The organism is Bradyrhizobium sacchari (assembly GCF_002068095.1).
In the GTDB taxonomy this organism is placed as follows: Bacteria; Pseudomonadota; Alphaproteobacteria; order Rhizobiales; family Xanthobacteraceae; genus Bradyrhizobium; species Bradyrhizobium sacchari.
This window is the reverse complement of record NZ_LWIG01000022.1, coordinates 6,224-62,087: the sequence shown is the minus strand read 5'-3', so window position 1 is coordinate 62,087 and position 55,864 is coordinate 6,224. Positions and strand designations below refer to the sequence as shown.

At 65.1% G+C, this 55,864-nt stretch carries 54 protein-coding genes (1 of these 54 only partly in view); 16 read left to right on the top strand and 38 right to left on the bottom strand.

Going from position 1 to position 55,864, the window contains the following annotated elements:
- The 5 genes in view from A5906_RS23410 to glpD are tightly spaced (at most 12 nt apart) and all read right to left on the bottom strand, a layout consistent with a single transcriptional unit that may run on beyond the window.
- Positions 1 to 666, bottom strand: the 5' portion of a protein-coding gene (locus A5906_RS23410; protein ID WP_080137656.1) for a carbohydrate ABC transporter permease. 141 nt of this gene lie to the left of the window's left edge; only the first 666 of its 807 coding nucleotides appear in the window; its start codon is at positions 664 to 666; the stop codon falls past the left edge of the window.
- On the bottom strand, positions 666 to 1,640 hold the full coding sequence (locus tag A5906_RS23405; RefSeq protein WP_080137655.1) for a carbohydrate ABC transporter permease: 975 nt from the start codon (positions 1,638 to 1,640) through the stop codon (positions 666 to 668). The genes A5906_RS23410 and A5906_RS23405 overlap by 1 nt, the downstream gene beginning before the upstream one ends.
- Positions 1,640 to 2,725, bottom strand: a complete 1,086-nt coding sequence (locus A5906_RS23400; RefSeq protein ID WP_080137654.1) for an ABC transporter ATP-binding protein — start codon at positions 2,723 to 2,725, stop codon at positions 1,640 to 1,642. The genes A5906_RS23405 and A5906_RS23400 overlap by 1 nt, the downstream gene beginning before the upstream one ends.
- Positions 2,726 to 2,737: 12 nt before the next feature.
- The gene (locus A5906_RS23395; RefSeq protein WP_080137653.1) at positions 2,738 to 3,814 is read right to left on the bottom strand and encodes an ABC transporter ATP-binding protein; all 1,077 of its coding nucleotides are present in this window, start codon (positions 3,812 to 3,814) and stop codon (positions 2,738 to 2,740) included.
- Positions 3,811 to 5,361: a glycerol-3-phosphate dehydrogenase gene (glpD, locus tag A5906_RS23390; protein ID WP_080137652.1), complete on the bottom strand. Its 1,551-nt coding sequence runs from the start codon at positions 5,359 to 5,361 to the stop codon at positions 3,811 to 3,813. The genes A5906_RS23395 and glpD overlap by 4 nt, the downstream gene beginning before the upstream one ends.
- 231 nt (positions 5,362 to 5,592) lie before the next feature.
- Between glpD and A5906_RS23385 the strand changes: the two genes are divergently transcribed.
- The gene (locus tag A5906_RS23385; protein ID WP_080137651.1) at positions 5,593 to 5,877 is read left to right on the top strand and encodes a type II toxin-antitoxin system Phd/YefM family antitoxin; all 285 of its coding nucleotides are present in this window, start codon (positions 5,593 to 5,595) and stop codon (positions 5,875 to 5,877) included.
- The gene (locus tag A5906_RS23380; RefSeq protein WP_080137650.1) at positions 5,874 to 6,299 is read left to right on the top strand and encodes a type II toxin-antitoxin system VapC family toxin; all 426 of its coding nucleotides are present in this window, start codon (positions 5,874 to 5,876) and stop codon (positions 6,297 to 6,299) included. Before A5906_RS23385 ends, A5906_RS23380 begins: the two co-directional genes overlap by 4 nt.
- Before the next feature lie 4 nt (positions 6,300 to 6,303).
- Here A5906_RS23380 and A5906_RS23375 read toward each other — a convergent pair whose 3' ends face one another.
- Complete coding sequence (locus A5906_RS23375; RefSeq protein WP_080137649.1) at positions 6,304 to 7,149, bottom strand: DeoR/GlpR family DNA-binding transcription regulator; 846 nt, start codon at positions 7,147 to 7,149, stop codon at positions 6,304 to 6,306.
- Between the two features lie 135 nt (positions 7,150 to 7,284).
- The gene (locus A5906_RS23370; protein ID WP_080137648.1) at positions 7,285 to 7,971 is read right to left on the bottom strand and encodes an HAD family hydrolase; all 687 of its coding nucleotides are present in this window, start codon (positions 7,969 to 7,971) and stop codon (positions 7,285 to 7,287) included.
- A gap of 154 nt (positions 7,972 to 8,125) precedes the next feature.
- On the opposite strand from A5906_RS23370, the gene A5906_RS23365 reads away from it, so the two are divergent.
- On the top strand, positions 8,126 to 8,578 hold the full coding sequence (locus A5906_RS23365; RefSeq protein ID WP_080137696.1) for a nuclear transport factor 2 family protein: 453 nt from the start codon (positions 8,126 to 8,128) through the stop codon (positions 8,576 to 8,578).
- 114 nt (positions 8,579 to 8,692) lie between these two features.
- Here A5906_RS23365 and A5906_RS23360 read toward each other — a convergent pair whose 3' ends face one another.
- From A5906_RS23360 to A5906_RS23315, 10 genes are all read right to left on the bottom strand, one after another.
- On the bottom strand, positions 8,693 to 8,884 hold the full coding sequence (locus tag A5906_RS23360) for a hypothetical protein (RefSeq protein WP_080137647.1): 192 nt from the start codon (positions 8,882 to 8,884) through the stop codon (positions 8,693 to 8,695).
- Positions 8,885 to 9,106: 222 nt separating this feature from the next.
- Positions 9,107 to 9,517, bottom strand: a complete 411-nt coding sequence (locus tag A5906_RS23355; RefSeq protein ID WP_080137646.1) for an acyl-CoA thioesterase — start codon at positions 9,515 to 9,517, stop codon at positions 9,107 to 9,109.
- A gap of 21 nt (positions 9,518 to 9,538) precedes the next feature.
- The gene (locus A5906_RS23350) at positions 9,539 to 11,635 is read right to left on the bottom strand and encodes a 3-hydroxyacyl-CoA dehydrogenase NAD-binding domain-containing protein (protein WP_080137645.1); all 2,097 of its coding nucleotides are present in this window, start codon (positions 11,633 to 11,635) and stop codon (positions 9,539 to 9,541) included.
- 2 nt (positions 11,636 to 11,637) lie between these two features.
- Complete coding sequence (locus tag A5906_RS23345; protein WP_080137644.1) at positions 11,638 to 12,921, bottom strand: acetyl-CoA C-acetyltransferase; 1,284 nt, start codon at positions 12,919 to 12,921, stop codon at positions 11,638 to 11,640.
- On the bottom strand, positions 12,921 to 15,188 hold the full coding sequence (locus A5906_RS23340) for an acyl-CoA dehydrogenase (protein WP_080137643.1): 2,268 nt from the start codon (positions 15,186 to 15,188) through the stop codon (positions 12,921 to 12,923). The genes A5906_RS23345 and A5906_RS23340 overlap by 1 nt, the downstream gene beginning before the upstream one ends.
- A gap of 234 nt (positions 15,189 to 15,422) precedes the next feature.
- The gene (locus tag A5906_RS23335) at positions 15,423 to 16,046 is read right to left on the bottom strand and encodes a flavin reductase family protein (protein WP_080137695.1); all 624 of its coding nucleotides are present in this window, start codon (positions 16,044 to 16,046) and stop codon (positions 15,423 to 15,425) included.
- Positions 16,047 to 16,223: 177 nt separating this feature from the next.
- Positions 16,224 to 16,823, bottom strand: a complete 600-nt coding sequence (locus tag A5906_RS23330) for a TetR/AcrR family transcriptional regulator (protein ID WP_080137642.1) — start codon at positions 16,821 to 16,823, stop codon at positions 16,224 to 16,226.
- A 32-nt stretch (positions 16,824 to 16,855) separates the two neighbouring features.
- Positions 16,856 to 19,993, bottom strand: a complete 3,138-nt coding sequence (locus A5906_RS23325; protein ID WP_080137641.1) for an efflux RND transporter permease subunit — start codon at positions 19,991 to 19,993, stop codon at positions 16,856 to 16,858.
- Positions 19,994 to 20,275: 282 nt separating this feature from the next.
- Complete coding sequence (locus tag A5906_RS23320; RefSeq protein ID WP_080137640.1) at positions 20,276 to 21,382, bottom strand: efflux RND transporter periplasmic adaptor subunit; 1,107 nt, start codon at positions 21,380 to 21,382, stop codon at positions 20,276 to 20,278.
- Positions 21,383 to 21,626: 244 nt separating this feature from the next.
- Entirely contained in the window at positions 21,627 to 22,958 is a 1,332-nt protein-coding gene (locus tag A5906_RS23315) for an MFS transporter (RefSeq protein WP_080137639.1), read from the bottom strand.
- 79 nt (positions 22,959 to 23,037) lie between these two features.
- On the opposite strand from A5906_RS23315, the gene A5906_RS23310 reads away from it, so the two are divergent.
- Complete coding sequence (locus A5906_RS23310) at positions 23,038 to 23,466, top strand: ribosomal maturation YjgA family protein (RefSeq protein WP_080137694.1); 429 nt, start codon at positions 23,038 to 23,040, stop codon at positions 23,464 to 23,466.
- A gap of 88 nt (positions 23,467 to 23,554) precedes the next feature.
- Here the strand turns inward: A5906_RS23310 and A5906_RS23305 are convergent, their stop codons facing one another.
- The 3 genes from A5906_RS23305 to A5906_RS23295 all read right to left on the bottom strand — a co-directional run bounded on the left by A5906_RS23305 (position 23,555) and on the right by A5906_RS23295 (position 25,459).
- Complete coding sequence (locus A5906_RS23305; protein ID WP_080137638.1) at positions 23,555 to 24,721, bottom strand: winged helix-turn-helix domain-containing protein; 1,167 nt, start codon at positions 24,719 to 24,721, stop codon at positions 23,555 to 23,557.
- A 115-nt stretch (positions 24,722 to 24,836) separates the two neighbouring features.
- Entirely contained in the window at positions 24,837 to 25,091 is a 255-nt protein-coding gene (locus tag A5906_RS23300) for a hypothetical protein (RefSeq protein ID WP_080137637.1), read from the bottom strand.
- Between the two features lie 122 nt (positions 25,092 to 25,213).
- The gene (locus A5906_RS23295) at positions 25,214 to 25,459 is read right to left on the bottom strand and encodes a hypothetical protein (protein WP_080137636.1); all 246 of its coding nucleotides are present in this window, start codon (positions 25,457 to 25,459) and stop codon (positions 25,214 to 25,216) included.
- Between the two features lie 137 nt (positions 25,460 to 25,596).
- Between A5906_RS23295 and A5906_RS41630 the strand changes: the two genes are divergently transcribed.
- On the top strand, positions 25,597 to 25,902 hold the full coding sequence (locus A5906_RS41630; protein WP_136615439.1) for a hypothetical protein: 306 nt from the start codon (positions 25,597 to 25,599) through the stop codon (positions 25,900 to 25,902).
- Positions 25,899 to 26,540 (top strand): OmpA family protein, encoded by a 642-nt coding sequence (locus A5906_RS23290; protein WP_080137635.1) that lies wholly within the window; start codon positions 25,899 to 25,901, stop codon positions 26,538 to 26,540. The genes A5906_RS41630 and A5906_RS23290 overlap by 4 nt, the downstream gene beginning before the upstream one ends.
- 54 nt (positions 26,541 to 26,594) lie before the next feature.
- Here the strand turns inward: A5906_RS23290 and A5906_RS23285 are convergent, their stop codons facing one another.
- Positions 26,595 to 28,025: a phospholipid carrier-dependent glycosyltransferase gene (locus A5906_RS23285; RefSeq protein ID WP_080137634.1), complete on the bottom strand. Its 1,431-nt coding sequence runs from the start codon at positions 28,023 to 28,025 to the stop codon at positions 26,595 to 26,597.
- 51 nt (positions 28,026 to 28,076) lie between these two features.
- Here A5906_RS23285 and A5906_RS23280 point away from each other — a divergent pair, with 51 nt between their 5' ends.
- On the top strand, positions 28,077 to 28,778 hold the full coding sequence (locus tag A5906_RS23280; protein ID WP_080137633.1) for a FecR family protein: 702 nt from the start codon (positions 28,077 to 28,079) through the stop codon (positions 28,776 to 28,778).
- Between the two features lie 3 nt (positions 28,779 to 28,781).
- Positions 28,782 to 29,894 carry a hypothetical protein gene (locus A5906_RS23275; RefSeq protein WP_080137632.1) on the top strand — a complete coding sequence of 371 codons (1,113 nt, stop codon included), beginning with the start codon at positions 28,782 to 28,784 and terminating at the stop codon, positions 29,892 to 29,894.
- 125 nt (positions 29,895 to 30,019) lie between these two features.
- On the opposite strand, the gene A5906_RS23270 is transcribed toward A5906_RS23275, so the two are convergent.
- The 3 genes from A5906_RS23270 to A5906_RS23260 form a co-directional block, all read right to left on the bottom strand.
- On the bottom strand, positions 30,020 to 30,508 hold the full coding sequence (locus A5906_RS23270; protein WP_080137631.1) for a VOC family protein: 489 nt from the start codon (positions 30,506 to 30,508) through the stop codon (positions 30,020 to 30,022).
- A 34-nt stretch (positions 30,509 to 30,542) separates the two neighbouring features.
- Entirely contained in the window at positions 30,543 to 30,971 is a 429-nt protein-coding gene (locus A5906_RS23265; RefSeq protein ID WP_080137630.1) for a VOC family protein, read from the bottom strand.
- 137 nt (positions 30,972 to 31,108) lie between these two features.
- Positions 31,109 to 31,621: a cupin domain-containing protein gene (locus A5906_RS23260; RefSeq protein WP_080137629.1), complete on the bottom strand. Its 513-nt coding sequence runs from the start codon at positions 31,619 to 31,621 to the stop codon at positions 31,109 to 31,111.
- 128 nt (positions 31,622 to 31,749) lie between these two features.
- Between A5906_RS23260 and A5906_RS23255 the strand changes: the two genes are divergently transcribed.
- Positions 31,750 to 31,968, top strand: coding sequence for a CsbD family protein (locus tag A5906_RS23255; protein ID WP_080137628.1), 219 nt, complete (start codon positions 31,750 to 31,752; stop codon positions 31,966 to 31,968).
- 175 nt (positions 31,969 to 32,143) lie between these two features.
- Here A5906_RS23255 and A5906_RS23250 read toward each other — a convergent pair whose 3' ends face one another.
- From A5906_RS23250 to ggt, 5 genes are all read right to left on the bottom strand, one after another.
- Complete coding sequence (locus tag A5906_RS23250) at positions 32,144 to 32,608, bottom strand: FKBP-type peptidyl-prolyl cis-trans isomerase (protein ID WP_080137627.1); 465 nt, start codon at positions 32,606 to 32,608, stop codon at positions 32,144 to 32,146.
- Between the two features lie 61 nt (positions 32,609 to 32,669).
- Positions 32,670 to 34,958, bottom strand: coding sequence for a xanthine dehydrogenase family protein molybdopterin-binding subunit (locus A5906_RS23245; protein WP_080137626.1), 2,289 nt, complete (start codon positions 34,956 to 34,958; stop codon positions 32,670 to 32,672).
- Between the two features lie 2 nt (positions 34,959 to 34,960).
- Positions 34,961 to 35,977, bottom strand: coding sequence for an FAD binding domain-containing protein (locus A5906_RS23240; RefSeq protein WP_080137625.1), 1,017 nt, complete (start codon positions 35,975 to 35,977; stop codon positions 34,961 to 34,963).
- A gap of 4 nt (positions 35,978 to 35,981) precedes the next feature.
- Entirely contained in the window at positions 35,982 to 36,545 is a 564-nt protein-coding gene (locus tag A5906_RS23235) for a (2Fe-2S)-binding protein (RefSeq protein ID WP_430642412.1), read from the bottom strand.
- Positions 36,546 to 36,766: 221 nt separating this feature from the next.
- Complete coding sequence (ggt, locus tag A5906_RS23230) at positions 36,767 to 38,353, bottom strand: gamma-glutamyltransferase (RefSeq protein ID WP_080137693.1); 1,587 nt, start codon at positions 38,351 to 38,353, stop codon at positions 36,767 to 36,769.
- A 219-nt stretch (positions 38,354 to 38,572) separates the two neighbouring features.
- Here ggt and trhO point away from each other — a divergent pair, with 219 nt between their 5' ends.
- Positions 38,573 to 39,370 carry an oxygen-dependent tRNA uridine(34) hydroxylase TrhO gene (trhO, locus tag A5906_RS23225; RefSeq protein WP_080137623.1) on the top strand — a complete coding sequence of 266 codons (798 nt, stop codon included), beginning with the start codon at positions 38,573 to 38,575 and terminating at the stop codon, positions 39,368 to 39,370.
- Positions 39,360 to 39,578: a SlyX family protein gene (locus A5906_RS23220; RefSeq protein WP_080137622.1), complete on the top strand. Its 219-nt coding sequence runs from the start codon at positions 39,360 to 39,362 to the stop codon at positions 39,576 to 39,578. The genes trhO and A5906_RS23220 overlap by 11 nt, the downstream gene beginning before the upstream one ends.
- Positions 39,579 to 39,601: 23 nt before the next feature.
- On the opposite strand, the gene A5906_RS23215 is transcribed toward A5906_RS23220, so the two are convergent.
- Positions 39,602 to 41,506: a sensor domain-containing diguanylate cyclase gene (locus tag A5906_RS23215; RefSeq protein WP_080137621.1), complete on the bottom strand. Its 1,905-nt coding sequence runs from the start codon at positions 41,504 to 41,506 to the stop codon at positions 39,602 to 39,604.
- 170 nt (positions 41,507 to 41,676) lie between these two features.
- A complete protein-coding gene (locus tag A5906_RS23210) occupies positions 41,677 to 41,892 on the bottom strand; it encodes a hypothetical protein (protein WP_080137692.1) in 216 nt (71 codons plus the stop codon).
- 106 nt (positions 41,893 to 41,998) lie between these two features.
- On the opposite strand from A5906_RS23210, the gene hemE reads away from it, so the two are divergent.
- Positions 41,999 to 43,033, top strand: coding sequence for a uroporphyrinogen decarboxylase (gene hemE, locus A5906_RS23205; RefSeq protein ID WP_080137620.1), 1,035 nt, complete (start codon positions 41,999 to 42,001; stop codon positions 43,031 to 43,033).
- Between the two features lie 201 nt (positions 43,034 to 43,234).
- On the opposite strand, the gene hemC is transcribed toward hemE, so the two are convergent.
- Together hemC and A5906_RS23195 are read right to left on the bottom strand one after the other, a co-directional pair.
- Positions 43,235 to 44,215, bottom strand: a complete 981-nt coding sequence (gene hemC / locus A5906_RS23200; protein WP_080137619.1) for a hydroxymethylbilane synthase — start codon at positions 44,213 to 44,215, stop codon at positions 43,235 to 43,237.
- A 164-nt stretch (positions 44,216 to 44,379) separates the two neighbouring features.
- Positions 44,380 to 44,970 carry a TetR/AcrR family transcriptional regulator gene (locus A5906_RS23195; RefSeq protein WP_080137618.1) on the bottom strand — a complete coding sequence of 197 codons (591 nt, stop codon included), beginning with the start codon at positions 44,968 to 44,970 and terminating at the stop codon, positions 44,380 to 44,382.
- A 98-nt stretch (positions 44,971 to 45,068) separates the two neighbouring features.
- Between A5906_RS23195 and A5906_RS23190 the strand changes: the two genes are divergently transcribed.
- On the top strand, positions 45,069 to 45,434 hold the full coding sequence (locus tag A5906_RS23190) for a nuclear transport factor 2 family protein (protein ID WP_080137617.1): 366 nt from the start codon (positions 45,069 to 45,071) through the stop codon (positions 45,432 to 45,434).
- A 256-nt stretch (positions 45,435 to 45,690) separates the two neighbouring features.
- Here the strand turns inward: A5906_RS23190 and A5906_RS23185 are convergent, their stop codons facing one another.
- Positions 45,691 to 46,179, bottom strand: a complete 489-nt coding sequence (locus A5906_RS23185; RefSeq protein WP_080137616.1) for a MarR family winged helix-turn-helix transcriptional regulator — start codon at positions 46,177 to 46,179, stop codon at positions 45,691 to 45,693.
- A gap of 41 nt (positions 46,180 to 46,220) precedes the next feature.
- On the opposite strand from A5906_RS23185, the gene A5906_RS23180 reads away from it, so the two are divergent.
- On the top strand, positions 46,221 to 47,714 hold the full coding sequence (locus A5906_RS23180; RefSeq protein WP_080137615.1) for an FAD-dependent oxidoreductase: 1,494 nt from the start codon (positions 46,221 to 46,223) through the stop codon (positions 47,712 to 47,714).
- 302 nt (positions 47,715 to 48,016) lie between these two features.
- A complete protein-coding gene (locus tag A5906_RS23175) occupies positions 48,017 to 49,978 on the top strand; it encodes a putative bifunctional diguanylate cyclase/phosphodiesterase (protein WP_080137614.1) in 1,962 nt (653 codons plus the stop codon).
- 173 nt (positions 49,979 to 50,151) lie between these two features.
- Here the strand turns inward: A5906_RS23175 and A5906_RS23170 are convergent, their stop codons facing one another.
- From A5906_RS23170 to pgm, 4 genes are all read right to left on the bottom strand, one after another.
- Positions 50,152 to 51,132 (bottom strand): PDR/VanB family oxidoreductase, encoded by a 981-nt coding sequence (locus A5906_RS23170; protein WP_080137613.1) that lies wholly within the window; start codon positions 51,130 to 51,132, stop codon positions 50,152 to 50,154.
- Between the two features lie 11 nt (positions 51,133 to 51,143).
- On the bottom strand, positions 51,144 to 51,896 hold the full coding sequence (locus A5906_RS23165; protein WP_080137612.1) for a GntR family transcriptional regulator: 753 nt from the start codon (positions 51,894 to 51,896) through the stop codon (positions 51,144 to 51,146).
- Positions 51,897 to 51,899: 3 nt separating this feature from the next.
- Entirely contained in the window at positions 51,900 to 52,949 is a 1,050-nt protein-coding gene (locus A5906_RS23160) for an aromatic ring-hydroxylating dioxygenase subunit alpha (RefSeq protein WP_080137611.1), read from the bottom strand.
- A 305-nt stretch (positions 52,950 to 53,254) separates the two neighbouring features.
- The gene (gene pgm / locus A5906_RS23155; RefSeq protein ID WP_080137610.1) at positions 53,255 to 54,901 is read right to left on the bottom strand and encodes a phosphoglucomutase (alpha-D-glucose-1,6-bisphosphate-dependent); all 1,647 of its coding nucleotides are present in this window, start codon (positions 54,899 to 54,901) and stop codon (positions 53,255 to 53,257) included.
- Between the two features lie 249 nt (positions 54,902 to 55,150).
- On the opposite strand from pgm, the gene A5906_RS44850 reads away from it, so the two are divergent.
- The coding region (locus tag A5906_RS44850; RefSeq protein WP_245326865.1) for an alpha/beta hydrolase family protein at positions 55,151 to 55,864 on the top strand (714 nt) is incomplete at its 3' end.

The window sequence follows — 55,864 nt, the reverse complement described above, 5'->3', positions numbered from 1 at the left end:
GATCGCGGCAATGGGCTTGGCCTGCACCGAGGTCAGCGTGCGCGCCAGCAGCAACTCGACCCAGGAGAACATGAAGCAGAAGAAGGCGGCGACGCCGATGCCGCTCGCGATCAGCGGCACCAGGATCTTGATGAAGAAGCGCGGGAAGGAATAGCCGTCGAGGAAAGCGGTCTCGTCGATCTCGCGCGGCACGCCGGAGACGAAACCTTCGAGGATCCACACCGCGAGCGGAACGTTGAAGATGCAATGCGCGAGCGCGACGGCCCACGGCGTGTCGAACAGCCCGATCGCCGAATAGAGGTTGAAGAACGGCAGCGCATAGACCGCCGCCGGCGCCATGCGGTTCGACAGCAGCCAGAAGAACAGATGCTTGTCGCCGAGGAAGCGGTAGCGCGAGAACGCGTAGGCCGCAGGCAGCGCCACCGAGATCGAGATGATGGTGTTGAGGACGACATATTCCAGCGAATTGATGTAGCCGGAATACCAGCTCTCGTCGGTGAAGATGCGCTTGTAGTGCTGCAGCGTCGGAGTATGCGGCCACAGCGTCATCGTCGAGACGATCTCGGCGTTGGTCTTGAAGCTCATGTTGACGAGCCAGTAGATCGGCAGCAGCAGGAAGACCAGGAACAGCCCCATGATGAGGCGGCGGCCGGGAATCGAATGCATCAGGCCACTCCTTCCTTTGGCTTGAGCGCCGGCACGGGTTTGAGCGCGGCCGAAGGCTTCGGCTCCGCCGCCGGCTCGCTCGAAGCCTGAACTTTGCGTTCGACACCGGCATTGGTCATGACGGTGTAGAAGACCCAGCAGACGATCAGGATGATGAGGTTGTAGACCAGCGACAGCGCCGCTGCCTTGCCGAGGTCGAACTGGCCGAGGGCGATCTTGACCAGCTCGATCGACACGAAGGTGGTGGAGTTGCCGGGCCCGCCGCCGGTGACGACGAACGGCTCGGTGTAGATCATGAAGCTGTCCATGAAGCGCAGCAGCACCGCGATCAGCAGCACGCGATTCATCTTCGGCAGCTGGATCGCCTTGAACACCGCCCAGCGCGAGGCGCCGTCGATCTGCGCCGCCTGGTAATAGGCGTCCGGGATCGACTTCAGGCCGGCATAGCAGAGCAGCGCGACGAGGCTGGTCCAGTGCCAGACGTCCATCACGATGACCGTGACCCAGGCGTCGACCTCGTTGGAGACGTAATTGTAGTCGATGCCAATGGCGTTCAGCACATAGCCGAGCAGGCCGATGTCGGGGCGGCCAAAAATCTGCCAGATGGTGCCGACCACGTTCCACGGAATCAGCAGCGGCAGCGCGAGGATGATCAGGCAGGCCGCCACGGTCCAGCCCTCGCGCGGCATCGACAGCGCGACGACGATGCCGAGCGGCACCTCGATCGCGAGGATCACCATCGAGAAGAACAGGTTGCGGCCGAGGGAGGCGAGGAAGCGGCCGCCGAGATCGGTCGAGGGATCGAGCAGCTCCTTGAACCAGCCGACACCGTTCCAGAAGAACTGGTTGTTGCCGAAGGTGTCCTGCATCGAATAGTTCACCACCGTCATCAGCGGCAGGACCGCCGAGAAGGCGACGACCAGGAACACCGGCAGCACCAGGAACCAGGCTTTTTGGTTGACGGTCTTGTCCATCAGGCGGCTCCCTCCACCAGAAGGCTGTCGGCATAGACGTGGACGTGCGACGGATCGAATTTCAGCCCGGCCGAGCCGTCCGAGCCCGCAAAGCCCGCCGGCGCGCGCGCCGCGAGCTTGGCATCGCCGAGGCGCGTTCGCGCGAAGCGGATGCGGCCGAGGTCGTCGATACGCTCGATCTTTGCGGTGAGCAGGCCGGGTCCGGGGGCGACGGCCTCCACGAATTCAGGGCGCACGCCGATCTCGATCTTCGCGCCGGCCGGAAGCTTGTCGTAGGCGCGGTTCAGCGCGATCACGTGACCGTCGATCACCGCCTCGCGTCCCCTCACCTCCGCCGGCAGGATGTTCATGCCGGGCGAGCCGATGAAATAGCCGACGAAGGTGTGCGCCGGCTTGTCGAACAGCTCGGCCGGCGTGCCGCTCTGCACGACGCGGCCGTCATGCATGACGACCACGGTGTCGGCGAAGGTCAGCGCCTCGGTCTGGTCGTGGGTGACGTAGATCATCGTGAGGTCGAGCTCGCGATGCAGCGCCTTCAGCTTGGATCGGAGCTGCCATTTCAGCTCGGGATCGATCACGGTCAGCGGCTCGTCGAACAGCACGGCGGCAACGTCGTTTCGCACGAGGCCGCGGCCGAGCGAGATCTTCTGCTTGGCGTCGGCCGTGAGGCGGGTCGCCTTGCGGTTCAGATAGGGTTCGAGATCGAGCAGGCGTCCGATCTCGGCGACGCGCCTGTCGATATCGGCCTTCGGCACGCCGCGGTTCTTCAGCGGAAACGCCAGGTTCTGCCCCACCGTCATAGTGTCGTAGATCACCGGAAACTGGAACACCTGGGCGATGTTGCGCTTCTGGGTTGACAGCGGTGTGATGTCCACGCCGTCGAACAGGATTTTCCCCCGCGACGGCGTGATGATGCCGGAGATGACGTTGAGCAGCGTGGTCTTGCCGCAGCCGGATGGACCGAGCAGCGCATAGGCGCCGCCCTGCCGCCAGGTCATGGTGACCGGCTTCAGCGCAAAGCTTTCCTGCGGCGCATCATTGCCGCCATAGGAATGGGCGAGATCGACGAGGTCAATGCGGGCCATGGCGCATCCCTCCTACGATCGAGGCGCAGCGACCAGGCGGTCGGCTGCGTCAAAGACGAAGACATCGTTCGGGTCGAGCACGGCATCGATGGTCTGGCCGGGCTCGAACTCGTGCACGCCGTGCAGCACCGCCACCCAGTTCGATCCGTCGCGGGTCAGATGCACAAAGCTCTCCGAACCGGTGATCTCGGTCACCGTCACCGTAGCATGGAAGGCGTGGCGATCGGCCTCGCCATTGGCAAGCGCAAGCTGATGGGCGCGGAAGCCGACGCGATAGGCACCGTCCGCCAGCGGCGAATAGAGGCCCGAGGCCGGCGACGCCGTACCGCCGGCATATTGTACGGTGCCGTTCTTCTTCTCGATGCCCACGAGGTTGAGCGGCGGATCGGAAAACACCTGCGCGACGCGCAAGGTCTGCGGCCGGCGATAGACGTTGGCGGTCTCGCCCATCTGCAGCGCCTGGCCCTCCCACATGCACACCGTGTTGCCGCCAAGCAGCAGCGCCTCTGTCGGCTCGGTGGTGGCATAGACGAAGATCGCTCCGGAGGCTTCGAAGATGCGCGGCAGCTCGGCGCGCAGCTCCTCGCGCAGCTTGTAGTCGAGATTGGCGAGCGGCTCGTCGAGCAGCACGAGATCGGCGTCCTTGACCAGGGCGCGCGCGATCGCCGTGCGCTGCTGCTGGCCGCCGGAGAGCTGGAGCGGGGTACGCTTCAGGAACGGCTCGAGCCTCAGCAGCTTTGCCGCCTGCGCCACGCGCGCCTCGATCTCCTCGCGCGGCTTGCCCTGCACGCGCAAAGGCGAAGCAATGTTCTCGTAGACCGTGAGCGAGGGGTAATTGATGAACTGCTGATAGACCATCGCGACCGAACGCTGGCGCACGTCGGCGCCGGTGACGTCTTTGCCGCCAACCAGCACCCTGCCCGTGGTCGGCTTGTCGAGGCCGGCGAGCAGCCGCATGATCGAGGTCTTGCCCGACAGCGTCGGCCCGAGCAGCACGTTGAGCGTGCCGCTCTCGAGCGTCAGCGAGACGTCGCGGATGTGCGGGACGCCTTCGACGGTCCGGGTCACGTGATCGAGTGTCACGCTCATGAGCGTCCTCCTGCTTCCAGCAGGGGAGTTTGCGGCACAGCGTGGCTCCTGATCCAGTCGTCCAAGGCGGCGATCTCGTCGGCACTTAGTCGCAGGCCGAGCTTGGAACGGCGCCAGACGATGTCCTCGGCGGTGACGGCCCATTCGTTGGCCATGAGATAGCGGACCTCGCGCTCGCTCAGCGTGGCACCAAAGGCCTGACCGAGATCGGCTGCGGATTTCGCGTCGCCCAGGAGCTTGATGGCGCGGGTGCCATAGGCCCGCGCCAGGCGCCGCGCATGTTCATGGCCGAGGAAGGGATAGCCGCGCTGCAGCTCCACGATCAGGTCGTCGATATCGGACACGTTCATATCGCCGCCGGGCAGCGGCCATTTACCGGTCCAGCCCTCGCGCGCCTTCGCGCTGCGCAGATAAGGCGCAAGGCGCTCCAGCGCCTCCTCGGCGAGGCGGCGGTAGGTCGTGATCTTGCCGCCATAGATCGACAGCAGCGGAGAACCGCCGGGCGTGTCGAGCTCGAACACATAGTCGCGCGTCGCGGCCTTGGCCTCGCTGGCGCCGTCGTCATAGAGCGGCCGCACGCCCGAATAGGTCCAGACCACGTCCTCCGGCTTCACGGGCTTCGCCAGATATTCGCTCGCGGCGGTGCAGAGATATTGGATCTCCTCGGGCGTTGCCTTCACCTTGGCGGGATCGCCGTCATAGTCGCGGTCGGTGGTGCCGATCAGGGTGAAATCGTCCTGGTACGGGATCACGAAGATGATGCGGCCGTCGGCATTCTGGAACATGTAGGCGCGGTCGTGATCGTAGAGCTTCTTGACCACGATGTGCGAGCCCTGCACCAGGCGCACCTTGGCTCTCGCATTCACGCCGGCGCCGCGGCCGAGCACGTCCTCGACCCAGGGGCCGCCGGCATTGACCAGCGCCCGAGCCCGGACCTGCGAGCGCTCACCGGTCAGCGTGTTGAGCATGCTGACGGTCCAGACCCCGTCGGCCTGGCGGATCTCGGTGGCGCGGGTGCGGGTGCGGATTTCGGCGCCCTTGTCGGCGGCATCGCGTGCGTTGAGCACGACGAGACGGGCGTCATCGACGAAGCAGTCCGAATATTCGAAGGCGCGGCTGTAGCGATTCGGGATCAGCGGCTTGCCGACCTCATCGCGCCGCAGGTCGACCGAGCGCGTGGCGGGCAGCAGATGACGGCCGCCGATATGATCATAGAGGAAGAGGCCGAGACGCAGCAGCCAGGCCGGGCGAAGGCCGGCGTGATGCGGCAAGACGAAACGCAAAGGACGGATGATGTGGGGCGCGATGCCCCAGAGGATCTCGCGCTCGATCAGCGCCTCGCGGACCAGCCGAAACTCGTAATATTCGAGATAGCGCAGGCCACCGTGCACCAGCTTGGTCGACCAGGACGACGTCCCGCTCGCCAGATCGTTCATTTCACACAGGAAAACCGTGTTGCCGCGGCCCACGGCATCGCGCGCGATGCCGCAGCCGTTAACACCGCCTCCGATGATGGCGAGATCGAAAATACGCTCCAACAGACGCATCCCCCGGCGACCGCCCGTTCCATCGAGCGGCTACTTTCGTTTTTGATTAGATCACACCAAAAAACGAAAGCAAGACGAAAGAGAGGCGAAGGGAAGTGAAAGAGGAACTTTTTGGTGGGCACTCGGATGAAGAAACGAGCAGCTTTGGAGGTGCTTCGAGGTGCAGCAGGAGCCTTGAGTGGCCGGTTACGCAGATTTATAGTCACAATAGTCACATTGGTTCTAGCTCGCATGGCCGATCGCAACGCTGCCCCCGACACGCTTCCGACTGATGACACCTGGACGCTTGCCAACGCCAAGGCGCGACTGTCCGAGGTGATCGACCGCGCCCAAACCGGCCCGCAGGTCATCACCCGTCACGGCAAGCCGAATGCCGTGGTCGTTTCCGCCGAGGAATGGGCGCGCAAGACCGCGCGCAAAGGCACCTTGGCCGAATTCCTGTTGGCATCGCCGCTGCGCGGCGCCGACCTCGACCTTGAGCGCGTGCACGACGCACCACGCGACGAAATGCCGTGAACCTGTTGCTCGACACCAACGTGCTCTCGGAGGTTCAGCGGCCCGCACCTTCGCCGAACGTTCTGGCGTGGCTGGATACGATCGATGAGGATCGCGCGTTCATCAGCGTCGCCTCAATCGCCGAGCTTCGCCGCGGCATTGCGTTGCTGGAGGATGGCCGCAGGCGCACAGCGCTGGCCGCCTGGCTTGCCCACGATCTGCCTGCGCGGTTCGCCCGACGGGTCCTGCCGATCGACCACGCCGTGGCGGAGCGCTGGGGCGACCTGATGGCGCAGAGCCGCAGAAGCGGCGTCGCATTGTCCGTTATGGACGGCTTCTTTGCGGCGACCGCGCTCGTCCACAATCTCACGCTCATCACACGCAACGTGAAGGATTTTGCGGCCTTCGGCGTTCTGCTGCTCAACCCCTGGGACGACGTCTAGGACCCTATCTCAGCCGCACCACCGGTGCGGCTTCGGGTGCCGCATCAGGAGCATCGGCCTGCGGATCATCGATGTCCGAGCCCTTCGGCATTGCTTCGACCACCTCGATGCCCTTGCTGTGGCAGATGGTGGCGAGGCGCTCCGGCAGTTCCTGATCGGTGACGAAGGTCTGGATCTGGGTGATGTGGGCGATGCGCACCGGGGCGCTGCGGCGGAGCTTTGTCGAATCGGCGACCAGCATGACGCTGCGGGCATTGGCGATGATGGCCTGCGCCACCTGCACCTCGCGATAATCAAAGTCGAGCAGCGCGCCCTCCTCGTCGATCGCGGAGGCGCCGATGATGGCGTAGTCGACCTTGAACTGGCCGATCAGCTGCGTCGCGGTCGAACCGACCACGGCGCCGTCGGCGCGCCGCACCGTGCCGCCGGCGACCACCACCTCGATGCGGGGATGGCGGTAGAGCAGCATCGCGACGTTGAGGTTGTTGGTGATGACGAGCAGGTCCTCGTGCGAAGTCAGGGCGCTCGCGACCTCCTCGGTCGTGGTGCCGATATTGATGAAGAGCGAGCAGCCGTTCGGAATCAACGACGCCGCGGCAGCCCCGATCGCCTTCTTCTCGTCGGCGGCGACGAAGCGGCGCGCCTCATAGGCGAGGTTTTCCACGCCCGAAGCGATGATGGCGCCGCCATGGATGCGGGTCAGCGACCTCCGCTCGCAGAGATCGTTGAGATCCTTGCGGATGGTCTGCGCCGAGACCTCGAACCGGCGCGCGAGCTCCTCGACCATGACGCGGCCGGAGGCGCGCGCGATGTTGAGGATTTCGGCTTGGCGATGGGTCAATCCGGTCACGGCAACGGCCTCAAATCAGAATGATGCATGGTGCGGCGGTTCGCGTCTTCGGTCAATGCGCGGGCCGATCACGGTTAACGGATGACGGGCCCTCGCCACGCCAATTCTTATCAAGCCATTTCTTACCAAGCAGCCTTACCAAGTCATGGCATTCGCAAGACGCGCGAGCAGCGCCGGATCGTCGAAGGCGCTCGCGGACGTGACCGCGCCTGATGCGACCAGGTCGGCATGGCTGAGGCTGGTCCTTATGCCGACGGTCGGAATTCCGGCCGCCGTGGCGGATTGCACGCCGGTGCGCGAGTCCTCGAATGCGATCGAGGTCTCCGGCCTCGCGCCGACGAAACGCAGCCCTTCCTGATAGGGTAGCGGATGCGGCTTGCCGTGCGGCAGCTCGGCGCCGATCACCAGCGCCTTGAAGCGATGCGTGATGCCGAGGCCGGAGAGCAGCAGCTCGGCGTTGAGACGCGGCGCATTGGTCACGGCGACCATGGGGATGCCGGCGGCGTCGGCCCGGTCGAGCAGCGCCATCAGCCCCGGCAGCGGCGCGATCTGGCCGGCCACGAGCGCACGGAAGACCTCCTCCTTCTCGTCGAGGATCGCGGCGCGCCGCTCCGGCGCCTCGTGGGGCAGAAAGCGCTCCCCGATCGCGACATTGGCAAAGCCTTGCAGCTCCCTGGAGAAGCGCGCGTGATCGAAGACATGGCCGTGAGGGCCGAGCACCTGGTTGAACGCCTTCAAATGCAACGGATCGGTGTCGGCAAGCGTGCCGTCGATGTCGAACAACAACGCCCTGCCCATCGCATCATAGCTGGCCTCGATCATTTCCGTACTTTCCCAACTGCGCGGCGCATCGATGCGCGAGACGTATCAATACAGCCTCGATCGCGCAATGACGCATCCACATGACGACAATGCGGCACTCGACAAAGCCGCGCGCGGCTGCAACACTCCGGCCAAGACCAAAAAGGAGGAAACGATGACGATCAATCGACGCGATCTGGCTCTCTCGACTCTCGCCGTGTCGGCGCTCGCGCTCACAACACCGGTGCTGGCGGCATCAAGCGACGAAGACGCCGTGGCGAAGAAGGTCGAGGCCTTCCGCCTCGCCCAGATCGCGGCCGACCCGAAGGCGCTCGGTGCGCTGTGCTGGGACGATCTGAGCTACAGCCATTCCAGCGGCAAGGTCGAGGACAAGGCGACCTTCATCACCAATGCCACCGACGGCAAATCAAAGTTCCTGTCGATCGAATACAAGGACCCGACCATCAAGGTCGTCGGCCCCGCCGCGATCGTGCGCTTCCACTGGCTGGGCGAGCAGGAAATGGCGGCCGATGGGAAAAAAGTATCGACCAACCTTCACATCCTGATGAACTGGCAGAAGCAGGGCGACGAGTGGAAGCTCCTGTCGCGGGCAGCGACGAAGTTGTGATTGACGCCGTCATTCCGGGACGCGCCGACTGCGCGCCCGGAATCCATTGGTCGGCAATTTCTGCAGCATGATAGATTCCGGGCTCGCGCTCCGCGCGCCCCGGAATGACAGCAACTAAGCCGCCTCCCTCACATCGCCGTTAACCAACTTGCGCGCGGCGCGCTCGGCTTCGCGGGCGTTGCGGAAGAGTTGGCCTTCGAGACGGTTGAACTGGTGAGACGCGGCGAAGAAGCGGTAGCCGCCCTGACCGCGAACAACGATGCCCGCAGTCTCTGAATTCACTTCGATGATGTAGCTGTCCGGCATGCCCGTAGATTCCTCAATGCGGGCAGATAACAGTATCTCTGCCCAAAGGTTCCTGAGGGCAAATCAACCGGTTTCCACCCCGAATCGACGTGCAAATCAGTACGCCGGGACCTCATCCGTTTTATGACCCGTTCTTGGCAAAGCCGCGACAGGCTGACTCGGCGGTGCCGCGTTTCGTGAACCGCAAGTTTTCGTGTGATCGGACGCAAAAGGCTCGCGAAATTACGTCGCGATCGTTGTGTCGGGGGAACGCACCTCTTGCGGCCGGCCATGGTCGTCGATCGAGACATAGGTAAAATTGCCATCGGTCACGAGAAACGGATGTTCCTCCCTGCGACGCAGCGCCCAGGCTTCGAGATGCACGGTCATGGACGTACGCCCGACACGCACGAGATTGGCATAGACCGAAACGAGATCGCCGACATAGACCGCTTTTCGAAAGTTCATCGCCTCGATCGCAACCGTGACCGTGCGCGACTTCGCGACCTTCGATGCGAACACGCCGCCGCCGACGTCCATCTGGCTGAGCAGCCAGCCGCCGAAGATGTCGCCGTTCGCATTGGTGTCGGCCGGCATCGCCAGCGTGCGGATGCAGAGATCGCCGCTCGGCCCGGTATTGGCTTGCTCGTTCATGCCTCTCTCACTTGAGATTGCTCACTTGAAATTGTCCCAGCCTGGATCGGGCGCAAAACGCTCGCCGAATCGCTCGGCCAGCGCACGCAGGGTGGATACGATGTTTTCCACGCCGCGCGTGCGGGCATAGTTCAGCGGACCGCCACGGAACGGTGCATAACCCGTGCCGAAGATCATGGCGCCGTCGACCGCATCAGGATCGTCGACGATGCCCTCGCGCAGCGCCGCGACGCAGACATTGGAGATCGGCAGCACCAGGCGGTCGATCATCTGATCGGTGACGCGCGGGCCGGTCTCGGGGGGCTGTGCCTTCTCCGCCTTGCCGTCCTTCCAGGTGTAGAAGCCCTTGCCGGTCTTGCGGCCGAGCTCGCCTTTGGCAACCTTCTCGCGCAGCCAGGCCGGCGTCGGCGGCAGCAGATCACCAAACTTCGTGCGCAGCATGTTGCCGACGTCGAGGCAGATGTCGAGGCCGACCTGGTCGGCGAGCTCGATCGGTCCCATCGGCATGCCGAACTGCTCGGCCGCAGCATCGATCAGGCGTTGGTCGATCTTCTCGTCCAGCATCACCATGGCTTCAAGCATGTACGGCGTCAGCGCGCGGTTGACGAGGAAGCCGGGCGAACTCTTCACCGCGAGCGGCAAACGATCGATCGCGCCGACGAAGGCGAGCGCCTCCTTCTGCACTTGTGCATCGTTGCCGTCATGGCTGACGACCTCGACCAGCTGCAGCCGCGAGACCGGATTGAAGAAATGCAGGCCGACCAGCCGCTCCGGCCGCGTCAGCGTGGTGCGCAGATCCTGAAGCGGAATGCTCGATGTATTGGTCGCGAGAATTGCGCCCGGCTTCATCCGCGGCTCGAGGCCGGCATAGATCTTCTGCTTCAGCTCGAGCTTCTCCGGCACCGCCTCGATGATGAGATCGGCGTTGCGGACGCCCTCGCCGCCCATGTCAGGGATCAGCCGATCGAGCGCGTCGCGCACGTCGGTGGGCTTGCGGATGATCTTGCCATAGAGCTCGGCCGCGCGCTTGACCGCGCCTGCGATCGGCTCCGCCTTCATGTCCGCAAGCGAGACGCGCAGCCCCTGCCCCGCACACCAGCCCGCGATGTCGCCGCCCATGGCGCCGGCGCCGACGATGTGGACATGCTTCACCGTGTTGCCGGAGCCTGCCGCCTTCTTCATCTGCTCGCGCAGGAAGAACACGCGGATCAAATTCTGCGCGGTCGGCGTCACCATCAGCTTGGCGAACGAGGCCTGCTCGGCCTTCAACATCGCGGCCTTGCTGCCGCCATGGGTCTCCCAGAGGTCGATCAGCGCGTAAGGCGCGGGATAGTGCTCACGGGGCGCAGCTTTTGTCGCCTCCGAGCGCATGCGCTTGGCCAGCAACCCCCGCACCGATCCGATGTTGGCCGCACGCGTCAGCAGCCCCGGCTTGGCCCGCTTCAGTCGACCGAACAGCGCATCCCTCACCGCGCCCAGGACGTGGCGCTCCTGCGTCACGGCGTCAACGAGGCCGAGCGATTTGGCGCGGCGCGCATCGATGGTGCGGCCGGTCAGCATCAAGGCCATCGATTGGGTCGGGTTGACCAGCGCGGTGAACCGCGCAGTGCCGCCGAGACCGGGATGCAGGCCCAGCATCACCTCCGGGAAGCCGAAGCGCGCCCTGTCGATGGCGATACGTGCCTGGCAGGCCAGCGCGACCTCGAGCCCGCCGCCGAGACAGAAGCCGTGGATGACCGCGACCGTCGGCAGTTTCAGCGCTTCCAGATGATCGACCACCGCATGCGCGGCGCGGATGCGCGCCTCGACCACTTCAGGGTCGGTCGCGCCGCGGAATTCGTTGACGTCGGCGCCGGCAATGAAGCCGGACGGCTTTGCGGAGCGGATCACAAGGCCGGCCGGGCGCTCGGTTTCGATCGCCGCGAGCGCGGCGTCGAACTCCTCCATCACGTCCGAGGACAGCGTGTTGGCGCTTGTCTCGGCGCGGTCGAACAGCAGCCAGGCAACGCCGTCGGCATCGCGCGTCAGCTTGAAGTGCTTGTAGGGGCCATCGGTCGCGGGCTGCGGCCCGAGCGTCAGGAGGCGATCGCCGAGCGCGGTCATGATTTTGGAATCCATGGTCACACCGCCTCGATCAGCATGGCGCCGCCAAGCCCGCCGCCGATGCACTCAGTGGCGACGCCGCGCCGCGTGCCGAGCCGCTTCATCGCGTTGACGAGATGCAGCACGATACGGTTGCCGGATGTGCCGACGGGATGGCCGAGCGAGATCGCGCCGCCATCGACATTGAGCCTTTCACGATCGATTTCGCCGGCGGCACCGTCGAGGCCAAGGATCTCGCGGCAGAAAGTGTCGTCGTTCCAGGCGGCGAGGCAGCCGAGCACTTGCGTCGCAAAAGCCTCGTTCAGCTCCCAGGTCTCGACGTCCTTGATGGTGAGGTCGTTGCGCTGAAGCAGCGGCGTCGCCGACATCACGGGACCGAGACCCATGATGCTGGGATCGAGCGCGGCCCAGTGGCTGTCGACGATCACGGCCTTTGGCTCCAGCTTGTGCTTGGCTACAGCCGCATCGGAGGCGAGGATCACCCAGGAGGCGCCATCGGTGATCTGCGAGGAATTGCCGGCGGTGACCTGGCCCCAGGGACGTTCGAACACGGGCTTCAGTTTCGCAAGAGACTCGGCCGTCGAGTCCGGCCGCACGCCGTCATCATGATCGAAGAACTTGCCGTCGCGGGAGAAGGCGGTCTCGACCTCGCCCCTCAGAAAACCCTCGGCCTGCGCGTGGGCGAGCCGGCGATGGCTCTCGGCGGCGTAAGCATCGGACTGCGCGCGGGTGATACCGAAGAGATGGCCGACGACCTCGGCGGTCTGGCCCATGTTCAGGTCGGTGACGGGATCGGTCAGCCCGCGCTCGAGGCCGATGATCGGCTTGAGATAACGCGGCCGAAGCTTGAAGGCGGCGGCGAGCTTCGCCGCCACGCCCTTGGCGGTGGCCAGCCCGGCGAACCAGCGCACGCCGGAATTCGGCCAGACCAGCGGCGCGTGGCTCAGGGCCTCGGTGCCGCCGGCGAGGATCATGTCGGCATGGCCTTCGCGGATGTAGCGATAGGCGGTGTCGATCGACTGCATGCCGGAGCCGCAATTGATCTGCACGGTGAAGGCGACCATATCCTCGCCCATGCCGAGCCGGAGCGCGGCGACACGGGCCGGGTTCATCTCGTCCGCGATCACGTTGACGCAGCCGAGAATGACCTGGTCGAAATCGTCAGGCGAAAACGGCTGGCGAGCCAAGAGCGGCCGTCCGCATTGCACGGCGAGATCAACTGGGGTGAACGGGCCCGGTCCCGAACGCGCCTTGAGAAACGGCGTCCGGCTGCCGTCGACGATGAAAACCGGTCGTGCCATCAGCTTGCCGCCCTCTGCTCACCGAGTTCCTGGAAGAACTGATGCACGTCGGCGGCTTTCCTGTAAATCGGCGACAGCGCCTCCGGCGCAAAATCGTCGACCTCTATCACTTTTGTGACGGCTTCGTGAGCCGCGGCGAGCTGCTCGCCTTCGGCCTGCGTGATCACACCCTTGGCGACGGCATCCTTCCAGTCGCGAATATGAGCCGCGCGCATTCGCCTGGCGATGGCGTCGATCGCTGCAACCAGCTTGAACGCGCGCTCCAGCCGGGCAAAGCCGCCGTCGTCGTCGACATGAGCGAGATCTGGCGTGAGGCGTTCGCGCGCGGCCGAGGGCTCCAGCACGATGCCAGCACATTGGCGCACGACGCGATCGGACGGGCCGAGCACGCGGGCGCCGAACGGCTGGACCACGAGCTTGAGGAAGCCAGCGACAAAGCGATTGGGCAGATTGGCGAGGATTTCGGCAAGCCGGTTCTCGATCGTCTTGAAGCCGGTCGCCATGCACCATTCAAGCGCGGCAAAGTCCTCCTTCTGCCGGCCCTCGTCCTGCCAGCGCTTCAGCACCGCCGAGAGCAGATAGAGCTCGGACAGAATGTCGCCGAAGCGCGCCGACAGCATCTCCTTGCGCTTGAGCGCGCCGCCGAGCGTCAGCAGTGCCATGTCCGCACAGAGGGCAAAGGCCGCGGAGTAACGCGAGAGCTGGCGATAGAATGGCGTGGCATCGCCTGCATCGGGCGCCATTGCGAAAGCGCCATAGGTCCAGCTCCGGCCGAAGGCGCGGAACAGCGTCTGAAAACTGTGGCCGACGTGCTTCCAGAACGCCGTGTCGAAGGCAGTGAGCCCGCGCTCACGATCGGTATCCGCCAGCGCGTTCATCTCGTCGAGCAGATAGGGATGGGCGCGGATGGCGCCCTGCCCGAACACGATGAGATTGCGGGTGAGAATGTTGGCGCCCTCGACCGTGATCCCGACGGGCACGGCGCGATGCAGATTGCCGAGGTAGTTTTGCGGACCGTCGATCACGGCCTTGCCGCCGTGGATGTCCATGGCATCGTCGACCGCGATGCGCATCCGTTCGGTCGCGTGCAGCTTCATGATGCCGGAGATGACGGCAGGATGAACGCCGGCATTGAGCGCGGCGCAGGTCAGTCGCCGCGCCGCATCGAGCTGATAGGCGGTGGCGACGATGCGGGCGAGCGGCTCCTCGACGCCCTCGAACTTGGAGATGGAGATGCCGAACTGCTCGCGGATGCGGGCATAGGCGCCGGTGGTGCGCGCGGCATAGGCGGCGCCGGCCGCGGACAGCGAAGGCAGCGAAATGCCGCGGCCGGCGGCGAGCGCCGTCATCAGCATCTTCCAGCCCTGGCCGAGGCGTTCCTTGCCGCCAATGACATAGTCGAGCGGAACGAAGACGTCGCGGCCCCGGTTCGGGCCGTTCTGGAACACCTGCATCGAGGGCAGATGGCGCTGGCCGATCTCGACACCGGGCAAGTTCGTCGGGATCAGCGCCAGGGTGATGCCGAGTTCTTCCTGGTCACCGATAAGATGATCGGGATCATAGGCCTTGAAGGCGAGACCGAGCAGCGTCGCGACCGGGCCGAGGGTGATGTAGCGCTTGTGCCAGTTGAGGCGGAGGCCGATGACCTCGCGGCCCTCGAAAATGCTCTTGCAGATGATGCCGGTGTCAACCATCGAGGCGGCATCCGAGCCGGCCTCGGGGCTGGTAAGGCCGAAGCAGGGAATGTCGCGGCCGTCGGCGAGCCGCGGCAGCCAGCGATCCTGCTGCTCTTTCGTGCCGAAGCGCATCAAGAGCTCGCCGGGCCCGAGCGAGTTCGGCACCATCACCGTGACGGCGGCGGCGATCGAGCGGGTCGAGATCTTGCGCACCACTTCCGAATGCGCATAGGGCGAGAAGCCGAGGCCGCCAAACTCCTTCGGGATGATCATGCCGAAGAACTTCTCGCGCTTGACGAAGTGCCAGACGTCCTGCGGCAGATCGCGCCACTCCCAGAAAATCCTCCATTCGTCGAGCATGGCGCAGAGCTCCTCGACGGGGCCGTTGAGGAAGGCCTGTTCCTCGTCGGTCAATCTGGCCGGCGCGATTTTCAGCAATTTCGACCAGTCGGGATCGCCAGTGAAAAGATCGGCATCCCACCAGACGTCGCCCGCCTCCAGCGCCTCGCGCTCGGTGTCGGACATCGCCGGCAGCACGCCGCGCGCCCAGGAGAAGATCGGCTTTGTGATGGTGTCGCGGCGGAAGCTCATGGCGGACCTCATGGATCGGCGCGGTGACAGGGCATTTTAGCGGAAAGTGGCGGGGGTGCGTGAACACTTCACGGGCAAAACGAAGCGAATTGACGCGGCCGGGCGGCCGTCCAGACCATAACGGCCGGGGCGTGGGGGCAGTTCCGGGAGGGTTGAGGTGCAATGTCTCTCGGCGTCATTCCGGGGCGCGCCTCTTGGCGCGAGCCCGGAATGACTGCGTCGAGAGAGCCCGGCCTAATCCGGCCGGACCATCTCGAACATGTTTTCCGGCTTGATCTCAAAGTAATCGCCGCGGCGGCCGGCGCGGACGATCGGGCGGGCGGCGGCGGTCTGGTAGACGCCGTCCTTGATCATGGCCTTGTCGATGTGGACGGCGACGACCTCGCCGAGCGTCAGCCAGGCATCAGCCTCCTTGCCGTTGGCACCCTTGAGGCGGACGATGTCGGACACCTTGCACTCGAAGGCGACGGGGCTCTCGCCGACGCGCGGCACGTTGACGAGCTTGCCGGGCACGGCGGTGAGGCCCGCGATCTCGAACTCGTCGACCTCAGGGGCGACATGCGCGGCGGTCGCGTTCATTTGCTTGGCAAGGTCCATGGTGGCGAGATTCCAGACGAACTCCCGGGTCTGCTCCATGTTCGCGACCGTGTCCTTCCAGTTGGTGGAGGAGAAGCCGATGATTGGGGGCACGTAGCAGAAGGCGTTGAAGAAGCTGTAGGGCGCGAGGTTGACGTGGCCCCCGGTGTCGCGGGAGGAGATCCAGCCGATCGGCCGCGGCGCGATGATGGCGTTGAAGGGATCGTGCTTGAGGCCATGGCCCTTGGAGGGCTCGTAGAAGTGAAGGTCTTTGTCGGTCACGCGCTGCTTCCTTTTCGTCATTGCGAGCGCAGCGAAGCAATCCAGAATCCCTCCGCGGAGACAGTCTGGATTGCTTCGCTGCGCTCGCAATGACGGAGTTTGTTGATCCGCCGTTTGCCGCCGCCAACCGGTCAGTCGGGCGGTCGGGCTGTTTATAGGAGGAAATCCGCCCGCCCGTCAGTGGCGCGGCGACAGACCCGCGATGACGAAATCGATCATCTGGTCGATGGTCGGGCCCGGCTTGGTGGCGCACTGGGCGATCATCTGGGGGTGGAAGAAGCGCATCATCGCGGTGCAGGCGCACAGCGAGGCCAGTTGCAGGTCGGGCGCCTCGAACTCGCCGGTGGCCGCGCCCTGCGCGATCATCTGGCCGATCACGCCGGCAATGCACTCCATATGGGCGACGCAGACATCCCAGTCCTCCTCCATCGCGATCGCGACCATCTCGTGCAGTTTGTTGTCGCCGACATAGCGTTCGGTGTTCATGCGATGGATGGTGGTGAGCAGCTCGCGGAAGCGCGGGAGCACCGGACCGGGCCTGGCCACGATCCGCTGGGCCTCCAGCTCGACCTCGCCCATCAGGCCCCGCGCCACCGCCTGGTGGATCGCCTTCTTCGATTCGAAGAAGCGATACACGTTGGCGGGGCTCATCCTGAGCTCCTTGGCGATGTCGCCGACCGTGGTCTTCTGGTAGCCGATCTGGCGGAACAGCCGCTCGGCCACCTCGAGGATGCGATCCCGGGTGTCGACTTCGATATGTTCCGAAACAAGGGCCATCAGTCAGACTCGTTGGTCAGCACTCTTCTCATTTATTCAGCCGCTTCAGCAAGCGGAATTGCGTGCTGATCATCGCTCCCATGCTGCGGCGCGGCAGGCTGCTCGGGAGTGCCCGCCTCGTCCAGGCTCTTCCTGAACCACAGGGCATAGAGGCCCGGCAAGTACAGCAGCGTCAGGAAGGTCGCGACGAACAGGCCTCCCATGATCGTGATCGCCATCGGGCCCCAGAAGGCCGAGCGCGACAGCGGGACCATGGCCAGGATGGCGGCGAGCGCCGTCAGGACCACGGGGCGGGCCCGGCGGACGGTCGCCTCCACGATCGCCTCGCGCCGGGTCAGCCCGTGGCTGACGTCGGTTTCGATCTGGTCAACCAGGATGACCGTGTTGCGCATGATCATGCCGGCGAGCGCGATCAGGCCGAGCAGCGCCACGAAGCCGAACGGGGCGTTGGCGACGTTGAGGCCGAAAGAGGCACCGACGATGCCGAGCGGCGCGGTCAGGAACACCAGGATCAGGCGCGAGAAGCTCTGCAGCTGGATCATCAGCAGTGTCAGCATCACCATGACCATTACCGGGAAGAGGATGAAGATCGAGGCGTTGCCCTTGGCGGATTCCTCGAACGCCCCACCCGGCTCGATGCGGTAGGCGGGCTCGAGGTGATCCTTGATCGCCTTCAGCTTCGGCGTGATCTGGTTGGTGATGTCGGGCGCCTGCACGCCATCGACGACGTCCGAGCGTACGGTGATCGCCATGTCGCGGTTACGCCGCCACATGATCGGCTCCTCATGGGCATATTCGATCTTGGCGATCTGCTGCAGCGGCACGGCGACACCATTGCGCGAGGTGATGGTGAGGTCGCCGACGCCGCCGAGGTCGAGGCGCTCGGACGGGATCGCACGGGCGACCACGCCGACCTTCTCGATGCCGTCGCGCACGGTGGTGACCTGCGAGCCCGAAATCAGCATCGCGAGCGCCTGCGAGACGTCCTGCGGGGTCAGGCCCATGGCGCGGGCGCGGTCCTGGTCGACGACGAGCTTCAGGTAGGGCGACTGCTCGTTCCAGTCGAGCTGGACGTCCTTGACGCTCTTGTTCTGCCGCATGACGTCGCGGACCTGGTAGGCGATGTCGCGCACCTTGTTGGCATCGGGGCCGATCACGCGGAATTGCACGGGGAAGCCGACCGGCGGACCGAAGTTGAAGCGATCGACACGCACGCGCGCCTCGGTCAGGAAGCCGTCGGCGGCCGCGTTCTCGATCTTGGCCTTGATGCGCTCGCGCGCCTCGACGCCCTTGGCGACGATGACGATCTCGGCGAAGGCCTCGTTCGGCAGCTGCGGGTTGAGGCCGAGCCAGAAGCGCGGCGAGCCCTGGCCGACATAGGACGTATAGGTCTCGATGTCCTTGTCGTCCTTGAGCAGGGTCTCGGCCTTCTTCACGGCCTTCTCGGTGACGTTGAACGCGGTGCCCTCGGGCAGGCGCAGTTGCAGGAACAGTTCGGGCCGCTCCGACAGCGGGAAGAACTGCTGCTGGACATGGCCGAAGCCGACGATCGAGGCGACGAAGATGCCGACGGTCGCGGCCACCACGGTGATGCGGTGGTTGACGCACCATTGCACGATGGCGCGCAGGCCGCGGTACATGCGGGTCTCGTAGACCGCATGCGGATCGTGGTTGTGGTGCGCCTTCATCTCCGGCAGCAGCTTGACGCCGATATAGGGCGTGAAGATCACCGCCACGAACCAGGAGGCGACCAGCGCGATCGCCACGATCCAGAAGATGCTGCCGGCATATTCGCCGACCGCCGAATTGGCAAAGCCGATGGGGAGGAAGCCAGCGGCCGTGACCAGCGTTCCCGTGAGCATCGGGAACGCAGTGGATTCCCAGGCAAAGGACGCCGCGCGCATGCGGTCCCAGCCCTGCTCCATCTTCACCACCATCATCTCGACCGCGATGATGGCGTCGTCAACGAGCAGGCCGAGCGCGATGATCAGCGCGCCGAGCGTGATGCGGTGCAGGTCGAGCGACATCGTGTTCATGACGATGAAGACGATGCCGAGCACCAAGGGCACCGACAGCGCGACTACGATGCCGGTGCGCCAGCCGAGCGCTAGAAAAGAGACGAACAGCACGATGACGAGCGCTTCCATGAAGGAGTGCACGAACTCGCCGACGGCGTGCTCGACCACTTTGGGCTGGTCGGCGATCAGCTTGACGTCGATGCCCTGCGGCACCGCCTTCATGAACTCGGCCGTGGCCTTCTCGACCTGCTTGCCGAGCTCGAGGATGTTGGCGCCCTTGGCGGTGACGACGCCGATGCCGATCGCGGCCTTACCTTCCTGGCGGACGACGAAGCTCGGCGGATCGACATAGCCGTGGGTGACGGTGGCGATATCCCCTAAGCGGAAGACGCGACCGTTGCTCTCGACCGGCGTTTCGGCGACCGCCTTGGCGCCGTCGAGCGCGCCGGTGACGCGCAGCGGCACGCGCTGCGAGGAGGTCTCGACCGTGCCGGCCGGGGTCACGTTGTTCTGCTTGGCGAGCGAATCGAACAGCGCCTGCGGCGTGATGCCGAGGGTGGCGAGCTTGGCGTGGCTGAACTCGACGAAGATGCGCTCATCCTGGTTGCCGTAGACGTCGACCTTGGTGACGCCCGGTACTTTCAGCAGGCGCTGGCGAAAGCCTTCGGAGACCTTCTTGAGCTGGGCATAGTCGGCGCCGTCGCCGGTCATCATGTAGAGGATGGAATCGACGTCGGAGAACTCGTCGTTGACGACGGGCCCGAGAATGCCGGACGGTAACTGACCCTGCACGTCGACCAGCTTCTTGCGCAGGAGATAGAAGAGATAGGGCACATCCTTCGGCGGCGTGCTGTCGCGGAAAGTGACCTGGAGCGCGGTGAAGGCGGGCTTGGAGTAAGTCTGCACCTTCTCGAAATAGGGCAGCTCCTGGATTTTCTTCTCGATGGGATCGGCGACCTGGGTCTGCATCTCCTGCGCGGTCGCGCCGGGCCAGATCACGGAGACGTTGACCACCTTCACCGTGAAGAACGGATCCTCGGCGCGGCCGAGCTTCTCATAGGAGAAGAAGCCGGCGACGCCAAGCACGAGCATCAGGAAGAGAACCAGTGTCGGATGGCTGACGGCCCAGGCCGAAAGGTTGAAGCGCTTCATCGCACTCTCCGAAGGTCGATCCAGTTAAAAACGACAGCCGCTCTGTTCAAACCGTCGTCGCGAGGCAGCGAAGCAATCCAGGGGGCTGGGCAGGTTCTGGATCGCTTCGCCGCTTCAGCCCCGAGCATTTGCGCTTGGGCCGAAACTCGCCTTGCACGACGTAACTCACTTCGCGTGTCATTCCGGGATGGTCCGAAGGACCAGACCCGGAATCTCGAGACTCTCAGGTGCGCAATTGCGCGCCATAGTTCGGTGCTCCGCACCGCCCCGGAATGTCAGGACCTAGAAACTCAATGACGACACGACCCGCACCCGCTGGCCCGGATCGAGCTTCTGCACGCCGAGGGCGACGATCTTGGCGCCCTCATCGACACCGCCGGTGATGACGACGTCGTTGCTCTCATAGGACTTCACCGTCACCGGCTTGAGCGTGACGCCGCCGTTGTCGTCGACGACGTAGAAGGACGGCTTGCCACCTTCGTTGAACAGCGCCGACAGCGGCAGCCGCGCGACGCGCTCCGTAGCAGCGTCCGACAGCGTCAGCGTCGCGGTCATGCCGAGCGCGACCTTGTCGTCGGCCTCGGGCAGCGAGAACTTTGCGAGATAGGTGCGCGTGGCGGGATCGGCGGCCGGCGCGATCTCGCGCAGCTTCGCAGCGTACTTCTTGTCCGGCTCCGACCAAAGAGCGACGCTGGCGACGCCCGACTTGGCGCGTCCAACCAGCGTCTCAGGGATCGCGACGACCGCTTCCTTCTCGGCAAAGCGGGCGACGCGGATCGAAGCCTGGCCCGCGGCGACCACCTGGCCGGGCTCGATCAGCGTTGCGGTGACGACGCCACGGGCGTCGGCAACCAGCGTCGCGTAGGAAAGGGAATTCTTGCTCAGCTCGAGCGCGCGCTCGGCGCGATTCAGGCGGGCGCGGGCTTCGTCCGCCGCAGCACGGCTCGAGTCCATCTGCGCGTCGGTGGTCCAGCCCTTGGCCTTCAAATCCTTGGCGCGCTGCTCGGCGGCGGCGGCCTGGGCCAGCACGCCGGTCGCGGCGGTCTGTTCCGCCAGGGCCTGCTCGGCTTGGAGCTTCAGGTCGACCTCATCGAGGGTGGCGAGCGGCTGACCGACCTCGACAGTCTGGCCGACTTCCACCAAGCGCTTGGCGACCTTGCCGGCGACGCGGAAGCCGAGATCGCTCTCGATGCGGGGCCTGACGGTGCCGACGAAGCTGCGCTCCGGGGTCTCGGCATCATAATGGGCGGTCGCCACCAGAACCGGCCGCGGCGGGTCGGCCTTCTCGGCGACGGTGTCATTGCAGCCGGCCAGGGAGGCAGCCATCAGGGCCAGCGACACACCCGCCAAAAGCTTGGAATAGCTGGACAAAACGGACCGGACGAACATCGGAGGACACTCCTTCGGCTGCAATGAGAGGAATGTCGACTAATCACTGATAAAAGTCAATAATCGTCAGTCATCAGGAAAGCGTGATCGTTAAGGGGTGGTAGGGATTTAGGAAAAGCCTTGCTGCGGAGGTGCTATCGTAAGGTGAGCTAAGGTAGCGTCCCATCAAAGCGCCACCATCGGGGAAAGATGGTGGGCACGGCGCGCAAAGGGCGCGCCTTTGCCCACCCCAGGAAGAATCCCCTCACCGCCCCTGATCAGCGAACTCGTGCTTGGTGTCGTGGCCGCCCACAAACACCAGGATGCCGGCGAGCAGCGGCAGGACCGCGAGGACCAGCAGACCGGTCGAGGTCTGCCCCGTCGCCTCCTTGACCCAGCCGATGAGATAGGGACCGCCGAAGCCGGCGAGGTTGCCGATCGAGTTGATGAGCGCAATGGCACCGGCGGCGGCCGTTCCGGAGAGCCAGGCGGTCGGCAGGGTCCAGAACACGCCGAAGCAACAGAACACGCCGATCGCGGCGACCGTCAGCGCCACCATCGTCATGGTGGGATCGGTGAGATAGGAGGAGACGCCGAGCGCGACCGCCGTGAGCAGAAGCGGCGCGCCGACATGGAACACGCGCTCGCGCGTGGCATCGGAATGACGTGCCCACAGGATCATGGCGATGGTGCCGAACAGATAGGGAATCGCGGTGACGAAGCCGGTCTGCGCATTGGTGAGACCAAATGCCTTGACGATCTGCGGCAGCCAGAACTGCATGCCGTAGAGCGCCCCGACGAAGCCGAAATAGATCAGGCTGAGCGCGATCACCTTGGGCGAGGACAGCGCCTCGCCGAGCGACAAGTGCTTCACCGCCCGCTTTGCCGCGATTTCGGAATCGAGCTTTGCCTTGAGCCAGGCCTTCTGCTCGGCCGAAAGCCAGTCCGCCTTCTCCGGCTTGTCGGTGAGATAGAACCAGGTGACGATGCCGAGCAGCACCGAGGGGATGCCCTCGATGATGAACAGCCACTGCCAGCCCCTCAGCCCCATCAGACCGTCGAGCCCGAGCAGCAGGCCCGAGATCGGGGCGCCGATCACGGTCGAGACAGGAACGGCGATGGCAAAGGCAGCGAGGAAACGGGCACGATATTCGGCCGGATACCAATAGGTGAGATAGAGGATGATGCCGGGGAAGAAGCCGGCTTCGGCGACGCCCAGCAGGAAGCGCAGGACGTAGAAGCTGGTCACGCCGCTGACCATGGCCATCAAGGCCGAGATGATGCCCCAGGTCACCATGATGCGGGCGATCCAGCGGCTGGCGCCGAATTTCTCCAGCGCCAAGTTGCTCGGCACCTCGAAGATGAAATAGCCGATGAAGAAGATGCCGGCGCCCCAGGAGAAGATCAGCGGCGTGAACTTCAGCTCCGCATTCATGGTCAGCGCGGCGAAGCCGAGATTGACGCGGTCGAGATAGGAGAAGAAGTAAGCCAGCACCAGGAACGGAATCAGGCGCCAGGAGATGGCGCGGATGGTCGAGGTCTCGATTTCGCTCTTGGCAGCGCCGGCGGAACCGGCATAGGTCGTGGTCTGGCTCATGGCTTCCCCCCGGGCTGTTGCTTTTATGGGCTGGCTCGCGGTTTTCCGCATCGCGGGCGAAGAGTCAATGGAGCGAGCAATGCACGGGACGCAACCAGTTAACTCCACTGCACCGCTCCGGACATCGCTGATCCGCGCCGCCCTCGTCCCGGTCGTGATCGCCTGCGGGCTGTCCCTGCGCTGGTACGGCTTTCCGCTCGGACTTCCCGCCTTCGTGGTGAAGTACGGTGGCTCGCTGCTCTGGGCGACGATGGTGTTTCTGCTGGTCGGGGTTCTGCTGCCGCGGCTGACGCGAATGCAGATCGCAGCCATTGCGATGGCGATTGCGGTCGTCGTGGAATTCTCCCGGCTGGTGCACACGCCCTGGCTCGACGCATTCCGGCTCACCACCACCGGCGCGCTGCTGCTCGGGCGTATCTTCTCGCTGTGGAATCTGATGGCGTATGCGGTGGGGATCGCGCTTGCGGTTTGGCTCGATCGGCTCGGCCAAATTCGCAGGGTGGGGTAGCGCAGCGTAACCCACCTCTTCTGTCTCCGAGGATCCGAACCGTGGTGGGTTACGCCTTCACCCAACCCACCCTACGAAGGCGCATCCTTCAGTCGGCCAGCTGAAACCGCTCGAAACGATCGAGCTCGTCCTCGATCACGCGCTTCAGCTCCTTGCGTCCCGCGGTCTTCCTGCCCTGCCCGACCCAGGTCCATTTCTGCATCAGGAGCTTCTTCGCCTGGCGGTCGGTCTTGAGGTCGAGCGCGGCGACGATCTCGTCGCCGACCAGCACCGGCAGCGCGAAATAGCCGAGCTTGCGCTTGTCCTTCGGCAAATAGGCCTCGAACAGATGGTTGTAGCCGAAGATGAGATTGGTGCGCTTGCGCTGGATGATCAGCGGGTCGAACGGCGAAAGGATATGGACGAGATCGGGCGGCGGCCTCTCCCTGCCCGCCTCCAGCACCGCGGGGGCGGCCCAATGCTCCTGCTTGCCGGCGCCGTCGATCGCGACGGGGACGAGCTCGCCGCGGCGGACGCGCGCGGCGATCAGGGGGGCGACCGTCTTCTTGCTCGGCGCGTCGAGATGGCAGATCGAATCGAGGCTCACCACGCCCTGCGAGCGCAGCGCGCGATCGAGCAGATAGGTCGTGATGTCCCTCGCGGAGGCCGGTTTCGGCAGCTTGTCCCAGCCGAAATGACGCGTCATCAGCTCATAGGTCTTGAGCATGCCCTGGCGCTCGCTGACGGTCGCAATGCCGGTGTAGAAGGCCAGCTGCAAGGCTCGCTTCGAAGGTTTTCGACTCTGCCAGAGGTGCTCCTTCTCGGTGAGCACGTCGTCCTCGATGTCGCGGATCGTCAGCGGGCCGGCGCGCAGCAGCCGCATCACCTTGCGCGTGTCGGCAGGCTTGACCGAGGCATACCATTTGTGGCCCTCGCGGCGGTGCTCGCGCATCGCAGGCAGAAAGATGCGGAAGTCGCTGGCCGGGACGTAAGAGAGCGCATGGGTCCAGTATTCGAACACGCTTTTGTCGACGCTCTGGGCCTGACGCAGATCGGCGCGGCGATAGGACGGAATGCGGCTGAACAGGATGTGGTGGTGGCAGCGCTCGATGACGTTGATGGTGTCGATCTGCACATAGCCGAGATGGGCGACCGCATCCGCGACGGCCTGCGGCCCCTCGCCGAACGGAGTGCGTTCATCCAGCCGCTGGGCATGCAGCCAGATCTGCCGGGCCTGTTTCGTGGTGAGGGGGAGAGGTTTGGGCGCGCGTGACATTGCAGGACACAATGTAGCGGGATTCGCGCCAAGAGAAAGAACGGGGCAAAGCGGCAGTCCAACAAAAAGCCGCGCTGCCAGCTGCTGACAGCGCGGCCGGATGGCGCGGCTCGTCCTACTTCATCGACATCGCCTTCTGCGACTTCATGTAGTGCATGCAGGCGCTCTTCATCTTGCCATTGCTCATGTCCGTATTGGCCATGGCCATTTCCTTGTTCGCCGCCATCTTCGCCGGCGTGTCCGGCGTGCCGCCCATCGTGGCGGCGGTCTTCATCATGTTATCGCTGGTGCACGCCATCATGGCGGCGGATGCCGGGGACAGTGAAAGAGTGAACGCGACAAAGGCGGCGGTCGTGAGCAAGATCTTCATTGAAAAGTCTCCTACGTAAAACGAAACCGGCGTCATGCCGGCCTTCGCAATTACGTATTCTCTCGCGCGGACGTTTCGCGGAGAAGACAATTTTCTTGCTGCAGCGCAAAAGCAGAAGGCGGTCAGCGGCTTTCCTTCGGCGTCTTGGACCGGCTGCCGAGGCTGCCTGTGGCGACATCCGGCTCACACGACGCCTTGCCGCGCCCTTCGGACTGGCAGCGATAGACGCTGCCGGTGAGACGGTCGACCAGCCACATGTTCTCGTCGGTCGGCGCTTCCAGGCCGACATAGCGCGAGGTGAGGCTCGTGATCAGCGTCGATAGCAGGATCGCCAGCGCGATCATCGCCGCGCCGATATAGATGGGCATGGAGCTCAGGGACACAGTCCGATCCGGCGGGCCACTGCGATAAAACTGGTAGTCGCGCTGATAATCACCTGGCCTCGGCACTGGACGGAACTCGGCTCCCTTCATTCGCTCTTGTCGGACAAGGCATCGTGCTAGGCATGCATCTGGCCGAAAAATTGTTCGCAGACTGGCCATCGCGCGACAGCTTTGCGACGATCGGTGAGCACAGGTTTCGCAGCGTGAACCGGCCTTGCGGTTCGCGGCGGCTATCCGTGGTGATTTGCGTCACGCCCGGACAACCGCAGCTTGAACCCGCCATGCGGCAGAAACCCGCAAAACTCGCCAGGATGGCGCCGGAAACCGCCATTTCCACCGTGACAAAGATCACACTCGGCCTTTTGAACCTGCCCTATGCTCGCAGCATCAAATCGCCATCAGGCATTACAGCGAGGATACGACAATGACCCGTTTCGATAAGTTTTTTGGACTGAAGGCGATCACACTCTCCGCGGCGCTGTCGATGACGGCGGGCCTGGCTCTGGCCGGCGACAACAACATCTCAACCGACAAGATCCTGGATGCGCTGAAGCCGAAGCCGGCGACCCGGGGCCTGTCCGTCGGCCCGCAGGCCGATCCGACCGCGCAAGCCAAGGAAGCGACGTTCCTGAACACGGTGCGCAACCGCGCGACCCGGTCGCTCTCGACGGGCGAGCGCGAGCAGATCGCCGAGCTAGCTGCGACCAAGCCGAAGATCGATCTGGAGATCCAGTTCGACTACAACTCGGCCGACATCGCCAAGACCTCGGTGCCGTCGGTGCAGGCGCTCGGCAAGGCACTGTCCGACCCGGCGCTCAAGGGCTCGACCTTCGTCGTCGCCGGACACACCGACGCGATCGGCGGCGAAGAGTACAATCAGGGCCTCTCCGAACGCCGCGCCGACACCATCAAGAAGTACCTGGTGCAGAACTACGGCCTCAACGGCACCGATCTCGTCACCGTCGGCTACGGCAAGACCAAGCTGAAGGATACCGCCAACGGCGCCGACCCGATCAACCGCCGCGTCCAGGTCGTGAACATGGACACCAAGACCGCCTCGAAATGATTTCCAGCCGTCGCGCGATACACGCCGCCTGCCGCATCCCGGCAGGCGGCGATGTCATATCCAGCTCTGGAACAGCATCAGGCGGTTGAAGGTCTGCATCGACGTGCCGATGAAGGCTGCCGAGATCGGCAGCATGACGGCAAAGCCGGTCGCGGCGACGCCGACATAGGCCCATAACAGCCAGCGCGGCATGCCGCCCCGGCGCAGGACGTAGACCAGCGCGAGCGAAGCCGCGGTCGCGGCCGGCAGGTAGTAGTAGATGAATCCAAGCGTGCGCGGCAGCAACGCCCAGGCAAGCCAGGGGCCGAAATAGAACGCCGCGATCAGGAACGCATCCCAGCGCCGAGCGACGACGAAATCGCGCAACACGATGGCGAGCGCGGCCAGCGCCGGCCACGCCACCAGCGGATTGCCGAGGAAGACGACCGCGGAGACGTTGTCCTCCGCTGTCTTGTCGAACAGGAACCACACCGGACGCGCGAGCAGCGGCCAGGACGGCCACGAGCTCATATAGGTGTGGCCGGCGATCGCGGTGGTGGTGTTGTCGGCAAAGATCCGGCGCTGCGCCTCGACCAGGTCCGGCAGCGACAATCCATAGAGCGGGACGAACGCGGCGAGATAGGTCATCGCCGGCAGCACGGCGAAGCAGAGCGCGACGTGCAGCGCGCTCAAGCCTGGCCAGAGGCCGGGTCGGTACCAATCGTCCGGCTTCGCGTCAGCGAACAGCGTGCGCCAGCCCTGCATCAGGCGAATCACAGCGACGATGACGATGCATACGCCGAGCGGAAACAGGCCGCTCCATTTGCACGCCGCCGCCAGGCCGAACAGGGCGCCCGTCACCGCGAACAGCGCATGTGGCCGCTCTTTGCGAAAGCCATGCATGAAGGCGGCGGTCGCGAGCAGGCCGAGGCCGAGCGCAAAGATGTCGAGCATCGCGATGCGCGCCTGCACGTAGAGCATCTGGTTGAGGGCCGCGATCAGCGCGGCGGCGATCGCCGGCCCCTGCGCTGCAAACAGCGCGAGCCCGCACAGATAGATCGCGACGACGGCGAGTGCGCCGAACAATGTCCCGGGATAGCGCCAGGCAAACGCGTTGTCGCCGAAGGTCTCGATCGACGCCGCCATCAGCTCCTTGGCCAGCGGCGGATGCATCGGATTGAGCATCGGCTGCGACATGACGGGTGCCAGCATCTGCCGCGCGGCCGGCACGTAATGCACCTCGTCGAAGACGAATTTATCCGGCGTCGTGAGTCCGATCAGCAATGCCAGATGCGCGATCAGGAAAATCGCGACAGCAATTGCTGCGCTCCGCGACAGTTTCGGAACCGCAGGCAATTCGAGCGTCTCTTGTGGGGCTGTTTTGCGTGGCAAATCTGCTTCACCGCGGAGAAAAATAGGGATGACGCTTTTCATTGAACGCATTCCGCTGCAACTGTCACTAAGCATAGCGCACGTCCCGCGCCGCTTGTGATAATTCCGCCACATCGGAAGCGTGCGCGATCCGGTACGATCAGGGACACATCGATCGGTTGCGAAATGAATCTGCGTTTCTGGCTTTACCCCATACTGCTGTCGGCCGCTCTGTGCGCGGCGCCTTGCGCGCAGGCGCAGACGCGCGTCGGCGAAGCCGTCGTGATCCAGAACGAGGTGGTGCGCGTGGCCGCGACCCCGATTCCGATCAGCGTGGGCGACAGCATGCTGCGCGACGAGACCGTGCGCACCGGCGCCGATAGCGCGGCGCGCTTCGTCATGGCCGACAGCACCAATCTGTCGCTCGGGCCGAGCGCCACGCTGAAGCTCGACCGCACCGTCTTCAACGACGAGCACAGCTATCGCGACGTCGCGATCCGCATGACGACGGGCGCGTTCCGCTTCGTCACCGGACATTCCGAGAAGACCGCCTACAAGATCACGACGCCGCTCGCGACCATCGGCGTGCGCGGCACTACGCTCGACATCCTGTCCCAGCGCGGCCGCTCGGTCGTCGTGCTTCAGGACGGCGCCGCCAGTGTCTGCACGACGAACTTCCAATGCGTGCAGCTGACCCAGCCCGGTGAGACGGCGATCATCACATCGACCGGCGGCAAGATCAGCATCAGCAAGACGAACACGCCGCCCTGGACCTTCGCCGCCAACTGCGCCGCAAGCGCCGGGCTGTGCGCGGTCAACCAATATGCCGACGCCTCGCCGACCATCACGCCCGCCGTCCATGACGACGGCATGCTGTGCGGGCGCTGATCGATGGTGATGCCCCGCATCCGCCAGCTGCTTGCTGCCGCCGCGCTGATGGCCATGGCCACCGTGACGCTGACATGGGGTGTGCAGCCGGCCCCTGCCGCAACCGTGATCCGGACGAATTGCGAGACAAATTGCTCGCCGACGCCCACACCGGCCTCCAGCCCGTCACCGTCCTCGTCGCCCTCGCCGGTCCCGTATCCGTCGCCGAGCCCGACACCGACCGGCGCGGATTCCAGCGGCAATTCGATCGGCGGTCTCGCGGGTCAGCGCTTCAACCAGATGATCACCAACCGGGTGCTCGGCACGGTGCTGCTCGGCGTCAACGAGCAGGTCAATTGCAGCGACTGCATCAGCGCGTTCGGCTCGGCCGGCTCGTTCTCGGCCGGCATCCACGGCCGCAAGGAACTGACCAACAATCTGTCGCTGCTCGCCGGCATCGCCTACACCCAATACAATGAGGGCGGCTACAAGATCACCAGCGCGCCGATCGGCGCCTTTGCGCTGCGTTATGACTTCACCGACTGGGGCTCCTCGCGCCCGTTCTTCGACGTCGGCACCATCCTGACGCCGTGGGAGAAGGCGCGCTATACCCGCAGCTACGACACCAGCCTCGGCCCGGTCAGCGTCACGAGCTCGACCAACGCGTCGAACTACGCGGTCTATGGCCGCGCCGGCTGGATGAGCCGGGTGTCACCACGCGACGAGGTCGCGGCCTCGATCGAGATCTGGCAGCTCTGGCAACGCGTCTCCGGCTATAGCGACAGCGCGGTGGCGCTCAATCCGTTCGACGCCAGCATCGCGACCGGCACCGACCGCACCAGCCTGGTCAAGATCGGCGGCCAGTGGACGCATCTGTTCGGCAGTAACATCGAGACCAACATCAACGGCGGCTGGGTGCAGTCGTTCGCTGGCCATAGCGGCATCGTTGCCACGGTGACCGGCAACGGCACGGTGGTGCCGACCATGGGCAACCAGGGCTGGTTCGAATATGGCGGCCGCCTCGGCTTCCGGGTGCAGAAGGGCTGGATCGTGGACCTTTTCGCCAACGGCACGCTGGGTCCGCAGCCGGTCGGCAACACCATTCACGGCGGCGTGGGGCTGAGGATTAATTACTGAAGCGCCTAGGCACGATCCCGTAGGATGGGCAAAGCGACAGCGTGCCCACCCAATTCTCGCAATCGTAGATGGATGGTGGGCACGGCGCTCTGCGCCTTTGCCACCCTACGGCATCTACGTTGATGTCACGCAGCCGACTTGCCCTCGAACGCGCGCCGCAACACCTCCACATCCGGCTTCACCATCTTCATCATGGCCTGCATCGCACGCGCGGCGGCGGCCTTGTCGGGGCTGGTGAGAAACTCGAACATCACCTTCGGCACCACCTGCCAGGCGACGCCCCAGCGATCCCTCAGCCAGCCGCACTGCTCCTCCTTGCCGCCATGGGCGAGGAACGCGCTCCAGACGCTGTCGACCTGGGCCTGGTCGTCGCAATGGATCATCAGCGAGATCGCGTGGGTGTACTCCATCTTCATGCCGCCATTGAGCGCGACCAGGGGCTGCCCAGCCACGGTGAACTCGACGACGAGCACCGAGCCCGTCTTGCCGGACGGGCCGTCCGAAACATTGCGCTGAACGTGGTTGATCTCGGAATTCGGCACGAGCGAGGTGTAGAACTTCGCAGCTTCCTCGGCATCGCCGTTGAACCACATGCAGGGCACGAGCTTGGACATCGTGAATGCTCCTCTTCAGCTGGCTTGGTTTCGCTCAGGCGTTCGCCATGTCGGACTGCGCGGCGAAGGCCGCAAGGTCCATCCAGTTCACACCCCACATGTGGCCGTCCGGGTCCTCGAAGCTGCGGCCGTACATGAAGCTGTATTCGTCCTTGGGGCTGGGATCGGCCACCCCGCCTGCAGCCGCGGCCCGTGCGACCATATCGTCGACCTCGCTCCGGCTGTCGGCGGACAGGCAGAACAGCGCCTGGTTCGAGGTCCTCGCGTCCGCGATTGGCTTCGGCGTGAATTGACGGAATTTGTCGTGGGTCGTCAGCATCGCGAAGATGGTCTCGGAAAAGACCATACAGCTCGCCGTGTCGTCGGAAAATTGCGGGTTCCTGGTCGCGCCAACCGCCTCGTAAAAAGCTGTCGCGCGCTTGAGGTCGGTCACGGGCAGATTGAGGAAGATCATCCTGGGCATCGGAAACTCCTTGGGCGGGGTTCTGCCCAAGGACGGATGGCCCAACGGCCATCCGACACGGCTTCCGGATATTTTTTGAGGCTGCGGCCGCGCGGTTCTGTCGCGCAGGGCTGCACAGGCTTTCAGCCAGGCCTTACTTACTTCTTCTCGTTGGGGTCCCGGTGCACCGGGTCGATCCACAGCACGGTCTCGGGCTTTTCGACCGGCTCGATGTCGAGGTTGATCGCGACCGCCTCGCCGTCGCTGCGCACCAGCACGCATTCCAGCACCTCGTCCGGGCTGGCGTTGATCTCCTGGTGCGGCACGTAAGGCGGGACGAAAATGAAATCGCCGGGTCCGGCCTCGGCGGTGAACTGCAGGCTCTCGCCCCAGCGCATCCGCGCCTTGCCCTTCACGACATAGATGACGCTCTCGAGATGGCCGTGGTGATGCGCACCGGTCTTGGCATCGGGCTTGATGCTGACCGTGCCTGCCCACAATTTCTGTGCGCCGACGCGCGCGAAATTGATCGCGGCCGCTCGGTCCATGCCTGCCGTCGACGGCACGTTGGTGTCGAGCTGGTTGCCGGGAATGACGCGCACGCCGTCATGTTTCCAGCGATCGTCGTGATCGTGGTCATGGTGGGAATGCGAATGGTCATGGCCGGTCATTGGTCTTGCTTTCTGTTGGTTCCGTGCGCGGCAAACTAACCCAAAGCCGCCTCCGCAAGCCATACCAAATTCGGAACCCTCGTAGCCGCCTGACGTTGTCCTCGCACGCAAAATGGAAGGAGAGTTTCATGGGTAGCACGAGCGACAAGATCAAGGGCAATGCCAACGAGGCGATCGGCAAGGCCAAGCAGGGCATCGGCGAAGCGACCGGTTCCGAGCGCTTGCAGGGCGAAGGCGCGGTCCAGGAAGTCAAGGGCAAAGGCCAGAAGGCCATGGGCGATGCCAAGGACGCCGCGAAGGAGGCGATGGATCGCGCCGCGGCCGCGGCGCGTCGCGCGGCGGAGTGACGCCTGCAGGTTTGAAAACGAAAAGACCGGCCGCGAGGCCGGTCTTTTTGTTTGTCTTGCTCAGTCATCCCTGGGCGATGCGTAGCATCGAACCCAGGATCTCGAGATTCCCCGGTGCGCAATTGCGCACCTGAGGTCTGGTCCTTCGGACCATCGCGGAATGACGCGCGATGCGTCACTTCACCGCGAGCAATTCCACGTCGAACATCAGCGTTGCGTTCGGCGGGATCACGCCGCCGGCGCCGCGCGCGCCGTAGCCGAGCTGCGGCGGAATGATCAGCGTGCGCTTGCCGCCGACCTTCATCGAGGCGACGCCTTCGTCCCAGCCCGCGATCACGCGGCCCTTGCCGATTGGAAACTCGAAGGGCTCCTTGCGGTCGACGGACGAGTCGAATTTCTTGCCCTTCTGGCCGTTCTCATAGAGCCAGCCGGTATAATGCATCACGCAGATCTGGCCGGGCTGCGGCGAGGCGCCGGTGCCGACATTGGTGTCGATGATCTGCAAGCCTGAAGCTGTTGTCATGGTCTTTCCTGCGGTCTGGGCCGAGGCCGTGGTGGAAACGAAATCGGACACGCTGACGATCACGGTGATCGCGAGTGCCGACATGATAGCGAGGAGCACGCGCTGGAAACGCTGCATAAGACACCTTCCATTTGAGGCGGGAGGTGTCTAACCCAACGCGGTCGCCGTTTCCACCCCTTTAGACCTCGATATTTTCCAGCCTGACCGGGAGCTTGCGGATGCGCTGACCCGTGGCGTGATAGAGCGCATTGCAGATTGCCGCGTTGGTGCCGACATTGGCGAGCTCACCGAGGCCCTTCGCGCCCGCGGGATTGATGTGATCGTCCTGCTCCGAGAGCAGGATCACCTCGACGCCGGCGACGTCCGCATTCACGGGCACGAGATAGTCGGCAAGATTGTCGTTGACGTAGCGCGCATTGCGCTCGTCGATCTCGGTGGCCTCCAAAAGCGCCGAGGACATGCCCCAGATCAGGCCACCCATCAGCTGGCTGCGCGCCGTGCGCGGGTTCATGATACGGCCGGCCGCGAACGCGCCGACGAGGCGAGGACAGCGGATTTCGTGCGTGAAGCGGTTGACCCTGACCTCGACGAATTCGGCGCCGAAGGCGTAGGCGATCTTGTCCTTCATCTGATGGCCGCCGACAAGACGGACGTGCCCGCTGTGCATGGCCCGGAACGAATCCAGCGGCGCGCCCTCCGGCTTCCACTCGCCATATTCCTCGACCACGCCGACGCCGAGCGTGTCGAAGGCCTTCTCGAGATCGAGCGGACGATCGCTCTTCGCCGCCTGGGTCGTCGGCGCCTGGCCGATGCCAACGGTCTCCTTGGCCTTGTCCGTGAGACTGTCAGGCATCACGGCCTTGAACAGGCGCTGGCGAATCTGGTCGCACACCATCATCACAGCCGAGCAGGTGCTGGCGGTCGAGTTCGAACCTCCGGCCACCGGCGCGGGGGGCAGATCGCTGTCGCCCATGAACACCGCCACCTTCTCCAGGGGCACGCCGAGCCGCTCGGCCGCGGTTTGCGCGATCACCGTATAGGCTCCGGTGCCGATCTCATGGCCGGCGATCTCGACGCGGGTGCGGCCGTCGCGCTGGAGGCGCACACGGGCGGCTGCCGGCCCCATCTGGGTCGGATAGCAGGTCGCCGCGCAGCCATAGCCGATCAGCCAGTCACCCTCTGCCATCGATTTCGGCTGCGGCGATCGCTGCGCCCAGCCAAAGGCTTTGGCCGCTTCGTCGAAGCACGCCATCAGCGAGCGCGACGTATAGGGTTTGCCGCCGATCGGCTCGTTGGTGGTGTCGTTGACGCGACGCAGCTCGACCGGGTCCATGTTCAGCTTCACTGCGAGCTCGTCCATCGCACTTTCCAGCGCGAACAGATACGGCACCTCCGGCGGCGAGCGCATGAAGCCCGGCGTATTGCGGTCGGCGCGCACGATCGACACCAGGCTGTCGACATTCGGGCAGGCATAGAGCCGCGTCGTTGTCTTGGTGCCGCCGACACAATAGGCATCCGCGCGCGAGGAGAGTTCGGCGCCCTCGTGCCTGAGCGCCACCAGCCTGCCGTCGCGGCTGGCGCCGAGCTTGATCTCGTGGCGGGTCTCGGCGCGATAGGTCGTGATGGTGAAGCCCTGGTCGCGGGTCGCGACCAGTTTGACCGGCCGGTTCAGCCGCCTGGCGATGCCAGCAATGATCGCGGTGCGCGGCGTCATCGAGCCGCGCGAGCCAAAGCCGCCGCCGACGTAAGGGTTGACCACGCGCACCTTGCCGGCGTCGATGCCGAGCTGCTCGGCAACGCCGTTCTTCAGGCCATAGACGTACTGGCTGGGCTCGTAGATGACGAGATCGTCGCCGATCCAGGCACAGCTCGTCGTGAACAGCTCCATCGGATTGTGGTGCTGCGTCGGCGTGTCGTAGGAGGCGGTGAGCTGTATCTCGGCCGCCTCGAACGCCCCCGCGAAGTCGCCGACCTTCGGGTCTTCCTTGAATTGCGCATTCTGCCCCTTGGCGGCGGCGGTCGTCGTACCCGGCGAGTCGAAGGTCGCGCTGGGGGCTGCAATCGTATAGCGGACCTTGACGCGGTTGGCCGCTTCCCGCGCGGCCTCATAGCTTTCGGCAATGACGACCGCGATGATCTGGCCGTCATGGGCGATGTCGGGCGACTTCAACGGCTGGATCGTGGTTCCTGCATAGCCGCCATTGCTGAACAGTTTTGATTCCTTCAGCTTCGGCGCATTCTCGTGCGTGACGATGTCGATCACACCGCGGACAGCCCTGGCATCGTCGAGATCGAAACCATCGACGCGGCCCTTGGCGATCGCGCTGGTGACCAGGAAAGCATAGGCCGGATTGGCCAGCGGCATGTCGGACGCGTAGGTCGCGCGCCCCGTGACCTTCGAGACCGCATCGTATCGCGACAGGGGCTTGCCCATATTGGCCTTCGGCTCGGGAGCTGCAGCAGTCATGGTCAGATCTCCATCGCTACGGCCTGCTGGAGCGCGCGGGCCACCACGCGCTTGCCGAGCGCAATCTTGAAGCTGTTGTGCCGGCGGCCGCGCGCGTCTGCAAAGGCCGCATCGGCAGCGCGCTGCGCCAGGCCGTCGTCGAATTTCTGTCCCTTCAGCAGCGTCTCCGCCTCACGGGCGCGCCAGGGCACCGTGGCAACGCCGCCGAGCGCGACACGCGCATCCCGGATCGTGTCATCCTGCAGGTCGAGCGCGATCGCAGCGGACGACAGCGCAAACTCGTACGACTGCCGGTCCCGCGCCTTGAGGTAGACCGAACGCGGCCAGCGGCCGGAGACGGTAAAGGCCGAGATCAGCTCGCCCGGCTGGAGCGCGGTCTCGACGTCGGGCGAATGGCCCGGCACCTTGTGCAGCTCTGCGAAGGGCATGCTGCGGCTGCCGGACTTGCCCATGATCTCCACAGTCGCATCCAGCGCGATCAGCGCCTGGGCGAAATCACCGGGATAAGTCGCAATGCACTGGTCGGAGATTCCGAGCACCGCATGCATGCGGTTGACGCCGTCCATTGCGGCGCAGCCGGAGCCGGGCTTGCGCTTGTTGCAGTTCTCGTAGGAGACGTCGCGAAAATAGCTGCAGCGCGTCCGCTGCATCACGTTGCCGCCGAGCGTTGCCATGTTACGCAACTGGGCGCTGGCGGCGAGCTTCAGCGAATTGGCGATGACAGGATAGTTGCGCTGGATCTCGTCATGCGCGGCGACATCGGACATCTTCGCGAGCGCGCCGAGCCGCAGGTTCTCGCCATCAGGCGAAATCGCCGACCAGCCTTGCGCGAGCGGATTGATATCGACGATCGCAGTCGGCCGCATCACGTCGAGCTTCATCAGGTCGATCAGCGTGGTGCCGCCGGCGAGCGGCTGTGTCGTGGCCTGGGTCAGCGGATTGTTGGCCGCGGCAGCTGCGCTGAGCGCCTGCACCGCCATGTCAGGGTCCGTCGCCCTCTGATACAGGAAAGGTCGCATGCGACTAGCCTTTCAATATCTCGGGCGCGGCCTGCTTCACGGCCGCGACGATGTTGGGATAGGCGGCGCAGCGGCAGATGTTCCCGCTCATATATTCGCGGATATCGGCCTCGGAGGCCGCATGACCTTCCTTCACGCAGGCAATCGCCGACATGATCTGGCCGGGCGTGCAATAGCCGCATTGGAACGCATCGTTGTCGACGAACGCCTGTTGCATCGGGTGCAGGCGATCGTCGGTGGCGAGTCCTTCGATCGTCGTGATCTCCTGCCCTTCGGCTGCGAGCGCCAGCGTCAGGCACGACACCACGCGGCGGTCACCGATCAGCACCGTGCAGGCGCCGCACTGGCCGTGATCGCAGCCTTTCTTGCTGCCGGTGAGGCCCATATGCTCGCGAAGTGCGTCGAGCACGGTCGTGCGCGCGTCGATGCGCAGGCGCCGCTCCTTGCCGTTGACATTGAGCGTGACGTCGACCGGGGCCGACGGATCCTGCACGGCCGGTGCGGGTGGATCCGGCGCGGCCGCGCGCGCCGTAATCGGAACAAGCGCGCTGCCGGCGGCGCCAGCCATGAAGGCGCGTCGGTCGAATCCGGATGGTGTGGAACTCGAATTGTCGGGCATGAACGGCCTCCGCCGCTTCGGATCAGGCAGCGCACACCTGCGCCGCGTCTCGCCCTTAACCTGGAGCGATGAGCCCCGTTCCGAATGAGAAAGGGCGGCGCAGCAGATGCCGCGCCGCCCTCCGTCAATTTTTCCTGATCGTCCGCGAGGAACCGTCTCGCGACCGGCGATCAATAGCCGAGCGCGCAGCCATCCTTGCGCGGATCCGAGCCGCCGGTGAGCGTGCCCTTGTCCCAGTCGATCCAGATCGCCTGGGCGCCGCCGAGCGGGCCGACCACGCTGGTGGTCTTGTGGCCGAGCTTCTTCAGGCCTTCGACAACCGCAGCCGGCACGCTGTCCTCGAGCTGGTACTGGCCCTCGTAATGGAGGCCGCGCGGCATGTCGATCGCCTCCTGCACGTCGCAGCCGTAATCGAGGATGTTGGTCAGCAGATGAGTCTGGCCGGTCGGCTGGTACTGGCCGCCCATCACCGCGAACGACATCGTGGAACGGCCGCCCTTGGTGAGCAGGCCCGGCATGATCGTGTGCAGCGGACGCTTGCCGCCCTCGATGCAGTTGGGGTGGCCGGGCTGGATGCGGAAGCCGCCGGCGCGGTTCTGGAACAAGACGCCGGTCTTGTTGGAGACGATCGCCGAGCCGAAGGAATGCGCGACCGAATTGATGAACGAGCAGACGTTGCGGTCCTTGTCCACCACCGTGATGTAGATGGTCGAGGGATTCATCGGCGGGGCGACATTCGGCAGGTCGAGCATGCCGTCCATGCGGATCTTGCCGATGTACTCGTCGGCAAAACCCTTCTCGAGCATCTCGGCGACGTTGATCCTCATGTGCTCGGGCGAGGCGACATGCATCTCGCGATTCATGTAGGCGATGCGCGCAGCTTCCGCCTCGAGATGGAAGCGTTCGACGCTGACGGGCGCGTACTTGGTCAGGTCGAAGCGCGACAGGATGTTGAGCATCAGGAGCGCGGTGACGCCCGGACCGTTCGGCGGGCACTGCCAGACGTCGTAGCCCTTGTACATGGTGCCGATCGGCGTGGTGACTTCGGTGGTGTGCGCGGCGAAATCGTCGAGCGTGTGCAGGCCGCCGATGCCGCGCAGGGTCTCGACCATGTCCTCGGCGATCGCGCCCTTGTAGAAGGCGTCGCGGCCGTCCTTGGCGATCGCACGCAGCGTCTTGCCGAGCTCGGCCTGGCGGATGACGTCGCCGGCCACCGGCGGCTTGCCGCCCGGCAGCAGGTAGCGCACGGTGTTGGTGCCGTTCTTCAGCTTCTCGAACTGGTTCTTCCAGTCAAAGGCGATGCGCGGGGCGACGACATAGCCTTCCTCCGCCGCCTTGATCGCCGGCTGGAGCAGGCGGTCGAAGCCGAACTTGCCGTGGTCGCGCAGCACGGTCGCAAAGGCGTCGATCACGCCGGGGACCGAAACCGCATGCGCCGAGGTCAGCGGCACGGAGGTGATCTTGCGCTCGAGATACCAGTCGGCGTTCGCCGCCTTCGGGGCGCGCCCGGAGCCGTTATAGGCGATGATCTTGCCTTCGCCGCGCGGCTGGATCAGCGCAAAGCAGTCGCCGCCGATACCGGTCGACTGCGGCTCGATCACGCCAAGCAGGGCCGAGCCGGCGACCGCCGCGTCCACCGCCGTGCCGCCCTCGCGCAGCACCTCGATCGCGGCCAGCGAGGCCAGCGGATGCGAGGTCGCGACCATCGCGTTGGTGGCGTGGACCGTGGACCTGCCGGGGAAATGGAAGTTTCTCATCGAATTCTTGCTCTCATTAGGCTGTCTTGCGGCTTTCTTGGCCGTGGATGCGCGCGCCGCGCCGTCTCGGAAAAACCGGGTCTTCATGACACATTCCGGCGGCCCTCGGCAATGCTGGCATGCCAGGGAAATGGCTGCCATCCGCTGGGCGTATAGACCTTTTTCGAGCCGGGACCATGCGGGTTTTCCAGGCGGCGGCCGCCTGCTAAACGAGCCACCATGATCACCAAGGTCTGCGCCTTCTACCAATTCGCCGCCCTGCCCGACTACCGGGAGCTGCGCGAGCCGCTGCGCGCGCTCTGCGCCGGCCTTGCGCTGAAGGGCAGCGTGCTGTTGGCCGAGGAGGGCATCAACGGCACGATCGCGGGCGCGCCCGAGGCAATCGACACGTTCGCCCACGAGCTCGCACACGGCGCCCTATTCGGCGGCCGGCTGAACAATCTCGAATTGAAGTTCTCGACTGCGGCGGCAATGCCGTTCGGCCGGCTCAAGGTGCGGCTGAAGAAGGAGATCGTCACGCTCGGTGACGCCGCCGCCGATCCGACGCGCCAGGTCGGCACCTATGTCGATGCGCGCGAATGGAACGCGCTGATCGCAGCCCCCGATACGCTGCTGCTCGACACCCGCAACGCCTTCGAGGTAGCGATGGGCACGTTCGAGGGCGCGGTCGATCCTGAGATCAAGAGCTTTGGTCAGTTCAAGGAGTTTGCCGCGCAGAAGCTCGATCCGGCCAAACACCGCAGGATCGCGATGTTCTGCACCGGCGGCATCCGCTGCGAGAAGGCGAGCGCGCACCTGCTCGCCCGCGGCTTTGCCGAGGTCTATCACCTCAAGGGCGGCATCCTGAAATACCTGGAGGTCGTACCGGAGGCGCAGAGCCGCTGGCGCGGCGACTGTTTTGTGTTCGACGAGCGCGTTGCGCTGGGCCATGGCCTGCAAGAAGTTGGCCTGCAAGAAATCGGGCTGCAAGAAATTAGGCTTCGCGAACGGGACGAGGACGCGGCACGTGACGAATGAGATCAAGACGCTGAGCGAGCGCATCGACACGCTGGAGATGCGCATCGCCTATCAGGACGACACGATCGAGACGTTGAACCAGACCATCACCGCGCAGTGGAAGCAGATCGACATGCTGACGCGGAAGATCGCAGAGCTCGGCGAGCGGCTGCAGGAGGCCGAGGCCCATGCGCCGGGACCCGCCAACGAACGTCCGCCGCATTATTGAGCGATGTTGCTGCGGGAGGACCGTTACTGTCCCGCCGCCTTGGGCAGCAGGTTCGTGACCTCGCCTGACATCATCAGGCGATCGCGGCCGGTATCCTTGGCGGCGTAGAGCGCACGGTCGGCAGCCTCCACCAGCGAACCGGCCCCGGCGGTGCGCTCGAACGCGGGACAGCACGCCGCACCGCCGAGCGAGACGGTCACATATGCAGAAAGCGGGCTCGATGCGTGAGCGAGGCCCTCCCGGTGAATGGCCTCGCGGATCCGTTCGCCGATCCGGGCGCAGCCGGCGGCGTCGGTGTTCGGGAGCAGCACGGCGAATTCCTCACCGCCGTAGCGCGCCGCCAGATCGCCGGTGCGGAGCATCTCGGCCGCGAGGATCCTTGCGACCACGCGCAGGCAGACATCGCCCGCGGGATGGCCGTATTCGTCGTTGTAAGCCTTGAAGTAGTCAACGTCGACCATCAGCAAAGAGAGGCTGGAGCGGTCGCGATAGGCCCTCGCCCATTCCTCCTTCAGCCGCTGGTCGAAGCGGCGGCGGTTGGCAAGTCCGGTGAGGCTGTCCTCGATAGCAAGCGTCTCGAGCCGGGTCTCCAGCTGCTTGTGCTCGGTGATGTCGCGCGAGATCGCGACCACGCCGTCGACACGGCCGTTGTCCTTGCGCGTCACCCGCATGGTCGATTCGAGCCAGACTTCGCCCTTCTGCCGGTGCGAGTTGCGGTAGGTGACGCGCACCTCCTCCTTCTGGCCGCTCTTCATGGCATCGACGAGGGCCTGGACCTGTGGCAGGTCGTCGGCATGAACGCCCGCGAGCGCGGGCGTTCCGATCAACTGGTGGGCCCGCCAGCCGACAACACGAACCGACGAGGGCGAGACGTAGCGCAGCCGCTCGTCGAGCCCGATCCGGGTCACCATGTCGCTGGAGCCTTCGGCGAGCAGGCGGAAATGCGCTTCCTTCTCGACCAGGGCGGCCGCCATGCGCTGCCCGCGCTGCAACTGCCGCACCAGCACCGCGCCGATGATCGCGATCAGCAGGACCAGCGCAAGCACGTAGAGCATGCGGGAAACCGCGGCGGCGCGCCAGGGCGCCAGCAAAGCATCCTTGTCGACGGTGGCGAGCAGGAAGAACGGATAGCGGCTGGAGCGCTTGAAGAAGCTGACGCGTTCGGCGCCGTCCAGCGGCGATTTGAAGTGATAGGCGCCACTCGGCCGTTGCAGGCTCGGGTTGCGAAACAGCGGCTTGTCGGCGACGCTGCGTGCGACGAATTTCTCGTTGCTCGGATAGCGCGCGACGATCAGGCCGTCGTCATGTGTCAGCGACACGGAGCTGTTGCGGCCGATCTCGAACTGCTCATAGAAATGCGACAGATATCCGGAGCTGATGGTCGCGAGCACCACGCCGCCAAAGCTGCCGTCCGCCTTGTTGAAGCGGCGCGACAAGGTGACGACCCATTCGCCGTCGATCAGGCTTTTCACGGGGCGTCCGAAATGGGGCTCGCGCTTCGGCGAGAGCTGGTGCTGGCGGAAGAACGCGTCGTCGCTGAGCGTCGAGCCGATCGTGCCGGGCGAGGTCAGGCAGTTGCCCTGGTCGTCGATGATGGCAAAGCTGTGCACACGCTCAATCGCCTTCTTGCGCACCTCCATGAGGTTTCTGAGCTTGGCGATCGTGGCGGGCCCGGTGCCGTCCATCTCCAGCCGGCTGACGACGCCGACGACGCCGGAATCGAGCAGATCGAGGCTGTCCTCGGCATGCTGCGTCAGTGAGCGCGCAACATTCGCCATCTCGGTCTCCGCGCCCTTGAGCACGGCATCGCGCGCGGCCCATTCGCGCCAGGCGCTGACGCCGAGGATGGTCGCGCAGGTCAGCACGACGAACGCCGCCGCGCGTAGCGGCAGGCGGCTCCATCCGGCTCTTTGGGTAGCGGCGCTCATGCGGCAGAATTTCTCCGATCGATTCGGAAACTCTGCCGCTTCTATTAGGGAACTCTGAAATCACTACCGGAATACGCGGCTATCTCCCCGCTTTCCAGTAGTCTTACGGACGCCGGAATCGGCGCATCGCTAACAAGACCTTAGCAAGCCGATCGGAATCCGGCGCGCCGCTAGCTGAAGATCGCCTTGACCTTGTCCCAGAGCGAGGGGCTATCTGCCTCCGCATCCGCCTTCGATGGCGTCGGCTGCGCCGCGCTGACGGGATCTGATGCCGGGAAGGTATCCTCCAGCCCGGTATCGAGCTTGGCGTGACGATCGGCGGTGAGCGCCTCACGCAGATCCTCGGCGTGCTTGTCGTGCGGGGCGGGGTTGAATCTCTCGGCCATGATCTCCTCCATTGGCTGGTCAACGCGACCCGATTGCGCTGGTTCCCCTGTTCCGCTGAGCGCCGGGGCGGTGTATCAGGGGCCATAACCTCGTTCAGGACCGTTCGTGCCCCAGCCTGCAAAAAAGCCCTTCATCGACGTGCTCTCCGGCCAGCGCCAACCCGTCCCGCCGATGTGGATGATGCGACAGGCCGGCCGCTATCTGCCGGAATATCGCGAGGTGCGCGCCAAGGCCGGCGGCTTCCTCGATCTCTGCTTCAATCCGGAGCTTGCGGCCGAAGTCACGCTGCAGCCGATCCGCAGGTTCGGCTTCGACGCGGCGATCATCTTCTCGGATATTCTCGTGATCCCCTACGCACTCGGCCGCGCCGTGCGCTTCGAGGTCGGAGAAGGCCCGCGGCTCGAGCCGCTCGACGATCCGGCGAAGGTCGCAACGCTCGCCGCGCACGCCGATCTCGGCAAGCTTCAACCGGTGTTCGACGCATTGAAGATCGTGCGCGGCGCGCTCGATTCCCAAACCGCGCTGATCGGCTTCTGCGGCGCGCCGTGGACGGTGGCGACCTACATGGTCGCAGGCCACGGCACGCCCGACCAGGCCCCGGCCCGGATGATGGCCTACCGGCATCCGGACGCATTTTCGAAAATCATCGACGTGCTGGTCGACAGCTCGATCGAGTATCTGCTGGCGCAGCTCGCCGCCGGCGCCGATGCCTTGCAGATCTTCGACACCTGGGCCGGCGTGCTGCCGCCGACCGAATTCGTGCGATGGTCGGTCGAGCCGACGCGGCGCATCGTGGAGGGCGTGCGGGCGAAGGCGCCGGATGCCAAGATCATCGGTTTTCCCCGCGGGGCTGCGGCGCAACTGCCTGGCTACGTCGAGGCGACCGACGTCAACGGCGTCAGCATCGACTGGACTGCGGAGCCGTCCTTCATCCGCGAGCGCGTACAGTCGCGCGTCGCGGTGCAGGGCAATCTCGATCCACTGGTGCTGATATCAGGCGGCGCCGCGCTCGACCGCGCGGTCGACAACGTGCTGGCCAATTTCGCTGAGGGGCGGTTCATCTTCAATCTCGGCCACGGCATCCAGCCGGAGACGCCGATCGCCCATGTCGAGCAGATGATCAGGCGCGTGCGGGGCTGATTTTTCCGCCTCTTAAGGGGCGGAAACAAAAAAGTGCGAAAACAACCCCATGCACAGTAGAGAGATCACGCGCGATCAATGACTTAGCGCGCGCCGAAATCAGACGAGGCGTCATCGCACCAGATCGCGCCGAGGTTTGACCCGTCGGGCAAAACAGGGGCATAATGACATCATCGCCCTCATGAGAAATTTGGTGAGAGTCTAGCGCGGGCGGCTGCGCTCGATGATCTCTGCCGCTCCCTTCGCCAGCAGATCGAGACCCACCGCACGGCCGAGCTCGCGCGGGCGGTTGGCCGGGCCCGTGCGCGAGGCTTCGATGATGGTGTTGCCGGAGAGGTCGAGCACGGATGCGGTGAGCGACATCTGATCGCCGGCGATGGTCGAGAAGCCCGCCACCGGCGAATTGCAGTGACCATTGAGCACCCACAGCACCTCGCGCTCGGCATCGGCTGAGGCATGCGCGGCGGGATCGTCGATCGACGACAGGATTTTTCGCGTTTGCCAGTCCTGCGCGGCGCATTCAACGGCGACGATGCCCTGCCCCGCCGCGGGCAGCATCTCCGCTGCGGTGAATTCGTAGGCGATGCGGCTCGCAAGGCCAACGCGATCGAGACCTGACCGCGCCATGATCAGCGCATCCGCCGGCCCCACCGCGCCGCCATCCGGCAGGCGCTGCTTCTCGCCATTGTCGAGCTTTCGCACACGGGTGTCGGCGGCGCCGCGGAAATGGATCACGTCCACATCCGGAAACAACCGCCGCGCATAGGCGGCGCGGCGGACGGCATTGGTGCCGACCTTAAAGCCCTTGCCGCGGGACTGACGCAGCGCCTCAAGCGTCACGCCGTCGCGCAGCACCAGCGCATCGCTTGGCGGATCGCGCGACAGCGTGGCGCCGATGACGAGGCCGGGCGTGTCCTCGTTGCCCGGCATGTCTTTCAGCGAATGCATCGCCGCCTGCAACTCGCCCGACAGCACGGCGGCGCGGATCTGCGCCACGAAGGCACCGCCCTTGCCGCCATGCGGCAGCAGCTTGCTGGTCTGGTCGAGGTCGCCCGTGGTGTCGAACTTGACGATCTCGACGTCGAGTCCGGGCACGGCGGCAGCCAGGCGGCGCGCGATCTCCTCCGTCTGTGCCAGCGCCATGGCGCTCTTGCGTGTGCCGATCCTCAGTCGCGTAGCCAAGCTCTTGTCCTTTCAGGGCGCGGGTTGCCGTGTTCGAGCATGATCCTGTCGGAAGACCGGTGGCCGCCTTGCGCTAACGCGGCGCTCCCGGGCCGGATCCCCCCATATCATGGCATGGGCTTCTCCGCGATCATGATGATCGAGGCTGCCGTCACTTAGCACAATCAGTCGCGCGAGCGCAGCGCCTCGACCAGCGACTTGAACGCGCGGGCATATTCCGCGCCCGCCCGTGCGATATCGGCGCGGCCGGCACAGGCGACCGCGGCTTCGGTCACGGCACCGAGCAGCAGCCGCGCCAGCGGCTCGACCGGCTGCCGCGCAATCAGACCGGCCTCCATCGCCGCGGAGAGCGCGCGCGGCATCTTGCCGCCGAAGTGCTGCGCGTCGATCTCGCGCCAGCGCTCCCAGCCAAGCACGGCGGGACCGTCGCGCAAGATGATCTGGCCGGTCGGCCCCTTGGCGGTCGCGGCAAAATAATGCTGGGTGCCGGCGACCATCGCGGCGAGCACGTCCTTCTCGGCTCGCGCGGTGCGGTCGATCTCGGCGACGAGGTCGCGCGAGACCTGATCGAACACCGCTTCGAACACCGCCTCCTTGGTCCGGAAGTGGTGATAGACCGCGCCCTTGGCGATGGAGGCACCTCCCGCAATCTCGTCCATGGTGGTGGCGGCAAAGCCCTGCGTCCCGAACAGCCGGCGCGCCGCCGTCAGGATCGCCTCCGATGTTGCCGCCCGCCGCTCCGCCTGTTTCGCCATGGCCCTCGTCTAGTCGAATTCGGCGCAAGCGGCCAGTTGACTTTTCGACCATCGGTCGGTAATTACCGACTATCAGTCGGTTTTAATCGGAGGTCGCCGTGCCCAGCCGTGACATCGTCGAAGCTTTTGCGCAGCGACTGGAAGCCGGAGATTTCATCGGCGCGATAGAACAATTCTACGCGCCGGATGCCGCCACCTATGAGAACAACGCCGCACCAACGGTCGGCCGCGACAAGCTGGTTGCCAAGGAGCGCGGCGTGCTGGCAGCCTCCAAGGAGGTCAATGCGGTCCGCGTCGGGCCAAGCATGATCGAAGGCGACCACGTCGCGACGCGCTGGAGTTTCAGCTTCACCAATGCTGAAGGCGTCACGCGGACGCTGGACGAGATCGCATGGCAGACCTGGCGCGGGGATCGGCTGATCGAGGAGCGGTTCTATTACGACCCCAAGCAGCTGGGGCGGTGACTGCACGTCTCGGGCACAGGTGCCATCGCCCGGCTTGACCGGGCGATCCAGTACGCCGAGACGGTCGTGACTGAATCCGATGGCCGCGGCGTACTGGATGCCCCGGTCCCGTCTCCGCCAAGGCTACGGCGGGCCAAAAGGGTGCTCGGCCCGCCGGAGCTTTAGCGAAGGCGGCAGGCCGGGGCATGACAACCGAGGTGGCGAAACGGCGCAATACGTTTGTCGGTACAGAGAAACTGCACACGCGTTCGTGATTTCAGCTTGGATCACCTGACGTGATCATCGCGTCTGCGAGCTTGCGCATCAAGCGCACGAGGTCCTCGACATCCTGGTCGTCCCAGCTTGCGAACATCCCGCCGACGATCCGTTCGCGCGCCCGGTCGACTGCATCCGTCATGGCTTTGCCGCTGGGCGTGATGGTGGCTTCGCTGACGCGGCGATCCGCTTCGCTGGCGTGGCGCTTTACCAGGCCCAGGCTTTCCAGCTTTGCCACCTGTCGGCTCACCGTCGTGTAGTCCCGTCCCATCCGATCGGCGAGGTCGACGACGCCGATCGGACCGCGCCGCTCGATGCCGACGAGCAGCGGAAAGAGCGCGCGATCGAGCGATATCCCCGCCTCGCGGATCATCATGTCGTCGCCCTGCCGGCGGTTCATCACGCTGAGGATGTCGATCAACGCCTCGTGAAGCGAACGCACCTGTTTTTTAATATGTGTATTTTGCACGCTTCTTGACATCCCAACCATCCTTCTCTTAATGTGTGCATATTACACATAACGAGGGTCCCATGACAAAGCCATTCACGGCGGACGTCCTGATCTCAGGTGCAGGCGCGGCCGGCCTGACACTCGCCATCGATCTCGCCCGACGGGGCGTCTCGTTTCGGCTGATCGAGAAGAAAGATGGTCCGTTCCACGGCTCGCGCGGCAAGGGCATCCAGCCCCGAACCCAGGAGATTTTCGAGGATCTCGGCATCCTCGACCGCATCGTCGCGGCCGGCGGCCCCTACCCGCCCCAGCGCGAATATTGCGACGACGGAAGCTTCATCGAGTCCGAGGTCGCAGAGCACATCGACCCGACCCCCGCCGAGCCCTACCACATGGCGCTGATGATCCCGCAGTTCCAGACCGAGGGTGTGATGCGCGAACGCCTGCGCGAACTCGGCCAGCAAGTGGAGTTTGGCTGCGAGCTGGCCGGCTTGGAGCAGGACCAGGACGGCGTGACCGCGCGCCTGGCAGGCAAGAATGGCGAGGAGACCATCCGGGTGCGCTACCTCGTCGGCGCCGACGGCGGTCGCAGCTTCGTGCGTCATGCGCTCGCTATCGGCTTTCCGGGCAAGACGCTCGGCGTGCGTGCCATCGTCGCCGATGTTGTGCTGACGGGGCTGGACCGCGGGGCGTGGCATCGCTTCCACGACGGTGCGATGGATCGGCAGATGGCGCTGTGTCCGCTGGCCGGAACGGAGCTCTTCCAGTTGCAGGCGCCGGTCCCGCTCGAAGGCGAGGTCGATCTGTCGGCCGAAGGGCTCTCGGCCATGATCGCCGAACGTACCGGGCGCAGCGATATTCGCGTTCACGCCGTACATTGGGCGTCGGCCTACCAAATGAATGCGCGTCTTGCCGATCGTTACCGGAACGGTCGCGCATTCCTGATCGGCGATGCCGCTCACATCCATCCCCCGACCGGTGGGCAAGGTCTCAATACCAGCGTGCAGGATGCCTACAATCTCGGCTGGAAGCTCGCCGCCGTGATCGGCGGGGCTCCCGCAGTTCTGCTCGACAGCTATGAAAGCGAACGCCGGCCGGTCGCGGCCGGCATGCTCGGCCTTGCCACAAAATTGCTGGGTGCCGCCAGGCGCGGCGAGCTGAGGCGCGGCCGCGAGGTGCAGCAGCTCGACATCGGCTATCCCGGTTCGCCGCTCACGCTGGAGCAGCCGGAGCGCGAGTCCGGGCTGCTTGCCGGAGATCGTGCACCGGATGCGCCGCTGCGCGGCGCCGCCGGACAGCCCTCACGCCTGTTCGATCTGCTCAAGGGACCTCATTGGACGCTGCTTGGCTATCAGGTCAAACGCGACGCCGTGCCGGCGCGGACAGGCTTGCACATCCACTGCATCGGCCCGGATGGCGAACTCGTCGACGAAGGCCAGCACTTCCGCCGCGCCTACGCCCCCTCCTCTGGTGACTGGGTGCTGGTACGTCCCGACGGCTATATCGGCGCCTTCGTCAGTTCGCAGCAGACGGATGCGCTCATGCGATTCCTGGACGAACAAGGTGTGGCCTGAAGAATCGCTCTATTGCGATCCGAAGCAACTGGGGCGGTGGGCGCGCGCGCCTAACACAGGTGTCATGGCCGAGCTCAAGCCCGGGCATGACAGCGAAGATGGTGGCGAACATGTTCCCTCCGTTACAGCCGTAACGCGCGGGGCGTCGCATTTGTATCGATTTGTTATCGATACCGATCTTCCGGCACCTAGAAGTGATCGCAACACCAGCCGCAAGCATGGATAATTCATAGTTCGTCAAAGGTTTGCGGAGAATTCTCCGGATCGAGCCGGACAAACGGCCCCTGCTGCTAGGCTCTGGAATGCGGACTCAACTGACCAGCTATTTCGCGCGGCTGTTCGCCGGCGATCTGTCGGCGTTCGGCGGTCCCGCAACGGACGAAGCCGTGGCGGGCCACATCCGCGCCGAACAGATGTCGCTGGTGCTGGGCTATTCGGTCGGCATCATGCTTGCCAACGCCTGCAACGCCATCGTGCTGGCCATCGCGCTGTGGGCCTCGCCCGACCGAACGTTCGCCCTGATCTGGGCGGTCACGGTCGCCGCCGCCGCGATCGCATTCGGCCTGCAATCCCACGCCGCGCGGCGCATCACCAAGCCGCACTTCGTCTCGCAGCGCGCCATGCATCGGCTGGTGCGCAATGCCTTCCTGCTCGGGGCCGCCTGGGGCATCGTTCCGGTCGCCTTCTTCGCCAATGCTTCGACCGGCGGCCAGCTCGTCATCACCTGCCTGTGCTCGGGCATGCTGGCCGGCGGCGCGCTCGCCTTCGCCACGATCCCGATCGCGGCCATCGCCTTCACGGCGCCGATCTTCGTCGGCATCGCCATCTGCCTCAGCAGGAACGGCGATCTCGCCTTCCTGCTGATCGCCTTCCTCGTCGTGGTCTATGGTACCGTGCTGCTGCGCGGCGTGTTCGTCAATTCGTTCTCGTTCGCGCGGCGCGTGATGCGGCAGATCGAGGCGGAGCGCACGGTGCGGCAGGATCCGCTGACGCAACTGCCCAACCGCATCGCCTTCAACGAGACGCTCGATGCCGCGCTGAAGCGCCTTGCGCTGTCGGGCGAGGAGTTTGCGGTCCTGCTGCTCGATCTCGATCGCTTCAAGGAGGTCAACGACAAGTTCGGCCATCCGGCCGGCGATGAATTCCTGGTCCAGGCCGCAAGCCGGCTGCAGCGCTGCACCCGCGCGGCCGAGCACGTCGCGCGCATCGGCGGCGACGAGTTCGCGCTGGTGATGGCCAATCTGGCGCGGCCGGAGGATGCGCTCGAGATCGCCGAGCGCTTCGTCGCGGCCTTCGACGAACCGTTCCAGATCGAGGGCCGCCAGATCGTCGGCGCCACCAGTGTCGGCATCGTGCTGGCACCGCGCGACGGCAACATGGCACTCGACCTCATGAAGAACGCGGACGCCGCGCTCTACCGCGCCAAGAAGGCGGGACCAGGCACCGTCTGCTTCTTCGAACAAGCCGACGACAGGCAGTCCCGCGACCGCAAGGCGCTGCAAGCGGACCTCGCGGGCGCCATCGCGCGGGACGAGCTGTTCCTGGTGTTTCAGCCGTTCCTCGATCTTCGCAACAACCGCATCACCGGCTTCGAGGCGCTGCTGCGCTGGCAGCATCCCTCGCGCGGGCTGGTGCCGCCGAGCGAGTTCATTGGAATCGCCGAGGAGACCGGGCTGATCCACGAGATCGGCGAATGGGTGATCCGGCGCGCGTGCGCGACGCTGGCGGACTGGCCCGAGGACATCAGGGTCGCCGTGAATTTCTCCGCAGCGCAGTTTCACAACACGGCCGTGCTGCAGACCATCGTGCAGGCGCTGGCCGACGCGAAGGTCTCTCCCAGCCGGCTCGAGATCGAGATCACGGAATCGATGCTGCTGTCGAAATACAGCTCGGCCGCCTCGGTCCTGAACGCGCTGCTGCAACTCGGCGTCACCGTGGCGCTCGACGATTTCGGCACCGGGTTCTCGTCGCTGACCTACCTGCGCAAGCTGCCGTTCAGCCGCATCAAGATCGACCAGTCCTTCATCCGCGACATGCTGGTGCAGCCGGACTGCGCCGCGATCGTGAAGTCGGTGATCTCACTGGCGCGCGACCTCAACATCGCCGTGGTGGCGGAGGGAGTCGAGACCGCCGACCAGCTCGAATATCTCCGTCAGATCAGTTGCGACGAGGTGCAGGGGTATCTGATCAGCCGCCCAGTGGCGGCAGATGGCGTGCGGGCGTTGCTGGATACGAAGAAATATCGAGCGACTTACGCGGCATAGCCTGCGTTAGGTCTCACGACCGCCGGTATTCGGCAGTCTTTTTGCGGCCATCCTTCGAGACGCCCGCCTTTGGCGGGCTCCTCAGGATGAGGTCTTTTTTCGCGGCAGGACTTTGGCCCCTCATGGTGAGGAGCGCCGAAGGCGCGTCTCGAACCATGAAGGCCACAGTCGTCTCAAACCGCATCCGCCCGCAGCAGCGTGTCCACGGTGATGGTGCCGCGCGCGCGGGAGACGCAGGCGCAGATCTTCTGGTTGCTCTGTTTCTGATGGTCGCTGAAGAAGACGTCGCGATGGTCGATCTCGCCGTCGACCGCGACGACGTCGATGGCACAGAGGCCGCATTCGCCGCGCTTGCAGTCGTACATCACGTCGTGGCCGCTGGCGTTGAGCACGTCCAGCATCGAACGCTCGCGCGGGATCTCGAGTTCGACGTTCGAGCCGTTCAAACGCACGCGAAAAGTTTCGGTCGGCAGCGTGCCGCTGGAGCCGAAGGTTTCGTAGCGCAGGTCGGGGAGCGGATGGCCGGCGCCGATCCAGGCGTGACGCGCTGCATCGAGCATCCGCATCGGGCCGCAGAACAGGGCCAGCGCGCCTCGCGGAAGCGAGGCGAACAGCGCGTCGAGATCGAGCCGCCGGCCTTCATCGCCGGCATGGACGACAAGGCGGTCACCGAGCATCGCGGCGAGATCGTCGAGATAGGCGGCCTCATTGCGCGAGCGCACCGCGTAATGCAGCGTGACGTTTGCCCCGCGGCGCGCCAACGCCTGCGCGGCGCCGAGGATCGGGGTGATGCCGATGCCGCCGGCGATCAGGCAGTAGTTTTCGCGCGCCCAATCCACCGCCAGCAGCGAGGCGGGCTGGGTGATGTCGAGCCGCGCGCCCGGCTGCAGGGACCACATGTAGCGCGAGCCGCCGCGGGAATCCTCGGCGCGGCGCACTGCGATCTTGAAGCCGCCCGAGGAGGCCTCGCCGACCAGCGAATAGGACCGCGTCTCCGGCTGGCCCTCGATGGTCACGCTGACATTGATGTGGCTGCCGACCGGATAGGCCGCGCCGTCGAACTGATCGGGGCGGATCAGGAATTCTCGGATGCCGGGGGCGAGATCGCGGGTCGAGACGAGCGTCGCCGGGGTCCAGGTTTCGATGAAGCGCATGGTGACTGCCCTCAGTCGGTTGCGGTCTTGATGAGCGCGAGCGCCGGCAGCAGGTCGAGATGGGTCCGGTTGCGCAGCGCGAGCCTCAAGTTGCGAACCGCAAGCCGCGCATGCTCGCGCATGATGGCTTCGGCGCGCGTCCCCTCGCGATTCTCGATCGCGTCGATCACGACGCGGTGGTGCTCCTGGCCGATGATCAGGATCTGCTGCGCCTCGGGCAATGCCGACTGCGCCATGACGAAGCCGCTTGGCGACGCGAACGGCAGCGCCGAGGCGCGGTCGATCTGCCGGATCAATGGCGGGCTGCGCGACAGTTCCGTGAGCACCGCATGGAAGCGCGCGTTCAGCGTCACATAGGACGAAAAGGCTTCGATCGAGATCGGCTCTTGGCTCAGCAGCTCGTCGATCGCGGCAAGACATTCCTTCAGAGGCTCGAGCTCGCGCGCGGAGACGCCGCGCTCGGCGGCGAAGCGCGCGGCGAGGCCTTCCAGCGTGCCGCGCAACTCGATGGAATCGGAGATGTCGCGCTCGGAGAAGGCCTTCACCATGAAGCCGCCGGAAGGAATCCCCTCCAGGAGGCCCTCCTCCTCGAGGCGCACCAGCGCCATGCGCACCGGCGTGCGCGAGGCGCCGGTCGTCTCCACCGCCTGCAGCTCGGAGATGCGCTCGCCGGGGCGCAAAGCCCCCGACAGGATCTGGTCGCGCAGCGCGAGCTGCGCCTTCACGGTCTGCGAGATGGAACGATCGACCTCACGCTCGGCCATGACTTACTCCGCGGCCTGCAGACGCGGCGGCGGATTTTCCTTCGCCACCATCCTCTCGATCAGCTTGCGCGACCACATCGCGCCGGCGTCGATGTTGAGATTGTAGAAAACGCGATCGGGATTCTCATCCATGGCGCGCTGCTGCGCCTCCAGGATCAGCTCGTCCTCGCGGAAGATGCCGGAGACGCCGTCGCGGATCTCGGTGGTGATGCGCTGCTCGCCGAGCTGGTAGTTGCGCACGAAGGCCCAGAAGTAGTGGCAGGTCTTCTCGGTCTCGGGGGTGATGGTGTTGAGCACGAAGCCGTTGACGCCCTGCGAGCGGTCGCCTTCGGGCGCGCCGGTGCCGGCAGGCGCGACGCCGACATCGATGGCGATGGTGCACGGCGCCTCGAACCGGATGATCTGCCAGCGATCGACGAGGCCGGGCTTGCCGAGTTGTTTCGCCCAGAACGGCGGCGCCTCGATGCCGCGCATCCAGCGCGTCACCGTCACCGTCTTCTCGCCGTGGGTGACGTCGAACGGCGCTTCGGCGACCGCATCATTTCCAATCGAGGAACCATGCACGAAGGTCTCGTGGGTGAGATCCATGAGATTGTCGAGCACGAGGCGGTAGTCGCAATTGACGTGGATGGTCTTGCCGTCGCCGGCCCAGGCGGGATCGTGATTCCAGTGCATGTCGGGCACGAGCGCGGGATCGGCAAGCGCAGGATCGCCCATCCAGAGCCAGATGTAGCGATGGCGCTCGACCACCGGATAAGCGCGTACGCAGGCCGACGGGTTGATGGTCTCCTGCGAGGGCATGAAGGTGCAGCGGCCCTGCGCATTGTATTTCAGGCCGTGATAGCCGCAGACGACGGTGTCACCTTCCAGCCTGCCCTTGGACAACGGCACCAAACGGTGCCAGCAGGCGTCCTCCAGCGCGGCCACCGAGCCGTCCGCCTTGCGGTACATCACGATGTGCTTGCCGCAGATCGTGCGCGGCAACAGCGCCGGCTTCACCTCGGCGTCCCACGCCGCGGCGTACCAGGCGTTCATGGGGAAGGGTCTTGTCATTGGTCTCGCTCCCACGGCTTATGTATGCGTTGTGTATACAATAATGGAGAGTTGGAATTGTTCAAGTCCAAGTTTTGCGTATTATAATACCTATTTTTTGATTGGTGTATACATATCGCCATTGTCATTCCCCGCGAATGCGGGGAATCCAGTACGCCGCGGCAGACATTGGGGCACACAAATTCGGCCGCGGCGTACTGGATCGCCCGCCCCTGTGCGCATGCGCACTAGGCGGGCGATGGCCGCGGAGAACGTGGCGGCCCCTCTCGGAGGGCGAGAGAAAGCCGCGCCGGCTGCGGCACGCCTTACGCCGCGAACACCTTCGCCAGCCCGGCCTTCGCCTCTTCCTGAATTCGCTTCAGGTGCTCGGTGCTGCGGAAGCTTTCGGCGTAGATCTTGTAGACGTCCTCCGTCCCCGACGGCCGCGCGGCGAACCAGCCGAAATCGGTCTCGACCTTGATGCCGCCGAACGGCTGGCCGTTCCCGGGCGCCTTGCTCAGCGTCGAGCGAACCGGATCGCCGGCGAGATCCTTGAGGCCGAGCTGCTCGGGCGTGAGGGATTTCAGGATGGTCTTCTGCGGTGTCGTGGCGGCAACGTCGATGCGCGCATAGTGCGGCACGCCGAGCTCGGCGGTGAGATCACCAAACAGCTGGCTGGGATCGCGGCCGGTCTTGGCCATGATCTCGGCGGCGAGCAGGCCGAGGATGATGCCGTCCTTGTCGGTGGTCCACACCGTGCCGTCGCGGCGCAGGAACGAGGCCCCTGCACTCTCCTCGCCGCCAAAGCCGAAGCTGCCGCCGACCAGCCCGTCGACGAACCATTTGAAGCCGACCGGCGTCTCCACCAGCTTGCGGCCGAGCTTCTTGGCGACGCGGTCGATGATCGAGCTCGACACCACGGTCTTGCCGATCGCGGCATCCTTGCCCCAGTCCGGGCGGTGCGCGAACAGATAGGCGATCGCGGTCGCCAGATAATGGTTCGGATTCATCAGGCCGCCGGTGCGGGTGACGATGCCGTGGCGGTCGGCGTCGGTGTCGTTGGCAAAGGCGACGTCGAAACGGTCGCGCATGCCGATCAGGCTCGCCATCGCGTAAGGCGAGGAGCAGTCCATGCGGATCTTGCCGTCCCAGTCGACCGTCATGAAGCGGAAGGTCGGGTCGATCGCCTCGTTCACGACAGTGGCGTTGAGGCCATAGCGCTCGATGATCGGATGCCAGTAATGCACGGCAGCGCCGCCGAGCGGATCGATGCCGATCTTGATGCCGGCGGATTTGACGAGGTCGAGATCGACGACATTGTCGAGATCGGCGACGTAGGGCGTGATGAAGTCGTAAGGATGCACGTTCGCGGCCTTGCGCGCCCTCGCATAGTCGATGCGCTTCAGGCCCTTGAGGCCGTCGGCGAGATAGGCATTGGCGCGCTTCTCGACCACGGAGGTCGCGTCGGTATCAGCGGGGCCACCATGCGGCGGATTGTATTTGTAGCCGCCGTCCTCCGGCGGGTTGTGCGAGGGCGTGATGACGACGCCGTCGGCAAGGCCGCTCGCGCGGCCCTTGTTGTAGGTGAGGATCGCGTGCGAGATCACCGGCGTCGGCGTGTAGCCGCCGTCCTTGTCGATCATGATGTCGACGCCGTTGGCGGCGAACACCTCGACAGCGCTCACCAGCGCCGGCTCGGCCAGCGCATGGGTGTCGATGCCGATGAAGAGCGGGCCGGTCAGCCCCTTTTCCTTCCGGTAGTCGCAGATCGCCTGCGTCGTCGCGAGGATGTGGCCTTCGTTGAACGTGTTCTTGAACGAGGTGCCGCGGTGGCCGGAGGTGCCGAACGCCACCCGCTGCGCGGGATCGGCGACATCGGGCTTGCCCGCAAAATAGGCCGTCACCAGCCGCGGAATGTTGGTGAGCGCGTCCGGCGAGACCTGCTTGCCCGCCGCGGGATGAACATCAGCCACTGAACTATCCTCGCCTTGTCGTGAGTGCGGGACACCATAGCATCGGCTGGGCCCCCGCCAAATGCACAACACGCGCGAGGGGGAAGGCGTTCCGTGGGGGAGCGTTGAGGCGCGCCACATATTCCGCCGTCGTCCCGGCCTCGCGCGCAATTGCGCATGAGGGCTGGGGCGACATCGAGATTGTTGCGCGCTCACCCCCGAACTCGAAATCCGTTATGCTCGCCGCCACCGTCGCCTTCCGAATCGCCCATGATCCCTTCGCGCAAGCTGCTGCTGCTGATCGCCGGCCTCGTCGCTGCCGGCGCGCCGGCGCGGGCTGCGGAATTCTACACCGAGGATCTGCGCATTCCGATGGCGGAGGCGGGACCGCAGGGGCTGGAGGCCTTCCTGGTCCGCCCCGCGGGGACGAAGCGCTATCCGCTGGCGCTGCTCAGCCACGGCTCACCGCGCAAATTCGACGATCGCGCAACGATGTCGGCGCACAAATATTACGGCATCGCGCTGGAATATGCCCGGCGCGGCTTTGCGGCGCTGATCCTGATGCGGCGCGGCTACGGCACCTCGCCGGGCGGCCGCGTCGACAGCGTCGGCGGCTGCGCCAATGCCGCCTATCTGCCGGCAGCGGCGGTTGCGGTTGCGGACCTGCGCGCGGCGATCGAGGCGATGGCAAAGCGGATTGACGTCACGACGTCAGGCATGATCGCGGCGGGCCATTCCGCTGGCGGGCTCGCCACCGTCGCCCTGACCGCGCAGGCGCCGCCCGGCCTCGCCGCGGCGATCAGCTTCGCCGGCGGCCGCGGCTCGCGCGACGACGACGACGTCTGCAATGAGGACGGGCTGGTGCAGGCGTTCGCCACCTTCGGCAAGACCTCGCGGGTGCCGATGCTGTGGGTCTATGCGACCAACGACAACTTCTTCGGTCCCGATCTCGCCCGCCGGCTCTATGACGGGTTTCGCGGCAGC

What these genes read in the sequence shown, in the direction of transcription:
- A5906_RS23280 (WP_080137633.1), top strand. Translation starts at nt 28,077, where the DNA reads ATGAATCTGCGTTTCTGGCTTTACCCCATACTGCTGTCGGCCGCTCTG.
- A5906_RS23330 (WP_080137642.1), bottom strand. Translation starts at nt 16,823, where the DNA reads ATGGCCCTTGTTTCGGAACATATCGAAGTCGACACCCGGGATCGCATC.
- A5906_RS23180 (WP_080137615.1), top strand. Translation starts at nt 46,221, where the DNA reads ATGACAAAGCCATTCACGGCGGACGTCCTGATCTCAGGTGCAGGCGCG.
- ggt (WP_080137693.1), bottom strand. Translation starts at nt 38,353, where the DNA reads ATGAGAAACTTCCATTTCCCCGGCAGGTCCACGGTCCACGCCACCAAC.
- A5906_RS23235 (WP_430642412.1), bottom strand. Translation starts at nt 36,545, where the DNA reads ATGGCTGGCGCCGCCGGCAGCGCGCTTGTTCCGATTACGGCGCGCGCG.
- A5906_RS23265 (WP_080137630.1), bottom strand. Translation starts at nt 30,971, where the DNA reads ATGCCCAGGATGATCTTCCTCAATCTGCCCGTGACCGACCTCAAGCGC.
- A5906_RS23405 (WP_080137655.1), bottom strand. Translation starts at nt 1,640, where the DNA reads ATGGACAAGACCGTCAACCAAAAAGCCTGGTTCCTGGTGCTGCCGGTG.
- trhO (WP_080137623.1), top strand. Translation starts at nt 38,573, where the DNA reads ATGATCACCAAGGTCTGCGCCTTCTACCAATTCGCCGCCCTGCCCGAC.
- A5906_RS23245 (WP_080137626.1), bottom strand. Translation starts at nt 34,958, where the DNA reads ATGACTGCTGCAGCTCCCGAGCCGAAGGCCAATATGGGCAAGCCCCTG.
- A5906_RS23165 (WP_080137612.1), bottom strand. Translation starts at nt 51,896, where the DNA reads ATGGCCGAGCGTGAGGTCGATCGTTCCATCTCGCAGACCGTGAAGGCG.
- A5906_RS23160 (WP_080137611.1), bottom strand. Translation starts at nt 52,949, where the DNA reads ATGACAAGACCCTTCCCCATGAACGCCTGGTACGCCGCGGCGTGGGAC.
- A5906_RS23250 (WP_080137627.1), bottom strand. Translation starts at nt 32,608, where the DNA reads ATGCAGCGTTTCCAGCGCGTGCTCCTCGCTATCATGTCGGCACTCGCG.
- A5906_RS23340 (WP_080137643.1), bottom strand. Translation starts at nt 15,188, where the DNA reads ATGAGCTTCCGCCGCGACACCATCACAAAGCCGATCTTCTCCTGGGCG.
- A5906_RS23185 (WP_080137616.1), bottom strand. Translation starts at nt 46,179, where the DNA reads ATGGTTGGGATGTCAAGAAGCGTGCAAAATACACATATTAAAAAACAG.
- A5906_RS23360 (WP_080137647.1), bottom strand. Translation starts at nt 8,884, where the DNA reads ATGCCGGACAGCTACATCATCGAAGTGAATTCAGAGACTGCGGGCATC.
- A5906_RS23275 (WP_080137632.1), top strand. Translation starts at nt 28,782, where the DNA reads ATGGTGATGCCCCGCATCCGCCAGCTGCTTGCTGCCGCCGCGCTGATG.
- glpD (WP_080137652.1), bottom strand. Translation starts at nt 5,361, where the DNA reads ATGCGTCTGTTGGAGCGTATTTTCGATCTCGCCATCATCGGAGGCGGT.
- A5906_RS23255 (WP_080137628.1), top strand. Translation starts at nt 31,750, where the DNA reads ATGGGTAGCACGAGCGACAAGATCAAGGGCAATGCCAACGAGGCGATC.
- A5906_RS23400 (WP_080137654.1), bottom strand. Translation starts at nt 2,725, where the DNA reads ATGGCCCGCATTGACCTCGTCGATCTCGCCCATTCCTATGGCGGCAAT.
- A5906_RS23320 (WP_080137640.1), bottom strand. Translation starts at nt 21,382, where the DNA reads ATGTTCGTCCGGTCCGTTTTGTCCAGCTATTCCAAGCTTTTGGCGGGT.
- A5906_RS23315 (WP_080137639.1), bottom strand. Translation starts at nt 22,958, where the DNA reads ATGAGCCAGACCACGACCTATGCCGGTTCCGCCGGCGCTGCCAAGAGC.
- A5906_RS23210 (WP_080137692.1), bottom strand. Translation starts at nt 41,892, where the DNA reads ATGGCCGAGAGATTCAACCCCGCCCCGCACGACAAGCACGCCGAGGAT.
- A5906_RS23305 (WP_080137638.1), bottom strand. Translation starts at nt 24,721, where the DNA reads ATGTCACGCGCGCCCAAACCTCTCCCCCTCACCACGAAACAGGCCCGG.
- A5906_RS23395 (WP_080137653.1), bottom strand. Translation starts at nt 3,814, where the DNA reads ATGAGCGTGACACTCGATCACGTGACCCGGACCGTCGAAGGCGTCCCG.
- A5906_RS23355 (WP_080137646.1), bottom strand. Translation starts at nt 9,517, where the DNA reads ATGAACGAGCAAGCCAATACCGGGCCGAGCGGCGATCTCTGCATCCGC.
- A5906_RS23295 (WP_080137636.1), bottom strand. Translation starts at nt 25,459, where the DNA reads ATGCCCATCTATATCGGCGCGGCGATGATCGCGCTGGCGATCCTGCTA.
- A5906_RS23350 (WP_080137645.1), bottom strand. Translation starts at nt 11,635, where the DNA reads ATGGATTCCAAAATCATGACCGCGCTCGGCGATCGCCTCCTGACGCTC.
- A5906_RS23240 (WP_080137625.1), bottom strand. Translation starts at nt 35,977, where the DNA reads ATGCGACCTTTCCTGTATCAGAGGGCGACGGACCCTGACATGGCGGTG.
- A5906_RS23195 (WP_080137618.1), bottom strand. Translation starts at nt 44,970, where the DNA reads ATGGCGAAACAGGCGGAGCGGCGGGCGGCAACATCGGAGGCGATCCTG.
- A5906_RS23270 (WP_080137631.1), bottom strand. Translation starts at nt 30,508, where the DNA reads ATGTCCAAGCTCGTGCCCTGCATGTGGTTCAACGGCGATGCCGAGGAA.
- A5906_RS23175 (WP_080137614.1), top strand. Translation starts at nt 48,017, where the DNA reads ATGCGGACTCAACTGACCAGCTATTTCGCGCGGCTGTTCGCCGGCGAT.
- A5906_RS23260 (WP_080137629.1), bottom strand. Translation starts at nt 31,621, where the DNA reads ATGACCGGCCATGACCATTCGCATTCCCACCATGACCACGATCACGAC.
- A5906_RS23325 (WP_080137641.1), bottom strand. Translation starts at nt 19,993, where the DNA reads ATGAAGCGCTTCAACCTTTCGGCCTGGGCCGTCAGCCATCCGACACTG.
- A5906_RS23215 (WP_080137621.1), bottom strand. Translation starts at nt 41,506, where the DNA reads ATGAGCGCCGCTACCCAAAGAGCCGGATGGAGCCGCCTGCCGCTACGC.
- A5906_RS23290 (WP_080137635.1), top strand. Translation starts at nt 25,899, where the DNA reads ATGACCCGTTTCGATAAGTTTTTTGGACTGAAGGCGATCACACTCTCC.
- A5906_RS23365 (WP_080137696.1), top strand. Translation starts at nt 8,126, where the DNA reads ATGACGATCAATCGACGCGATCTGGCTCTCTCGACTCTCGCCGTGTCG.
- A5906_RS23170 (WP_080137613.1), bottom strand. Translation starts at nt 51,132, where the DNA reads ATGCGCTTCATCGAAACCTGGACCCCGGCGACGCTCGTCTCGACCCGC.
- A5906_RS23300 (WP_080137637.1), bottom strand. Translation starts at nt 25,091, where the DNA reads ATGAAGATCTTGCTCACGACCGCCGCCTTTGTCGCGTTCACTCTTTCA.
- A5906_RS23310 (WP_080137694.1), top strand. Translation starts at nt 23,038, where the DNA reads ATGCACGGGACGCAACCAGTTAACTCCACTGCACCGCTCCGGACATCG.
- A5906_RS23345 (WP_080137644.1), bottom strand. Translation starts at nt 12,921, where the DNA reads ATGGCACGACCGGTTTTCATCGTCGACGGCAGCCGGACGCCGTTTCTC.
- A5906_RS23385 (WP_080137651.1), top strand. Translation starts at nt 5,593, where the DNA reads ATGGCCGATCGCAACGCTGCCCCCGACACGCTTCCGACTGATGACACC.
- A5906_RS23285 (WP_080137634.1), bottom strand. Translation starts at nt 28,025, where the DNA reads ATGTGGCGGAATTATCACAAGCGGCGCGGGACGTGCGCTATGCTTAGT.
- A5906_RS41630 (WP_136615439.1), top strand. Translation starts at nt 25,597, where the DNA reads ATGCATCTGGCCGAAAAATTGTTCGCAGACTGGCCATCGCGCGACAGC.
- A5906_RS23370 (WP_080137648.1), bottom strand. Translation starts at nt 7,971, where the DNA reads ATGATCGAGGCCAGCTATGATGCGATGGGCAGGGCGTTGTTGTTCGAC.